The sequence below is a fragment of the Kitasatospora putterlickiae genome, from assembly GCF_039527695.1.
Taxonomy (GTDB): Bacteria; Actinomycetota; Actinomycetes; order Streptomycetales; family Streptomycetaceae; genus Kitasatospora; species Kitasatospora putterlickiae.
In genome coordinates, this window is record NZ_BAAAKJ010000240.1 from 1 (window position 1) to 56928 (window position 56928).

The window sequence follows — 56928 nt, forward strand, 5'->3', positions numbered from 1 at the left end:
CGAGGCGCCCGCCCCGGCCGCGCCCGCCCGGGCCGCGCGCTGCGGCCGGTCGCCTCAGCCGCGGGCAGGCCGCCCTACCGCGTTCCCCGCACCACAGCCCGCACGCCCGCCCGGGCACCACCCGCCCGGCACCGCCCGCCCCCTCACCTGTTGGAGGACTGCCTGTGACCCTCTTCCCGCCGCGCCCCGGGCACGGCACCCAGTACGCGGACGCGGACCTGACCATCTACGACGTCATCGAGGCGGACGCCGACATGGCCGAGGAGATCATGGAGGGCGCCGACGACGCCCGCCGCGCGGCCGAGGGCTGCGAGCGACTGCTCGGCCACCTGGAGGCCCTGCACGCCAAGGTCGTCGAGCTGAAGGTGCCCGGCGTCCTGGAGGGCATGGTCGCCGCGCTCATCGACCACGCCGGGACGGTCAAGGCCCGTGCCGAGGCCGTCGCCGAGACCATCCCCGCCGCCTCCGAGGCCATCGCCACCGCCGGTACGAACGCCGCGGCCCGGCACAAGCCGCTGGCGGACGCCGTGCGCGACGCCGGCCACACCGCCCCCGCCGAACGCGACTACCACAACGAGTAGGAGCACCACCCATGTCCGACTCCGAACTGACGCCGGTCACCAGCAGCCGGCCCGTCACCACCAGCACGCCGCCCTCCGACCGCACCGACGGCCCTGGCGACGGCACCGGGGAAGCGCTCACCGGCGCCGGGGGCGCCCTCGCCGACGCCGTCCGGTTCGGCATCGTCGTCGCCCAACTCGCCATCGCCTCCGTCAAGCTGGCGTTCCTGTCCGAGCGGGTGCGCGCCACCTACCGGTACGTCGAGGACTGCGCGCGGTCGGTGGACCGGCTCGCCGACCAGGCCGCCGCGCTGAACGTCGACCGCGACACCGTCGGCGAGCACCGCGACGCCGCCACCGTGATGCGCGCGGTCCTGGAGGAGGCCGAGGCCATGGCCCAGGCCACCGAGGACCTGTCCACGCTCTTCCAGGCCACCGCCGACGCGCACGAGGCCGACTACGGCCCGGTCGCCGAGGCCGCCGACGCCATGCCCGTCGAGATGGCCGACCGCGAGTTCTACAGCAACCGCTGACCCCGCCCGGGGCGGCGCCACCGCCCCACACGCGGCAGCGCCGCCCCTTCGCCTCTGGCCTGCGAAGGAGCACACCTGATGATGTCCCTCGGACCCGTGCGCGGGCGCCTCGCCGTCGCCCGCGACCGCATCGGCCGCGCCGCCACCCTCACCGGCGCCCTCGCCCTGACCGGCACCGCCCTCAACCCCGCCTGGTACCCGGCCTCGATCGGCGCGGCCGGGGCCGCGCTCGGCTTCGGCCTGCTCTGGTCCGCGACCCTCCCCGCCGGGCAGGTCCGCGACACCGCCACCGCCCTGTACGTCGCGCCGTCCGCCGCCATGGCCGGACTGCTCGTCACCGAGCGCCTGGTCCATGGCCTGCACTGGTGGGAACTGGCCGCCGACACCGCCTGGACGGCCGCGGTGTGGTTCGTCCGCCCGGCCCGCCTGGCCCGCGTCATGGCCGGCCGCGAACCCTCCCTCACCCCCGCCGCCGTCGCCACCGCCCAGCAGAACCCCATCGGTGCGGCGCCCGCCGAGGCCGGCGAGCGGCACCCGATGGCCGTGTGGTGGTCCGAGCGCGCCGCCATCGAGGGCGGCCTCGCCCCCGGCACCGTGCTGGAGCACATCGAGCAGACCGGCCCGCAGTCCATGACCGCGGTCATCCGCTCCGCCCGCCCCGGCGCCCCGGTGCCCACGGTCTCCATCACCTCCCTGTCGGCCCTGCTGGACTGGGACGAGGAGGAGATCACCGTCGCCAAGATCCCCGGCCGGGGCGCCGGGGTGCGCCGCCTGACCGTCGGCCGGGCCCCGCAGCAGGCCGCCGACCTGCACGCCTACTGGGCCCAGCACATCGCCCCCAAGGGCATGCCCGGCACCACGATCACCGCGATCCGCACCGTCGACCTCGACAAGCAGCTCGACGCGTGAGCCGCACGGTCTACGAGTTCACCGTCCAGTCCCCGCCCGGCGACCCCATCACCTACGACATCGAACGCCTCGCCGACGCCATGCGCATCGACGACATCTCCCGCCTGTCTGTCGAAAGCCGCGGCAGCCAGGCCATCGTCACCGTCTACCCCGACGACCCGCTCGCCGACGTCCACCTGCCCGACCCCGACCTGCTCGCCATGGACGAGCGCGGACGCGTCTGGGCCGGGCTCTACCACAACGGGCGCCGCGTGTGGGTGCGCCTGTACGACCCCGTGTCCGGGTCCGCGCAGCGCCTGCTGCTGTTCGGCACCACCGGCGCCGGCAAGTCCACCGCCGGTCAGATCCTGCTCGCCGCGATGAAGCGCTCCGGCATCGCCGTCTGGTACGCCGACCTCAAGGGCGGCCAGTCCGCCCCCGAGGCCCGCGGCAACGTCGACTGGCCCGTCTTCACGCAGGAGGGCGCGATCGCCCAACTGCGCACCTACTGGGACGTCATGAAGGACCGCGAGGAACGCTACGCGCGCCTCGGGCGCTCCAAGTTCCTCAAGGACCGCCCCGACCCGCTGATGTACGAGGTCATCGACGAGGCCAACCGCCTGCTGGAGAAGGGCGCCCCCTACCGGGACGAGGCCACCTACTACATCAAGGACATCGGCCGCACCGGCCGCTCCCTCGGGATGGGCATCGCCCTGTTCGCCCAGGCCGGGCACCTCGAAGAACTCGGCGGCTCCGACACCCTGCGCTCCATGCTCAAAGAGGGCGAAGTCCTGCTCCTGCGCTGGACGTCCAACCTCATGAGGCAGCTCGTCGCCGACGGCCTGCTGCCCCCCGGCCAGAAACTCGCCCCCATCCCCAAGTACGCCGGAGCCACCCGCCTCATCTCCCAGTTCGAGGCCGAGGAGGACGAGAACCGGCCCGGCACCCAGGGCAGCGGCTACCTCCTGTCCGGCCCCTACCCTGGCGCCCGCATGCGCTTCTTCCGCGTCGGCTCCGCGCTGCCGACCGAAGGCCTCGACCCCGAGATGCTCGCCCTCTACGGCGACGGCCCCCACGCCGCCCTGGAGAAGAGCGCCTGGCCCGTCGCCGGAGACGCCTACACCCAGCGCCTCGACGGCGACGCCGCCTACACCGCCGCCTTCGCCCGCAACGTCACCGTCGGCCCCGGCACCAACCCGCCCCCGCCGCCCCCCGCCCCCGGCGCGAGTCAGGCCTCCGACCGGCTCACCATCACCGACCGCGTCCAAGCCGCGCTGGAGAACAACGGCGGCGCCGACATGGACGCCCACGCCCTACTCACCGCCGTCAACGCCGACGGAGGCCGCACCGTCGCCCTCGGCAGCATCCGCAACGCCCTCAGCCGCCTGCGCACGTGACCCACCCCGCCCCGCCGAACCGACCGGAGACACCCATGGACCACACCCAGCCCATGCCGCAGCCCGCCGCCCCGGTCCTCCACGGCCCGGACGGCACCCCCTACTACGCCGCGCCCACCCCGCTCACCGCCCCGCCCGCCGTCTACCACCCCGCCGTCCCCGCGCCGGTCGTCCACGGCCCGGCGCTCGCACCGACCGCCGTCTACCTGCCCGCCCCGCCTCCGGCCACCAACCCGGCCCCGGTGCGAGACCCGTGGCCCGCGCGCCTGCTCGCCGGAGGCGTCGCCCTCGGAGCCGGCGGACTCGGGATCGGCTACGCGGTGCAGGCCGTCGCGGCGGCGGCCGGAAGCGTCGGCGGCCTCGCCGCGCTCGGCGTCGGCGCCTACGCCCTCGCCAAGACCACCAGCGGCGGGAGCGGCCGGGGCGGCAGCGGGCAGGGCGCGGTGAACGTCAACGTCACCGTCTCCAACCGCAACCGCTGACCAGGAGAAACCCGCCATGGATATCCCGTCCCGCACCGCTGCCGAGAGTGCCCGGACCCGGCGGGCGGTGGACCTGTTCGCCGGGGTCGGCGGCCTCGACCTGCCCGCCCGCGAGATGGGCGTGCACGTGACCGGGATCGAGTGGAGCCCGGACGCGTGCGCGACCCGCCGTGCCTCCGGCCTCGACACCATCGAGGCGGACGTGCGCGACCACGACCCCGCCGACTTCCCCGACGCAGACCTGCTGCTCGGCGGACCGCCCTGCCAGCCGTTCTCCGCCGCCGGGAACGGGGCCGGACGCCGGGCCCTGGCGGACATCATCGCCCTCGCCCACCGGATTGCCGAACGCCGACCTGTCTCCCGCCACACCCACAACCCCAGGACGGACCTGATCCACCTGGTCCTGGAACCGCTCCGGTGGGCGGTGGCCCACCTCGACACGGGCCACCCGTTCGAGGCGATCGTGCTGGAGCAGGTCCCGGCCGTCCTGCCCGTCTGGCAGGCGTACGCGGGCATCCTGCGCGCCGAGGGCTACAGCGTCGCCGTGGGGACGGTGAAGGCCGAGCAGTACGGCGTCCCGCAGACCCGCCGCCGCGCGGCCCTGATCGCCCGCCTCACCGGCCCCGCCGCCCTGCCCGCACCCACCCACCGGCACCACGCCAAGAGCACCCCTCGCACGGCCGGTGACCCCGGCCTGCTGCCGTGGGTCGCCATGGGCGACGTGATCCCCGGGCGAGGCCCGTTCACGGTGGTCTCGAACTACGGCACCGGCGGTGACCCCAAGGCCCGAGGACGTCGCAGCAGCGGCGAACCCTCCGCGACCGTCACCGGGAAAATCTCCCGCGTCCGCGTGCTCGCCGACAACGGCACCGAGGACCGCTTCACCTGGTCCGAGGCCGGAGCACTCCAGTCCTTCCCCGTTGACCACCCGTGGTCCGGGCGCGACATCGGCCAACAGATCGGCAACGCCGTCCCACCCCACCTCGGCGCCGCCCTGCTCACCGCCGCCCTCCGCGCCTAGGCACCCGGTCGTGCCTGCTCACCTGGACTGGCGCGACGCCTCTCACTACGACCGCACCCGCACCCTGCCCTGCCGCTGGTGCGGACGTCCCACCCCGCTGCGCGACGACCAGCGCAGACCCTCGCACAAGGTCTGCGCCGAGAACGCAGCAGACGACAACGGCGGCGGCCCCCTTCCGGCAAGAACCGGGGCCGCCGCCAATCCAGACCCGTCTAGAGAACTGGAGATCCCAGCATGACCCAATCCACCGCGATTCGGGGAGAGCACCTGACCACCGCGCTGTTCCTGGCGGCGTTCGGCGTGCCCGTGCTGCCGCTGCGGGCCAGGAAGGTGCCGTTCGGCAACTGCCGGCGCTGCACCGGCAACGCGTGCGGCGGCCGGCCGAACATGAAGACCCCCGGCCCCTGCCTCTGCCCGTTGCCGTGCCACGGTTGGGCCGCCGCCACCACCGACCCCGACGTCATCAACTCGCCCGCGTGGGCGTGGGCGTGGCGGGAGGCCGCCGCTGTGGCCTACCACCCCGGCGGTGCGGACGTGACCGTCGTCGACCTCGACAACGCCGAGGCCATCGCGTGGGCGCGCGTCGCGTTGCCCGCCACCCGGACCGTGCTCACCACCCGGGGCGAGCACTGGCTCTACCGGGGCGCCATGGCCTCCGCCAACCGCGTCAGGCCGGGCGTGGACGTCAAGTCGTCCATGGCCTACGCCCGGTGGCTCGGGCCCGGCGCCGGCACCATCGCGACCCTGCCGGACACGGTCCGCGACCTGCTGGTGAAGGACCCCGCCCCGGTCCGGCCCGTGGTCGTCGCGGCGCCCGCGCCGGCCGGTGGCGGCAGGTGCCCGCACCGCACGCCCACGTTCCTGGAGCGGGGCATCGCCATGGCCGAGCAGCGCATCGCCGAGGCTGCTGCCGCCGTACACGCCACCGTCTACCAGACGTTCCTGGCGGTGCTCTCGACGCACGGCCGGTGCGGGTGCCTGACCGAGGCCCACACCGCGCGGCTGTTCACCGCCGCGCAGGCCAAGGGCGAGTCCCCGCGGCACTGCGCCGACGCCTGGGCCAACGCCCTCGTCCGGCTGGGGCTGTAGCACGTGGCCGAGGACGAGAAGAACCCCGCCCGCGAGATCATCGCCACCTACGCGCAGACGCACTTCCGGTACTTCCGCACCGCCGACGGCACCGTCTACGCCCAGCGCACCGGCCACCCCGTGGCCCGGCCGATCCGCTCCCAGGGCACGACCGGCAGCCACCGCCAGGAACTCATGGTCGGCCTGTACAAGGACGGCATCGGCGTCTTCAACGGCACCGCCCTCAAGGAGGCGTTGGACTTGATCGAAGCACTCGCCCTGTCCGAGGCGGTGCAGCCCGTCAACATCCGCGTCGCCCCCGGGTTCGACGGCGCGACGTGGCTGGACCTGGGCCGCTCCGACGGCCTGTCCGTGCGCATCCACCCCACCGGGTGGGACACCGTGGTCCCGGACCCGAGTGAGGTGTGCTGGCGGCGCACCCAACTCACCGGCGAACTGCCGGTGCCGGTCAAGGACACGGACGGCAAGGGCATCGACCTGCTGCTGCGGCTGTGCAACTTCGCGAACGCGACGACGGAGTGCCTGGCCATCGCCTGGCTGATCGGCTGCCTCGGGCCGTCCGTGCCGGTGCCGGCGCCGTTCCTCACCGGCCCGCAGGGCGCGGGCAAGTCCACCGGCGGGCGGATGCTCGTGCGAATCATCGAGGGCATGAGCGGCGACCTGCGCCGGGCCCCGAAGGACGAGGAGAACCTGATCGCCGCCGTCGCGGCCGGATGGGTCACCGCCCTGGACAACCTCTCCCACATGACCCCCGACCTCTCCGACGCCATGTGCTGCATCGTCACCGGCGCCGAGTCCGTCAAGCGCGCCCTGTTCACCGACGGCGACGTCCACCGCTCCGCCTACCGCCGGCCCCTGCTCCTGACCGGCATCGACGTCGGCGTCATCCGCCCCGACCTCGCCGAACGCCTCCTGCCCCTGCGCCTGGAGCGCCCGCGCGTCCGGCGCACCGAAGCGGAGCTGTGGGCCGAGTACGCCGAGGTGCTGCCCGTCGCCCTCGGATCCCTGCTCGACCTCGCGGTCAAGGTCCGCGCGGCCGAGGCCGAGACGCCGACCGACCTGCGCATGGCGGACTTCGCGCACCTGTGCGCGCAGCTCGACGCCGCGACCGGATTCGGGGCGCTGGCCGCCTACCGGGCCAGCCTGGACGACCTGAACGACGACGTGATCGAGGGCGACCTGCTCGCGCAGACCGTCCTCAAGCACGCCGAGACCATCGCCCCTGGCACCGCGCAGCGCATGACCTCCACCGAGTGGCTGCACTGCCTCGGGCGCCTCTACAGCGGCGACGACCTCCGCGCCCTACCCAAGGGCTGGCCGACCACCGGCAAGGTCCTCTCCGACCGACTCAAGCGCCTTCAGCCCACCCTCGCCGCCCGGGGCGTCCTCATCGACACCGGCCGCACGAAGGAGGGCCGCTACCTCGAAATGGCCCGCCCCGTCGCGGCCGTCCCGCACGAGCAGCAGCATCTGCAGGTCTGACCGGCGCAGGCTCCCCGGACAAGCAAGAAGAGCACCCGGCTGCCCGAGCGGGTGCTCCTCTTGCTGTTCGGCGAAGCCGCCCCGATGGTCGCGCCGCGAAGCGGCTCCTAAATCGCTCTTCGAGGCGCTGCCAACCACGACAGACACCCCCCTCCTTTTTCCTAAGTAGGGGAACGCTGCGTCACCCGCGTCACCCGGCCCAAAAAACGGCCCCTGACCTGCGCAGGAACGGGTGACGCAGACGACGGACGCTGCGTCACCCCTGCGTCACCCGCGTCACCCGATGACGCAGCCCAAGACGCAGAGGTGACGCAGACCCCGCAACCTGCGTCACCAAAAACCGCAGGTCAGGAGCCCGAGTGACGCAGATGACGCGGTGACGCAGAAATTCCGACCTAGGACAGCGCGCCCGAATCCCACCGCTCAGAACTGAACGAGGAGAGCCCACCCGTGGCCGAGCCCCGAAGCCTCAAGCTGTCCGACGTGCTCAGCGAGCTGAACATGTCCCGAGCGGCTTTCTACCGCATGCGTGCCCGGGGCCACGGCCCCCGGCTCATCAAGCTGCCGAACGGGCACCTCCGGTGCCGCCGCGCCGACCTGGACGAGTGGCTGGCCAGCCTGGAGCAGACCGCCGCCTGAGACCCGACTTTACGGGCCCGGCTGCCGCCGGGCCCGTTCGCTGTTCCGAGGAGTACGCCTTGCCCAAGCCCACGTTCAAGGTCCGGATCTGGGCCATCCGGGAGCACGTCCGTTCCGGTCCCAACACGTTCGAGCTGAGGTGGAAGGTCGGCAACGAGCCCTTCTCCGCCACCTTCAAGACCAAGACGCTCGCGGACGGCGAGCGTTCCAAGCTCGTGACGGCGGTCAACGCCGGTGAGCCGTTCGACGAGATCTCGGGCTTGCCGATGTCGGTGGTGCGCGCCCGGGATGACGTGAGCTGGTACGCCCACGCCCGGGACTACATCGAGATGAAGTGGCCGGACTCCCCCGCGAAGACCCGCACGACGCACGCGGACATGCTGGCCACCGCCACGCCGCACCTGGTGAGGTCCCGCGTGGGGATGCCCCCGGCGCGAGACCTGCGGACGGCGCTCTACAGCTGGGCCTTCAACATGAACCGCTGGACCCAGGAGCCGCCCGACCAGGTCAGGAAGTCGCTGGCGTGGATCGAGCGGCACTCCCTGCCGATGAGCCAGCTCGACGACCCCATGGTGATCCGCAGGGTGCTCGTGGCGTTCACCAAGAACCTCGACGGCTCGAAGGCCGCGGCGTCGAGTGTGATCCGAAAGAAGAACATCTTCCACAACGTCCTCGGGTACGCCGTCGAAGCGCGACGCCTGCCCCACAACCCGCTCAAGCTGGTGCAGTGGACGGCGCCGGCCGCCGTCGAGGAGGTCGACCCGGCGGTCGTGGCCAACCCCCGTCAGGTGCGGGACCTTCTGGCTGCCGTCCGCACGCAGGATGCCCGCGGCAGGCACCTAGAAGCGTTCTTCGGAGGGATGTACCACGCGGCCATGCGGCCGGCCGAAGCCGTGTTTCTCCGCGACGCGAACTGCTACCTCCCGCCCGACGGCGCCTGGGGCATGGTGACCCTCGGGAAGACCCGCCCGCGCGTGGGCAGCTCCTGGACCGACAGCGGCAAGCCGCACGACGAGCGGGGCCTGAAGTGGAGGCCGGAGAAGGAGACCAGGCCGGTCCCCATCCCGCCGGTCTACGTGCGGATGCTCCGCGACCACATCGCCGCACACGGCGTCGCGCCGGACGGCCGGCTGTTCCGCACGGCCCGGGGCGGCATGGTCCAGGAGAGCGGGTACGGCGTCGTGTGGCAGCGGGCGCGGGAGAAGGTCCTCGTCCCGGAGCAGTCTGCCTCGCCGCTGGCCAAGCGGCCCTATGACCTGCGCCACGCGGGGGTCTCGTTCTGGCTGCGGTCCGGCGTGGACCCGGCGGAGTGCGCCCGCCGCGCCGGCCACAGCATCGCCGTGCTGCTGCGCGTCTACGCGAAGTGCCTCGACGGTGCGATGGAGGCTGCGAACCACCGGATCGCCGAGGGCCTGACCGAGTGGGACTGACCACGGCCCGTCCCTGGGCCATCCCACGGATGTCCCACACGCGCTGGTCAGGAAGCGAGACAGGCCGAGACAACCCAGTCTTTTCGGGTCTTTTCGATCACCCCTGAGGGCGCACATTAGAAAGGGCCCGTGTTCTGCGTTTCCGCAGGTCACGGGCCCTTCTCTATCCTGTGGCTGGTGCAGGGTTCGAACCTGCGTAGCTTGCGCGACAGATTTACAGTCTGCTCCCTTTGGCCGCTCGGGCAACCAGCCAGGATTTTTGCCGTCCGGGGGCTCGCCCCGTTCGACTGGGTAAACCTTACCCGATGCCGGGGGGTGGTCCGCCACCTGGTTCCGTGGGGCGGGATCGGCGGGTGTGGCGTGGCTGTCCTGGGCGGGGGCGGGGGTGGGCTGGATAGGCTGGGGCGGCGGGCGTCCGGTGGGGCGGGCCGTGTCAGTGCAGCCAGAGCATCAAGGAGACCAACACCCATGGCCGACTCCAGTTTCGACATCGTCTCGAAGGTCGAGTGGCAGGAGGTCGACAACGCGATCAACCAGACCTCCCGCGAGATCTCCACGCGCTTCGACTTCAAGAACGTCGGTGCCGAGATCAAGCGCTCCGGCGAGACGATCGAGATGAAGGCCAACGGCGAGGAGCGCGTCAAGGCGATCCTGGACGTGCTGCAGAGCAAGTTCATCAAGCGCGGTCTGTCGCTGAAGGCGCTGGACGCCAAGGAGCCGCAGCTGTCCGGCAAGGAGTACAAGATCTTCGCCGACGTGAAGGAAGGCATCTCCCAGGACGATGCCAAGAAGGTCGCGAAGATCATCCGGGACGAGGGCCCCAAGGGCGTCAAGGCCCAGGTCCAGGGCGACGAGCTCCGGGTCACCTCGAAGAGCCGTGACGACCTGCAGGCCGTCCAGGCGCTGCTCAAGGGCAAGGACCTGGACTTCGCGCTCCAGTTCGTGAACTACCGCTAGTCGACCCCGCTGACCTGCGGAAACGCTAGCTTTTCGGCCCGGGAGGGCACATCGAGGGCACAATGCGGAAGACAGCCTTGATCGCAGCCCTCGTTGTGTCCTCCTCGTCCGGCCACAGGTGCGTGTAGGTGTTGAGCGTGATCGACGGCTTGGCGTGGCCGAGACGCTTCTGCGCCGTCCTAACGCTCTCGCGGTGCTTGATCAGCACCGAGGCGTAGAAGTGCCGGAGGTCGTGCATCGTCACGTCGTCCGGCACGTGCCACAGAACGCGTTCCCCGCCTTCCGGCCGCCCCGTCCTCTTCACCTCTTGAGGAGGCATCCTCGCACCGCTTCGCGGGGCCTTCAGGGGCGACAAGAGCCTCCTCGTTCAGCAGCGAGGCCAGGAAGGTAACCGGCAGGTCGGCCAGGCGGTCGTCGGCTCAACTGGAGCTCTAGCCCGCAATGACGGCGATCGCCGTGCCGACCAGCATCTCCGCTCAGCGCTGCAAGTTGGCACGGCGGCTGTACGGCGACCAGGCAAAACGCGAACTCGGAGAGCACATCAGTCTCCAGTGCCGGACGGATGACGATCACCGGCCCAGTTTCGTTGACACCCACCTCGGGCACCGCCAAGCATCTGCGCTATTGGAGAACTGGTCCGGCTGGGCCGTATTCGCCCGTCCAGGTGGCTAGGCTGACGGGGCATCCACGGGAGGGCGGGGCAGTGACCGAGGTCGTATTCATACACGGCATCAGTAAGCAGTACCTCAGCGAGGACTCGTTGGCCCGGGATGTGGTGCCGGAGTTGCTGGGAGGCGTGCGGCTGGCCGGCGGCCCGGTGCCTGCCAGTGATGACGTAGGCGTCGCCTTCTACGGCGACGTGTTCCGCCTTAGCGGTACCCGCAGCGGCCACTACCCCCGTTACGATGCCGCCGACGTCGAGAGCGAGGAGGAGTTCGCGCTCCTCATGACATGGTGGGCGGAAGCAGCCCGCACCGACCCCGGAGTACCCGGCCCCGACGAGGCAGGTGGGCGCGGTGCTGCCGGGTGGGCGGCCACACGGGCGTTGCGGCTGCGAGCGGTGCGGGCGGCACTTGACGCCCTCACGGGAGCGCGGTACCTGCGGGGCGTCCTCGATCAGGCACTCATCGCCAATCTGAAGCAGCTGACCGGCTACTTCACCGATCCGTCTGTGCGGAGCACGGCGCGGGAGCGGCTGGCCGCTCGGATCACACCGCAGACCCGCGTGGTCGTCGCGCACTCGCTCGGCTCGGTCGTCGCCTACGAGACCCTCTGCGACGAGCGGTTCAACGCTGGATGGGACATCCACGCCCTGGTCACACTCGGCTCACCGCTCGGCATGGGCGCGCTCGTCCTCGATCGGCTGCAGCCCGCGCCAAAGGATCGTCAGGCACGGTGGCCCGTACCGCTCCGCTCCTGGACCAACATCGCGGACGCCACTGACATCGTTGCCGCCGTCCGCGACCTCCGCCCGTACTTCGGCCCCCGCGTCACCGATTTGACCGTCCACAACGGCGTCCACATGCACGACGCCACGCGGTACCTCACGGCCGTGGAGACCGGTCGGGCCATCGCTGCAGGACTCGTCCGGGCAGACAGGGACGGCCCATGCGCTACCTAATCGCCGCTGGCACCCGCCACTACCCTCGGCACCCGGGCCTCGCGGAGCTGCCCCAGGCGCACGAGGACGTCGACCGGATTGTGCGGTTCCTCACCACGGCAGAGATGGGGTATAGCCGGGTGCTGGAGGCACACTCCGAGGACCCCACCGCAGCGGACTTCGAGGACGCGCTCTCCTCGTGGTGCCTTGAGGCAGAGCTCACCGCCGATGACGTGATCACCGTCTACTACGCCGGGCACGGCGACGAACCGACGCCGGGTGGTCGGTACCGCCTGGCCTGCACCGACAGCCGGGAGGGACACGCCCGCTCGTGGCTATCGTTGGACAACCTCACCGAGGCCCTCGCGGCATCGCCGGTGCGCCACGTCCTCTTCATCATCGACGCGTGCCATGCCGAGGTGGGCGCCGCCGAGATCGGGACCGTGGCCAACGGCATCGTCGCGGCTCGGCCGCGCTCCGACGCCTACGGCTCCGGCACGTGGGTGCTGGCCTCCGCCCGGCACCGCGACGTCGCGATGGACGGCGCGTTCGTCACCCGTCTGGTGGCCGCCTGCGAGCGGGGCGACGGTCCGTCCCAGCGCTTCCTCTCCCCTGCAACGGTGACCGACCGCGTCAACCGCGTCTTCGTGGCGGATGGGTACCGGCAGCGCGCCGCTTGCTCCTCGACGGACCAGGCAGAACAACCGCCCTTCTTCGCCAACCCCGGGTTCGACCCGAGCGCGGAAATAGTGCCGGACGGACCACCGTCCCGCGAGGCGTCGGACCTCAGCTCGCACTTCGAGCCCCGGGGACGCGGCGTGGAGCAGGTCTACGACTCCGGCTCCTACTTCACGGGGCGGGGCCGCGCCCTCACCACCCTACGCGACCACCTCGCCGGCACTGGCGATCACGGCGTCCTGGCCGTCACAGCGGCACCAGGCTCCGGGAAGTCGGCGGTGCTGGGACGGGTGGTCCTGGATAGGCATTCGGACGTTTCGATCAACGCCCGCCACCAGGTGCTGGGCGACCTGGTGAGCCGCTTGGCTGCGGCCTCCGACCTGCGTGTCTCCGACCCAACGGCACTGCTTAAGGCGCTGGCCGGCCGCAGCAGGCCACTCCGGATCGTGATCGACTCCCTCGATGAAGCTGGCCCGGCCGACGACAAGATGGAAGCCCGACACATCGCGTGGGAGCTGCTACGCCCCCTCGCCGCGGTTCCCTGCGTGCGGCTGGTCGTCGGCACCCGGCGGGAACTCGTCCCGTACATCGGCGACCAGGTGCCGGTGGTTGACCTGGACAGCCCAGAGTACGCAGCCGACACCAGCACGGTGGAGTACGTGGAGCGCATCCTGACCGACCAGGGATCCCCTTACCAGGGAAATTCGGGCAGTGCCCGGGCGATCGCCGAGGAGGTCGCCCGCCGGGCTGGCCACTGCTTCCTGGTCGCCCGCATGGTGGCGAGCGCGCTGCTCCGCGCCGAGCCGATGAACACCAGCACGCCGGGCTGGGCGGAATCCCTCCCCTCGGACGTAGGCGGTGCGTTCGAGGAGTACCTGCGGCGATTGCCGAACGATCGGCGCGAGGGATCCACCTGGCTGCTGACCGCCCTGGCGTTCGGCGAAGGGCACGGGCTGCCTCGCAAGGTCTGGCTCCCGGTGGCCCGGCGACTGTCCGGACTGCCGTTGCGAGAGGCGGACATCGACACGCTGCTGGAGGAGAACGGCTCTTACCTCTCGATCGTCGAGATCGCCGGCGCCAAGCATTTCCGTCTCTACCACCAGGAGTTGACGGACCACCTGCGACAGCGCGTGCTGCGACACTGGGACCTGCGGGACGTCGCCGAGCGCTTCGTCGACGCTTTGCTCGATCTGACGCCAAATCGCGCTTGGTCCCGCGCCCACCCTTACGTTCGCAGCCAACTGGCCACGCACGCGGCAGCAGCAGGCGTGATCGAACGCTTCGTCGCGGACCCGTCGTTCATCCTGGCAGCCGAGCCAGCGGGGTTGCTGCGGGCAGTGCGCCATGTGAAGAGCAATCCGGAGCTGGCCATGGTCGTGGAGCGCTTCGTGGATGTCAAGGATGACGTAGCGCTCCAACAGACCGACCAAGCCGCACGATTGGCGTTCGTCGCCGAGTCGCACGGAACTCCCGAGCTTGCTCGGCGAGCGGAGGAACTGTCAAGCTCCGTACGACGCGTGCGGATCGAGTCCCGCCCGGTGACACCGCACCGCATCGTCGGCCGGCACGAGGATGTGTCGTACTCCACCACGTCGTTCGACGGTAGTTGGCTGGTCCAGGATGCCAAGCTGCCGAGCGGTGACAGGGTGGCACTGGCTTTCCGTCGGACCGAACCCATGGGTAAGTCGGCCCGTTCCTCGGTCGTCCATCTGTGGGCCCTCGACGACCCGGCTAACTCAACCGTCCTTCCCCATTCAGCCGCTGTGGTCGATGTGGCCGTTCTGCGGGCCAACCAGGGGAAGCCCCTAGCTGCGACACTTGACGATGCGGGGGATCTTCGCGTCTGGGACTTGGCGGGCCGCACACTCATCCGGCATCTGCCACGTACGAGGTACCAGGCGATTCTCGACACGGGAAAGCTGACGGATGGCACCCCCGTGGTGGTGTGCAGGGACGAACGGCGGGTCGTTGTCCACGATCTCCTGGCGGTACCGGTGTTCGAGGTTGACTATGTCACGCCGACGAATCTTGCCGTCAAGCGTGGGGTAACCGCCCGGCTGGTCCACCTCGGTTTCGACGAACCGGCTTTGATTGTGTGCGACGGAGTCCGAGGAACGGTCACCCGCTGGACGCTGGATGGCACGTGCTCCATGCTCCTAGAGGGGCTGGATAAGCCGATGCTGCTCGGCGAAATACTCCAGAGGGAAGGCGCCGCGACTGTCGTGGTCTGGGAGGGCGACTACTCGCGCGAGCAACCTCGGCGGCTGTTCCTGCTCGACTGCGGCTCTGGAAAGGCCACCGTCTCACAACATGATCCCCACGGCTGGCCCCAAGGCGGGTTCGTATCACTGGGTGGATCGGACAGCCTCTACGTCACGGCCTCCCGTTGGGGGGACATCCAGGTCCAGTCGACAATCACGGGACGTTTGGACACCGTCAAGTCGATGGGTGGTACAGAGTTCTTCGCTCCATTCTCGACTTCGTTGCGCGGACGTGTCTTCGCTGTCGTCGGAGAGATCGTCGGGGGGATCCAGATTCTGGACTGCGGCACTGGCGCGCCCGTCAGCGCCCCGATGGTCGGGCATGAGGGGGCAGTAGGTGCTATCCGCCTTCTGGGCTCCGCCAAGCCGGAGAGCGCAGATGTCCTCACCGTGGGCAATGACGGGACGGCTCGGCTATGGCACTGGACATACACCGAGGACACCTGGCGTTCGGATCAGGAATCGTCGGAGAGCGAGGCGGACTCCACATTCGCCAGGGCTCATACGCAGGCGATCTATGGGTGGAGAGAACGTCCACACGTCGTCGTCGCCAGTTCCTGGGGTGGCTTCCGCCTCCTGGATACCACCACGCTGGACCACACTGGACCCGAACACGGGAAGATGACCGCGCGTGAACTGCTGAGTATCCATAATGCGCTGGAGAGTTGGGCGGAGGATCCCGATGGCACGGTGAACCTTCTGATCAAATCCGAGGAGATCGTCGACACCGCCACGGAGTCACTGACAAGAGCGAATTTCGTTTGGCATCGGATCACGACCTCCGAGACAGTGGACTGTACGGAGCTGAGCGGCCTCACCATGGTCCCTTGGGGAGTGGATTGCCACCTGCTGCCGGCTTCGGCCCTCCATCCGCATGCTCGCGTTGTCGGTTACTGCCCGCTGAGCGGCAGGCTTCATGCGGTCGCGTCGTACAACGCCCAGACCGCGACCACGCAGAGCTGGTGGCAAGTCGACCCAAATGAGGACATGGCCTACTCCACTGCATTCACGGCGAACACCGGGCATGCCGTCCTGATGGTTGGGGTGCGCCAGGCAGCTGTCCGTGGGGACTTCACGATCTCCCATCACTTCGTTACTCATGACCTGCCGGGCAAAGACGGCCCTAGCCAGGGCTTCCTTTGGGACGCCACCACGGGGCAGCCCCTGCGACGCACCCCCCTTGAGCTCCCCGCGCAGCTCACGGCTCTGGCACCTCATCACGCCACAGAAGGAACCCGTTATGTCGCCATGGCGTGCCGCGACGGGAAGGCCTCGGTGCTCGACTTGGATACAGAACGGACGCGCGTGATCCACCTGCCCTCCTCGGATCGCAGCGAGCGAAGACTGAACCCGTTTCGGGCCCTCGCCAACGGCCACAGCCACTTCCTACGATGGGCCGACACCCGCAGAGGCGGCCCTGTCCTTCTCTACATGGACGCTGCCGAGACTGATGACTCCACCGTCATCCCGGTGACCGTCTGGGACTCCGCAACCCCCGACGCCCGGCACCGTACCCTTGCGGTCCGGGCTCGCCGCCTACTCTGGACCGGGCCATCACCCAACGGGGAAGCCCTCGTTGCCGTCAGCGACGAGCATGGAGTCACTCTCTGCCACCTTCCCAGTGGGGAGCAGGTGTGGGCCACACCTGCTCCGGCATTCGTGACCTCTCTGACCGCACTGCCCGGTAGCCCAACCCTGGATCTCGCCGTAGGAACCCAGCAGGGTGTGGTCCTACTGCGGCCTCGACTGTCCGCCCTCTGGGAGCGGCGACTGGGGGTGCGCCCAGTCGGCACAGCTGGGTGATCTGCGCCGTCCAGCATCTCCTCGGCCGGAACTGGCGCGTGGTCGGTCCCAGTTACTCGGGCGTCGGACACGCGGGAATACACCGTCCGCTGCTGGTGGATCCGGGCCAGCAGTGAGACAACAGCAGAGATCATCCTCTGGTTAGGGCATGCGGAAGACACCTTGGTTGCGGCCTGGAGACTGTCCGCCAAAGACGGTATCGAACACGCCTGCTCAACTATTCGACCTCCAGAGAGCCTCGCCTCAGCTGGCTTGCCCCGATGTCTTCGCAGCCTGCGAACACATCGAAGGTGCAACGCCGAGGACGGCTTCGATCGCAGCCCTCGTTGTGTCCTCCTCGTCCGGCCACAGGTGGGTGTAGGTGTTGAGCGTGATCGACGGCTTGGCGTGGCCGAGACGCTTCTGCACCGTCTTGACGCTCTCGCGGTGCTTGATCAGCACCGAGGCGTAGAAGTGCCGGAGGTCGTGCATCGTGGCGTCGTTCGGTACCTGACGGAGCGTCGGCTCCGCGTCGGTCGGCCGGCCACGGCGTTCCCAGCTCTTGAGCGCGCTCTCGTACTGCTTCCGCAGGGCCTTGTCGGCAACCCGCACGAGGGTCTCCCACACCGATGCCCAGGCCGCACGGCGGATCGCCTCACCGCGCTCGTTGGTGAAGACAAGCAACGCCTTCCGCCGCTTCCATTTGGAGGGGCGCGGGTCGGTGCGGTCCTCGATATCGACCCGTCGCGCCGGGTACTTCTCCAGGTGCGCCGCCAGCGCGTCCATCGCGGGCTTGGCCACCGGGACCGTTCGGTAGCTCTCGTGGGTCTTGGGCGGCGCAAGGTACGGCTCGCCCCGATCCGGGCCGACCACCTGCTGCTTCACCTGGACCGTGCCGCGCTTGAAATCGATGTTCGCCAGCTCAAGCCCGAACAGCTCGCCCTGCCGCAGCCCCGAGGCCGCCGCCAGGAGCAGTAGCACCCGGTACCAACCAGGAGCGGCGTCGACCAGGGCCGCCACGACCTCGACGGCGAGCGGGACGATCTCCTTGCGCGGCGGAGGCGGCAGCTTCACCCCCTTCGTCGGGTTGAACGGGATCTGGCGGTCCAGCTCCGCGACGCGAAAGATCGCGGTCACGTAGCTGTAGTGCACCCGCAGAGTCGACGGCGCCAGCACCTTCGAGCGGTCCTTGACCCACGCCTGGATGTCCGAGGTCTTGACGCCCGCGATGGCCCCGTCGCCGAGGATCGGGTAGATGTGCAGACGAAGAGCCCGGTCGACGCGCTCGACGGTGCTCGACCCGTGGACGGCGCTCGCGCGCCACCGCTCGCCGACCTCTCGGAACGTCTCCTTGCCGAGGGCGGGGTCGATGTAGGCACCGCGGTTGAGGTCGTTGTCGAGGCGGGAAGCCTCCGCGTCGGCATCGGCCCGCCGGGCGAAGTTGAGCTTGCGCTGCTCGCCGCTGGGGTCGCGGTGGCGGACCTGCCAGCGCTTGCCCTTGCCGTGGTCGGCGGTGGGGTACTTGCCCTTGTGCTCACGGCAGGACTTGTCGGTGGGGCGGGGGTGGGTCTTGTGCCAGGTGTCGTAAACGGTCGCCATTCGGCTCCTTGGGTCGGGGCAGGGGGAATTACGGCCTTTGGCCGGCAGTCGGATGGCGGTGGCGGCGGGAAGGTCTGGCCGCCGAATGGACCGCGCAGGCAGAAGCGCTCTCAGCACCTGCTCTTGGCGGGGTGTTGGATATTGATCGAGTGGCAGCCGATTGTCAAGTGCGAGTTTCCCGTACGGCGACTTCCGTGCCCGATAGTGTCCGATCGTGCCGGATCGTCCCAGGTTTTCAGCAGCGCATTCGCGTGGCGGGCGCGATCGTGACGCCGATCCGCAGCAAGACGCGGCCGAGCTTGCACATGGCGTGCCGTAGAGCCGTGGGGGCTGGGCGGACCTCTGCCCTCGGAGGCGGTCGGTAAGCCGATCCGGGGCCGTTTTAGGTTGCGAGCCGGGTCGCATGGAGAATGCTTCGCACGTCGCCTCACCGAGCAGACCACGACTCCGCCCGGGGCCGCAGGAAGGCGGGCTTGGGTCCTTTTTAGGTTTCCGGCCGGGCCGCGCGCAGACTTCTCTCCGCGCGGAAACGCACCTGCCCCTCGCGGGCTTCGCCGACCTGCCCGAATTCCCCTTATCCCCTACCTCCGGAGACCTCTTGTCCAAGATTTCCCGTGCCACCGCCGATCGCCGTCCGCTGGCCAGTGCCGAGGAGCTCGCCGCGTACCTCGGTGTCCCGCTGGGGACCGTCTACGCCTGGCGCCACCGCGGCCAGGGCCCGACAGCGATCAAGGTCGGCCGGCATCTGCGCTACCGCTGGACGGAGGTGGAAGCCTGGCTCGACAGCCAGAGCGCCGACCAGGCCGCCTGATCGCACCCGCCTCAACGCACCCGAGCGAAGCAACGCTCCTGTCTGCCGTCGGCTGACTTGCCGCCGTGCGGTGGATCTTGGCTTCGCGCAGTCGTACCCTCCTCGCCGCAGCCCCAGTTCACATCTCGAATGGCGAGGCGGCACTCCTTCCCTGTCCCCTGCGCGGTGCGGCGGTTCGCCGCCGCACCGCAGTCTGGAGTCCCCCATCACCCCCACGTCCAACCTGCCCAACCTGCCTGTTCTGGCGGCCTCGTGGCCGCCGGTTGCCCAGCCGGGCCACCCCGGCGTTCACGTGTCCGACCAGCCGCTGCCGGAGTCCATCGCTGGCGAAGAGCCGGCCGCCGCCGACAGCGAGGCCGGCAACCTGCCAAGCTCCAACGCGGTTCCGGACATGCCCGAGTCGCCGGGTGCCGAGCTGCTGACTGAGTTGCACACCCACATCCGCCGGTACGCGGTCCTGCCGTCAGCGGAGGCCCTGGACGCCGTCACGCTGTGGGCCGCCGCGACGCACCTGCAGGCGGTGTGGCACCACGCGCCGCGCCTGGCGATCGTGGCTCCCGCCCGCCGGTGCGGCAAGTCCCGCCTGCTCGACGTCCTGGTCGAGACCGTCCACGACCCGCTGATCACGGTCAACACCAGCGCGGCGGCCATCTACCGCACGATCAGCGACCGGCCCCGCACCTTGCTGGTCGACGAGGTCGACACCATCTTCGGTAACCCCAGGACCGCCGAGAAGTACGAGGACATCCGCGGCCTGCTGAACGCCGGGCACCAGCGCAACCGCCCGGTCACCCGGGCGATTGGCAACGACCACCAGGCCCGGGAGTTCGAGACCTTCGCCATGGCCGCCCTGGCCGGGATCGGTGATCTGCCGGACACGATCATGGATCGGTCGATCGTGATCCGCATGCGCCGCCGTGCCGACGGCGAGGTCGTCGCGCCGCTGCGCGACCGCCGAGACGGTGTCCTCCTTCGGGAGACCCGCGCGAAGCTCTCCCTCTGGGCAAGCCAGGTGGCCGAGCAGGCTCAGGTGCTGGAGCCGGACATGCCGGTCGAGGACCGGGCCGCCGACACCTGGGAGCCCCTGATCGCGGTCGCCGACCTTGCCGGCGGCTCTCTTGGCCGCGCCGGGCCCGCCAGGCGTGCGTGCGCATGGTCGCTGCGGAGGAGGTGATCGAGGAGGACAGCTGCGGCGGAGCGAGGATCCTCGCCGACATCCGCCGGATCTTCTTCGCCCACGGCGACCCGGAGACCCTGCCCACCACCGCCCTCCTCGCGTCGCTGAACGACGACCCGGAGGCTCCATGGGCCGAGCACGGACGCGGCGGCCTCACCGCCCGAGCGCTCTCCGGACTGCTGAAGGACTACCAGACCTCCTCCGCCAACATCCGCCTGCCCGACGGCACCCAGCGCAAGGGCTACACCTTCAACAAGTTCGCCGACTCATGGCGCCGCTACTGCCCCAAGGTCCACCCGCTCCCGCCCCGCGCGCCCGCGGCCGATGCCTGACCCCACCCGCCAGAAGCGGTAGGCCCCGTCCCCGCCGTTGCATCCCATGCCCCAAAGGCCACAGCTGGGACGGCATTCCCCTCCCGCCGTCACGCCGTCCGTATCGCCCCCGCTTGCCGCCGGGCTCGGCGTACACCGCTAGGACGGCGGGCGGGACGTCACTGCCGGCTCGACCGGCCAAGCGGGACAAGGGCCGTGGACGCCCAATACGGATGCAACGGCCCACCGCCACCAACACCTCGACCGCCCCCAAGGAGGACCATCACCCACATGCCCACCACGGACCGCGCCGCCCGCACCAGCCGTGTGACCGTCTGGGATTTCGCCGCGATCGGCCTGCTCGCCGCCACCGGCTTCGCCCTCTTCTATGACGCCCTGCGCCAGATGGCCCTCGCCATCCAGATCCGCGACCAGCTCGCCTACCTGTTCCCGCTCATCATCGACGGGTTCGTCGCCTACAGCGTCCGCGCCCTTCTGCTCCTGCGAACCGCCCCGCTCACCGCCCGCGCGTACGTGTGGCTGCTGTTCGGCACCTCCACCGCCGCCAGCATCTGGGCCAACACCCTCCACGCCGTCCGACTCAACCAGCTGACCCCGGCCACCGCTGGGCACCTGCACCTGAGCGACACGGCGGTCGGCGTCCTGTCCGCCATCTCCCCGCTCGCCCTCGCTGGAGCCGTCCACCTCGGCATCCACACCACCCGCCACATCCGGCCCGTCGACCAGTCGAACGGCGAACCGGTGGTCCGCAACTCGGTCCCCGTCCCCTCTTCTGGGACCGGACGGTCTCCGGACGACGGACGGTCCACCGGACCGGACCAGACCGTGGAGGTCCGCCAGACCGGACCGAACCGGACCGCGAACCGGACCGCCGGACCGCTGCGGCCTGCGGACGGACCGGACAGGGACCGCTGTCCGGGACCGGACCCGGAACCGGACGGGCAATTCCGCTCAGACCGTCCGTCCGCAGGCGAGGACCTCCCATGGACAGACCCAGACCGCGCGGAGCACGCCCGGACCGACGACACCGTGGTCCAAGAAGCCGCAGGCCAGGGGCCGAGCGGAATTGCCGGGCCGTCCCCGGAGCCTCGGCCCGTCGGCCGGCCAGCGGGCGCGCCGTTGGAGGATCTGGCCGGCATCGCCGTCCGGGCCTGGACGGACACCGGGAGGCTGAGCCGGTCCGTCGTCCGCGACGCGGTACGCGCCCAGGGCCTCACGTTGTCCGACGAACGCCTCACCGCGGTCATGAAGATGGTCCGTCCGGACGAACCGGACGACGACGGTCCCGCCGCCGGCATCTGATCCCGGCCATTCCGCTCACCCCGGGTGCCTCGCTCGGCACCGTCCCGCGAGGCACCCGGATCCCCTCTCCGTGATCCAGACCAGGCCCGGCCCGGCCCCGCCCACCGTCCCCACGCACCCCCAGGAGTCCCCTCTGACGATCCACCAGCCCGACCCCGGGCACACCAACAGCCCCGACCGCGACCTGGAAGCGCTCCTCAACTCGCCTACTCCCAAAGGTGATCCGCGACTGGCGTCCGAACTGACCACCCCTGGCGCAGCAAGCTATCGCGTGGGACCGCCCCAGAGGCGGCCCCACGCAGGTCCCTCGCCGGTCGGCGAGGGACAGCCCGTCACCGGCAGCTCGGCACCAGGGGGTGCCGAGCGAGGTAGGGGAAGGGAGCGACAGCCTTGAGAACATCGCTCCGATCCACCCCGCTCGCCAGCCGCGTCGCCGCCACCGTGACCCTCAGCAGCGCCCGAACCGAGTGACCGTCCGATACAACGCCACCGAATACGAAGAGATCCGCCGAGCCGCCGCTGCCCGCAGCCAGGCTGTCGCCCGCTTCTGCGCCACCAGTACCCTCAACGACGCCCGCGGCCTGAGCGCCGGTGATCCGCAAGACCGCCTCGACCGCGCCGTCGACGAGTTGGCCGCCTGCCGCGCTCAACTGGCCCGCGTCGGCAACAACCTGAACCAGGTCACCTTCGTGCTCAACGCCAGCGGCTTCCACCGCCCCACCGAACTCGACGCGACACTGGGCCTCGTCCGGCGAGCGGTCTCCCAGGTCGACACCATCGCCGCCGAACTCGTGGGGCGATAGGAGCCGGGCGGCAAACGTCGACAGCACCGCCACCGCGGAACACAACCACCTTGACCGCTACAGCAGTTGATGTCGATTTGGTGTCGCTATCGGTGATCGGGAACATTCCCGCGCAGGGGTGTCTTGTGTCGGTTCCCACCGACCAGCACCTCTGGAGGCGCCCGTGTCCGACCCCGCCAACACCGCCCGTCCCGTGATCCGCGCCGTCCCCCACCCCGACCCGCTCAACCCGCTCGGCGCCACCATCACGTGCCCACTGTACGACGCCGCCCGCGACTGGCTCCTCCTGAACATCCGCGCCCACGTGTTCGTCCGTTGCCGCTGCGCCCACGAATGGCACGAGCCCGACCTCACCTGCGACTACTTCGATCAGCACTTCACCGACCCTGAAAATGAGTGGGACGACTTCAACACCGCCATGCGGGCGTGTGGCCGGCGAAAGCCACCGCGCCCGGTGCCGACGGCTGGCTGCAGCAGCCGTGGTCGCAGGGCGGTACCTGGGAGGGGCTCGGATCGTTTACGGCGGGCCCCCTCCGCTCCGGCTTCGGCGTATCGCAGCCCTTGTCCGGCCAGGGACTCATCAGGTGTGCGAGCCAGCCCTGTACCCGTCGCCCGGGGCGGCCAGCCTGCTCTTCCCCGTCGCCGACGACGCCCTCGACCGGGCCTACCCGGCCGCCCTCGCGGCCGAGAAGCGGGAACTGCCGCTGATCTACATCGGCAACCAGTACGACCGCGACACGGCCTTCGAGGAGTTCTTCGCCCCGGCCGCCGCCCAGCTGCCGCACCGGGTGGCCGGGAAATGGAACAGCACGGCCCGCTGGCCGCATGTGAACTTCACCGGCCGCATCCCCTTCGACGCAGTCACCCCCATCTACCGCTCCGCAGTGGCCACCGTGCTCCTCGCCCCGGACCGGTACGCGAGGACCGGCCAGTTCACCCAGCGACTCTTCGAGGCCGTCCTCACCGGCTGCCTGCCGCTGGCCCCACGCACCCTGCGGGCCGCCGAGACGGTGGCCCCGCGCGAGCTGGTCGTCACGAGCGCGGCCGACGTCGTGGCCACCGTCACCGCGCTCGCCCGAATCGCGGGCAGCCAGGCCCACGCCGACCTGATCGCCCGCTGCATCGACCGGCTCGACCCGTTCCGCCTCACCCGCCAGCTCCGCACCCTCACCGCCGCGCTGGCCGGCACAACCATCCCGCCCCTGCTGCTCGAAGGAGACCGCGCATGACCACGCTGGAGATCTCGCCCGAGTGGCCCGACCAAGTCGGGGTCCGGCCCGTCGCCCGGCTCGGTAGCCTGTAGCGGCATGGACAGGATCGCCATCATGGGCTGCGGCGGCAGCGGCAAGACCGTCGTCGGACGCCAGCTCGCCGAACTGATCAATGCCCCTCTGACTCACCTCGACGGCGTCTACTACGACGCCGGCTGGAACCCGCTGCCGCAGGAGAAGTTCGCTGCTCTCCAGGAAGAACTCGTCGCCCGGCCCCGCTGGGTGATCGACGGGAACTACGCCTCCACCCTCCCGATCCGCCTCAAGCGGGCCGACACCGTCATCTTCCTCGACGTCCCCCCGGTCATCTGCCTGCTCGGCATCCTGCAGCGGCGCTGGCGCTACCGCGGCGGCCAGCACACCTCCCAGGGCGTCTTCGACCGCATCACCTGGAGCTTCATCCGCTACATCCTCGGCTACCGACGCCAGATGCGGCCCAAGGTCCGCGCGCTGATCGCCGAGCACGCCGGCCACGCCCGCGTCGTCACCCTCACCAGCCGCCGGGCCGCCCGCCGCTTCGTCGCCGCCGTCCCTCCACAGACATGACCTGACCCACATCGCACCGGGAAGGCTCCACCTGTCCATGACCGCCAACCCGTTCCTCGACGCTGCCCGCGTCCGCCACGACCTCTACGCCGACGTGGGCCGCATCTCCCAGCGCACCGGCGCCCTGTCCCGCGCCAAGATCGCCGGTCCCCACCCCGCCACCGTCATCGCCGACCTTGCCGCCGCCGGCCTGCGCGGCACGGTCCTCGACATCGGCTGCGGACGCGGCACAACCACCCTCGCCCTGGCCAAGCGGCTCGACCCGCCGAGGCTCATCGCCTTCGACCAGTCCACCGCCCTCCTCACCGAGGCCCAGAGCCGACTCACCGGCCGCCTGGGCGTGGAGATCCTGCGCGGCGACTTCCACGCCATCGACCTGCCCAACGCCTCCGTGGCCGTCGCGGTGGCCGCGTTCTGTCTCTACCACTCGCCCCGGCCGGCGACGGTGATCGCCGAGATCGCCCGGTGCCTGGCGCCCGGCGGGCTGTCGATCACCGTCACCAAGTCGCCCGACAGCTACCGCGCGCTGGACGAGGTGATCGCCACCAGCGGCCTCAACCCCGAGGCCACCAATCGGCCGAGCCTGTACGAGACCTTCCACAGCCACAACCAGGCCGAGATCGTCGCCACCTGCCTCGACGTGCAGCAGATCGTCCACCACGAGCACCGCTTCCGCTTCACCGACGCCGACCACATCGCGGAGTACGCAGCCACCAACCCGAAGTACCAGCTCGGTGGCGACGCCGAGGAGATCGCCCACCGGCTTCGGGACACCGTCGGCAACGGCCCGCTGGAGACCACCTCCACCGTCACCTACGTCGTGGCCGCCCGCCGATGAAGACCTTCACCAAGACGTACCTGAGCGCCCGGGCCCAGCAGCAAGCCCTGGCCCACCACCGGTGGATCGCTCGTGCCACCCCCGACGTGCGCATCCCCCGGATCGTCCAAGTCCGCTCCACCGAGATCGACTTCGAGCACCTCGAAGGACGACACGGCGGTCCCGACGACCTGGTGGCTTTGGCCAACCTCCTCGGGCACCAGCACACCACCGCCCACACCCGCGAGCTGCACGCAGCCCGCCTCGACACGCCGCACACCCACGACACCATCACCATCACCGGGTTCGCCGACGGCCGCCGCGAACGCCTCCACCGACTCCTGGCCTCCGGCACCGTGTCGGAGCCGGCCCTGACGCCCGAGGTCGCCGACGACTGGCTGAAGCAGGCCGCGACCATGCCGGCCGCCTTCTACAAGGACGCCAACCCGCGCAACTTCCTCATCGCCGACGCCGATGTGGCCGTCATCGACTTCGACTCCCTCACCCTCGCACCATTCGGGTACGACCTCGCCAAGCTCGTCGTCAGCACCGCCATGACCACCGGCCCGCTGCCCGAGGACACCATCCGCCGAGCCGTGGACACCTACAACCACCACCCCCGCCGGCGCGGCCTGCCCGGATGCTCCTGGCGCGAGTTCGCCGCATGGTGCGAGTTCCACCATGTCCTCACCACGCCCTACCTCGGTACCAACGGCTACCGGTTCAGCTGGCACACCACCAGGCCGTCTTGGACCACCGACGTCCTCCGGCACCTCGACAAGGAGTCCGCACCGTGACGCACAACAGCGTGATGAACAGCCGGAACTCGGTCTGCGTGATCGTCCACGACAAGAGCACCGACACGATCGCCGCCGTGCACTACGCCGCCCGCAACTGGTCCCCACACCCCGCCTGGACGGTCCCCGGTGGCAAGGCAGAGCCGGGCGAAGCCCTCGACGAGGCCGCCGCCCGCGAACTCAAGGAAGAGACCGGCCTGCTCGTCGACCCGGCGGACCTCAAACTCGTACACGTCATCCACGTCGAACAGGGCTGGGACCAGGCCGGTCAGTTCGTCCTCTTCGTCTTCGCCGCCGACAAGTGGACCGGCGAACTCACCAACACCGAACCCGACAAGCACCTCACCGCCCGCTGGGTTCCCGCCGGCCACCTCCCCGAGCCAGCCTTCCCCACAGCCACCCAGGCGCTCACCGCCTACCTCACCGGCGGTCCCGCCTTCTCGCGCTACGGCTGGGAGCCGGCAGCGGAATGACAACGTGGCCATAGCCTCAAGCACCCGATCATCCCGCCCCGAACTAGGGACTATCAGGATTTCGGTGTACGGCACCCGTTTGGGCTAGGTGTTGATCTTGGTGTGGGGTGTGGGCCGGTTGGCTCACGCCCGTCCGGCTGACAGGCGGCCGTCGAAGGCGATGTCGAAGGCGTTCAGGGCGCCGAGCCAGCGCTTGCGGCCGCGTCCGGTGGGGTCGAGAGCGAGGGTTGCGAGGTAGAGCCGTTTCAGGGCGGCCTGCTCGTTCGGGAAATGGCCGCAGGCACTGGCGGCCCTGCGGTAGCGGGAGTTGAGGCTCTCGATGGCGTTGGTGGTACAGATGATCTTGCGGATCTCGGTGTCGAAGCCGAGGAACGGGACCATTTCGGGCCAGGCTCTCTCCCAGAGTCGCACCACCGCCGGGTAGTTCGCCTCCCAAGCGGCGGCGAACTCGGCGAAGCGGTCCCGGGCCGCCTGCTCGTTCGGCGCGGTGTAGACCGGCTTGAGGTCTCGGGCCACCGCTGCCCAGTCCCGCTTGGACGTATAGCGGAAGGAGTTCCGCAGCAGGTGGACGATGCACGTCTGGACGACGGTGGCCGGCCAGACCTGGGCGACGGCGTCGGGCAGCCCGCTCAGGCCGTCGCAGACCAGGATCAGGCAGTCCTTGACGCCTCTGTTCTTAATCTCGGTCAGGACCGACTGCCAGTACTTGGCGCCCTCGCCGCCGGTGGAGGTCCACAGGCCCAGGATGTCGCGGTAGCCGTCGGCGGTGACGCCCAGGACCACGTACACGGGCCGGTTGGCGACCTGCCCGTCGCGGACCTTGATGTTCACGGCGTCCACGAACAGGACCGGGTAGACCGCGTCGAGCGGGCGGCTTCGCCAGTCGGCCATGCCCTCCAGGACCCGGTCGGTGATCGTGGACACGGTCTCCTTGCTGGTCGCCATGCCGTAGACCTCGGCCAGGTGCGCGACGATCTCGCCCGATGTCAGGCCCTTCGCGGTCAGCGAGACGACCAAGTTGTCCAGACCCTCGGTGCGACGCGAATGCCTGGGCAGCACCTTCGGCTCGAAGGTCCCGGCCCGATCCCGCGGGACTTCGACCGTGACCGGTCCGGCCTCGGTCAGCACCGTCTTCGAACGGTATCCGTTGCGGGCGTTGCCGCCTTTGCGGGAGCTGCGGCCCGGCTCGGCCGTGCCGGCCAGGTGCTCGTCCATCTCGGTTTCCAGGGCTTCCTGGAGCAGGTGCCGGGTCAGCTGCTGCAGGAGGCCGCCCTCGCCGAGCAGTTGCATCCCGCCGAGCCTGGCCTGCTCCGCCGCCAGCTCCGCGACCGACGCCACCACGTCCGACCCGCCAGTGTTCTTCCTCGGACCCATGTCCAAGGCATCGGCCGATCCCGGCCCCGACGAAACCGTTCCCTCAGGAATCGACCCGATCCCGTGAACCGTCTGCGAGCTCATCAGTGTCTCCCTTGATCAGGGTGTCCACCGAATTCATGACACTCCCCCGAACTACGCGGATGGGGGTGAGCTTTCGGCAAGTCGGACGCGGTGGCCTTCGGCGGTGTCGCCGAAGTCGCGTTCGTCGTCGTCGCGGAAGCGTTTGTAGAACCACTCGGGTACTCGGGTGGTGTCCAGGCGGGTTCGTAGTACACCGTCCTGCACGTCCCGTGCGACGTTCCGCAGGCGGTGCCATTCATTCTCCGGAACGGGGCCGGGGCGTCCATTGCGTAGCTCCGTGCCGACGACCTTGGTGAGTCGGTCGCGTTCGTCGGCCACCTTGCGTTGGCCGGACCAGATCTCGTAGGCGATCTGGTAGGCCGCCAGGGACGGGACGAAGAAGCTGAGAAGGGTGTCGAGCAGCGTGGCGTCCGTGACCGCGAGACCGACGACGAGGCCGATGGCGGTCCACAGCATCGCAGTGGCGGCGATGACCTGGCTGTAGCGGCGGCGGAGGCGAGCGTCCCAGGCCAGGTTCTGTTCCTGGGCGATGAACACGTCATAGGGGTGGTGGACATCGTTGGTGGGGTCGTACCAGCCGTCGGTGATGCGCTTGTCCTTCGCGCCGCCTCGCGGCAGCGTGCGCGCTAGACGGCGGACGTCGGGTTCGGAGATCGGGTCACCGGCAACGGTGGCGCGCCACGGCAAGTGAAACAGGGAGATGTCGAACATCTCCTGAAGTAGGGCGCCCTGGCGGGCGGTGTTTCCGGCGAGGCCCTTGAGAAGGAACGCAGAGACGACGAACCAGAAGAACCCGACGATCGAGACGACGGTCCGGCCGTGGCCGATCAGCGTGATCAGGACACCGGCGGCGGCGAGCGCGACGGCGGCAGTGACGCGTACGGCTTCAAGGACCTGGCCGCGTTGGTGGCTTGCCGACGCGGCACGCTGGAGGAGCAGCATGTCGTCGTCGAGTTGCCGCTCGTGGATGGCCCGAGGCGGTACCCCATGGACGCCGCCGGGGTCGGTGGAGAGGTTCACGGCTTGGTCATCCTGTTCCCGAACAGCTTCTTCCACTCGTCGTAGGCCGCGCGTTCCTGGCCCTCGTCCTCCAGGTCGACCGCCTGTTCTGCGATGGCGCGGGCCTGGTTGAGCGCGTTGGCCGCGACAAGCTTCTGGGTCGCATTCATGACGGCGTTGACGTCACCTCCCAGACCGGCGGGATCGGGCCACTCGTCGCCGATGCGTTCGGCGGCGGTGGCCAGGAACAGCACGATCTCGTCCTGATACCGCCCAATCGGCGGCTTCACCAGCGACTGGGCCATGACCTCCAGCAGGAAGGAGGGCGACACGGGCTCGCCGAGTTCGCGATTGATGCCCTTGATCATCTTCACGAAGGGGACATATTTGCCGTCGCAGTCGGCGTTCTTGGCGATGCTCAAGTCGTGGTGGCGCTTTGGGTTTGTCGCGATCCAGTCACCCGCCGAAGGATTGGGGATGTAGTAGCCGCCGCCGTCTCGCTTGAAGGCAGGGACTACATCGATCGACATGACCTCGTCGTCGGGGCCGTAGGGGATGACAACGGCCATGCCGTCGCGGGCGGCGGCGCTCCATTTCTGACGGAGCAGGGTCTCCAGAGCGTTGATCACTTGGATTGGCGCCTGATCGCGGAAGCCTGCCTGGGAACCGTCGGCGTCGAGGACCACGAAGATGTCGATGTCCTTGAGCTTCTTCGTCTTGGTGTCGCGCCGGTAGCTGCCGGTGAGGAAGTCGTCGTCGAGGTCCCAGTGCGACCGGACGAAGGCACGGATGGCCTCGTGCCGTGCCTGCGCCAGGTTCTGCTCGGTCTGGGTGATCTCCAGGTTGTGCTTGAGCTTGGCGAAGGCGTCGTCGATGTATCCCATAGCGGTGTGTTCCTGCTCGTTGTCTCAGGTGTGGTAGTACCGCATGCCGGTCGAGGCGTGCGGGGCGGAGCCGAGGGTGCCGAAAGTGATACCGCGCAGGCCGTCGATACTCGCCCGGTGGCCTGGGCCCCAACCTGCTTGCGGAGTGCGGGGCCCGTTGAAGGTGCAGAACAGCCGGTAGCTAGTGCCCGTGGGAACCCGGTCGAACTTGGCTCGGAACCGGGCGGCACGGGCACGGGAGGCGGTGAACTCGGCGTTGCCGTCGCCGGAAGTGGTGTAAGACACCGGGAACTCGATCACCGGTGCCACGGCGCCCGAGGGCTGGTGGCACTCGAGGACGACCGTGTCGAGGGAGCCCTCCTCGATCCATGCCTTGATCGCGTTCTCGTTCTGCACCCAGTCGCGGTACAGCCGGTCCATGTTGATCCCCAGGTCGGCGAGGATGTCGGTGATGGTGCCGAGGATGACGTCGGTCAGGTGCGTGGCGGTGTGGGTCCGGGTGTAGCTGTAGGTGTACGTAGAGGTCATCGCTGAGTCACCGCCCGCCGCAGAGCCTCACGATCGATCAGCGGACCGGAGCTGGCGGCCTTCGTCTCCGGAGCGGGCGGGACAGCGTCGGACAAACGGGCGTGACCGTGCACGGCTGCCTTCACCAGCTCCTGGAGCGGGGCCGGGGACGGCAGGTGGATCGTGAAATCCTCAGCGCCCGCCGAGCCGGGAACGGGGTTGAGGTTCTCCTCCAACGTCAGCGCCGCCGTACCGGACACCGTCGTGAACTCGCAGTGCACCTTGCCGGCCACCAAGGTGATCGGGTGCTGCTGCAGGTGTCCTGCCGCGATCAGCATCCGCCCAACCGCCTCGGCGGCCGACATCGCCTGCACCGCCTCGTCGCGGGACAGCACGGAGGACTGCGCCACGGTCTCGGCCACGAGGCCCGCGATCACCCCCCAGGTTCCGCTGGCGCTGCGCACAGGAGAGGCCGCCACCTGCCTAGTACGCCGCATAGGACACCTCCGGCTGACCCGTCTCCGCGACGGCGTTGTGCACCGCGGCGGCCAGGTCGCCTTCGGTGAGGCGGCCGGGGTCGAGCACCGTGTCCAGCCGCTGTGCCAGGGCTTCGAAGACCACCTTGCGCGTACGGCGGCCGTCCAGCCCATAGGCTGCCTCGGCAATACGATCCATCGCCGAGGACCGTGCCAGCTCACCCAAGGCCGGGTACTTGCCGGCCAGCGTCAGCAGCGTGGAGGCCAGGATTGCCCGCAGCGCCTCCGGCTCGGGACGCGGGACGAGGATGGCGGCGTCGGAGCGGGAAAGGAACGCCTCGTCCAGGGCAGTCGTGAAGTTGCTGGTCGCGACGAAGAACAGGTGCGGGTGCTTAGCGGCGTTGAGATCCAAGGCAGTGAGCACCGCGTCGGTGGCTCGGTGGACATCGGCCGGGTTGGCGGCCAGCGACGCCGCCGAGCGGGCAACCGCCATCGACTCGACCTCATCGAGGATCACTACGGTCGGCACGCCATCCGACGCGAGCCCCGGCACGTACTCGCCGAGCAGTTCGCTGACCCGCTGCTGTGACTGCCCGTGCTCGGCGCTCATCAGTCCGTGTGGGTTGATCTCGATCCGCCGGACCACGCCTCCAGCGACGTAACGGGCGACCTGCGCCGGCAGACCCCGTGCCAGCGTGGTTTTGCCGGTGCCGGGAGGGCCATAGAGCGTGCACAAGCCGTGCAGTGCCGTCGCCGCAAACGGCAGGTCAGGCCGCACGAGCAGCGACAACACAGTCTGGTTGCGCAACCGCTCCTTGATCTCCTCCGGCACCACGATGGCGTCCCACAACGCGGTCTCCGTCGAGTCGGCGGCAATCACCTCGTCCGACAGCACGCACTCCTGGACCCTCATCTCCTCAACTCCATCTCCTGCCGCGCGGCAGGTAGCCTCAGATTTGAACATCATCTTCCGGGTATCGAGTAGAGTACACGACATCACTGGCGTGCAACCCGACACACTTCACCCGGGCGCGCCCTGCGGATCACGGGTGATTTGACCAGCCAGTAACCAAGGTGTGCCTAAGATGCCAGCGGAGCAACCAAGATCGAGAGTCGTCCGCTGATCGGTGGACATCGACTGGTGTGGAGACGAGCGAGATGAACGACCCACAGCTGGACCCCGGCGACATCGCGGCCCTGTTCGATCGCGCCAGGCTGCGGATGGCGCGCGAACTCCGGGGGCTCACCCAGGTACAGCTGGCGCGGGAAGTCGGCTCCGTCACTGCGGCCTCGATCAGCCAGTTCGAGAACGGACACACCAAGCCCGCCGCGTCAACGCTTCGCCGGCTCGCGGTCGCGCTGCGGGTGCCAGCGTCGTTCTTCGCCGCTCCAGCCCGCCCCCCAGCTCAAGGTCAGGTCAACGGCTTCTTCCGCAGTCTTCGATCCACCTCCCCCCGAGACCGCCAACAAGCGCTCGCCTACGTACATCTCGCGCGGGAACTGACGCTTGAGCTTGAAAAATACGTCGCACTGCCCGACCTCGATTTGCCGCGCATGCCAATCGAAGAAGGACAACCTCTCCGGTCGGCTGATATCGAACAAGCGGCAGCCCGGGTCCGTGAGCACTGGAACGTCCCGCGCGGTCCAGTGCAAGACGTTGTCCGACTTCTGGAAATGAACGGAATTATTGTTGTTCGCTTCCGCGTTAACCTCGAAAAGGTTGATGCATTCTGCGTCGACTTCTCCGACAGGCCCGTGATTGCCCTTGGGGCCGACAAGGGCCTGCGTGACCGCTCCCGTTTTGATGCAGCTCATGAACTAGGACACCTGGTCTTGCATGGCATCACCGGAAAAATCGGCGACAAGGCCACCGAGAGTCAAGCTCACGAGTTCGCCGCCGCATTTCTCATGCCAGCCAACGACATTAAGCCCGAGCTCCCAGAGCGGCTCGACTGGCCCGCACTCCTCCGCCTGAAGGCAAAGTGGCACGTCTCGCTGGCCGCACTCCTGGTCAGAGCGAAAACACTCGACGTCATGAACGAGAACACCTACGCGCAAGCATGGAAGGCATTGTCCGTCCGAGGATGGAGAAAAGCAGAGCCAGGCTCCCTGGGAAATCCAGAAGCTCCGGTGCTATTGCGTCGCGCACTAGAGCTCACGGAAACAACTGGCGTCTCCTTCGATGACTTCATCAACCGTTGCGGACTACCAGAAGTCGACATTCGTACCCTGATTGACAGGGATATCATTGAACGACCCCGCGTGGAGTTCTGACCTACTCGCCCGGCGCCGGCATACATGGCTGTGGCCATATCTATGAGCCCGATTTCCTCATCACGTATCGAGGCCGCGCGGGAGTCATAGAGATCGACGAGCCCCAGCGTCGAGGAAAATAGTCTCACGACGCCAGCCACGAACGTCTCCTGCGCTGCGAGGGCTTCAGGGCACATCCAGGGCACATGCGGGCGAAAAATGGCGCTGACCAGTGAAAACTCTCGACAAGAGTTTCCCCAGGTCAGCGCCATGATCACCGCAAACTCGCAGGTCAGCGCGGCGCTCGTGCAGTACGTGAACTACCGCTGAGGCGGAGGACGGCCCCGGCCGGGAGCCCTGGAGAGGGCTTCCGGCCGGGGCCGTCGTTGTTCCCGGGGGTGCCAGGCGGTGGACGGTCAGGCGGTGGACGGTCAGGCGGTGGACGGTCAGGGGGTGGACGCCCAGGCGGTGGTGGTGCGGTGGGTGCCGAGGCCGGCGGCGTCGAACTCGTCGTGGGCGACGGCGGCGGCGGGGTCGGTGTCGGGGGCGGCCAGGTGGACGCCGAGGCGGCGCAGGACGCGGGAGATCGGGCTGCCCTCGGGCGGGAAGGGTTCGAGTTCGGCGCTGGTGAGCGGGCCGAGGGCGAGCCGGCCGTCGGCCCAGAGGGCGGCGCGCTGGGTGCCGGTGCCGCCGAAGTAGTCGGCCTCCACGCAGGCGATCGGTCCGGCCTTGGACCAGGCGGCAAGCCGTCGTTCGAGGCCGTCGGAGAACCAGCCGAAGCCGGCGGCGCCCGGGGTGGCCGGCGCCTCGTCGCCGAACCGGAGGGCCGCCAGGAACTCGGGGGTGGCCGGGATCAGTGCCAGGCCTTGGGCGAGCTGTCGCGGGCGGGCCGCCGAAACCTCGGCGGCCGCCACCGCGACCAGCTCCGCCGGGCCGATCAGCGCCTGAAGTTCGTATGACATTCAGTCATCGTGAACCATGAGACCGACAGTCCGCCCGGCGTTTACGATTCCGTGCCCGGTCGGCTATCAGTCCGAGAGTCGGCCGCCGGCCCCGGTCGGACGCCGTACAGCAGGGTGAACAGGGTCGCCTCGACCGCGCCCTCGGCGTCGCTTTCGCTCTCGGCTTTCAACTCGTTGAAGATGTCGTCGAGTTGGCGGCGGAGCCGGAGCATGCGTTCGGGCGTGAGCCGGAACGTGGAGTGCGAGAACATGCCGGGCAGGCCGGTCGTCACGTCGTCCCGCGACGTGGCGAAGTCGATGCGGTCGGCCATCGCGTGGGCGCGGAACTCCCCGCGCACGCGGTCCATCGCGGCGAGCATGGCGTCATAGGCGTCGCCCCGGGTGGGCGAGCCGGGCGCGAAGATCTCGGGGGCGAGCCGGAGCGACTCCTGGGCCGGGGCGTAGCGGCTCTCGACGATGCCGGAGACCAGCCGGGTTTCGGCGACGCGGACCAGGCCGGCCTTCTCCAGCTGCTTGATGTGGCGGTAGAGCTTGGTCTGCGGCTCGTCGAGGGCGGCGGCGATCTCCTTGGCGGTGAGCGGTCCGGCGCCGGCGGCGGCCATCAGGACGTCGAGGATCGCCAGGCGGAGCGGGTCGGCGAGGGCCTTGAGGGTGGCGGCGTCCGCCACCCGGCGTTCTTTCAGGACGGCGGGGGCAGGGCCCGGGGCGGGGGCGCTCTCGGTGTTCTCGACCACGGGACCACCCTCGCAGATGGCCGCCGAGCCAGGCAATCGAGCATTCACCCTTGCGCGAGCGATGACGATTGCGCCACCATTCACCAAATCATGAATGTTGACGCTGCAGTGAGAGCCAACAGCGGAGGGGACCCCTGACATGAGGACGGACACAGCGATCAGGAGCGGGACGACGGAGCCGCCCGTCCCGCTGCGGCGCAACTGGCGCTTCCAGGGGCTCTGGGCCGGTCAGGCCGGCTCCACCCTCGGCCTGCAGATCGCCGACACCGCCTATCCGCTGCTGCTGCTCGCGCTCACCGGCTCGTCCTCCCTCGCCGGCGCGTTCGGGGCGCTGCAGATCGGCGCCTCCCTGCTCTTCGGCGTCCACGGCGGCGCGGCCGCCGACCGCTACGGCCGCCGGCGGGTGCTGATCGTCGGCGACTCCGTCCGGCTGATCGCCAGCGCCAGCGTCCCGCTCGCCATGGCGCTGGACCGGCTGACCGTCGTCCACACCCTGCTGGTGGCCGTGGTGATCGGCGCGACCATCGCCTACACCGGTCCGACCCGGCTGATCGCGGTGCGCTCGGTGGTCCCGCCGGAGCAGTTGCGGCAGGCGCTGGCGCAGGACGAGGCGCGGGTGAGCGGGGCCGGCCTGGTCGGGCCGCCGCTGGCGGGCGCGCTGTTCGGGCTCGGCCGGGCGGCGCCGTTCATCGGCACGGCCGTCACCTCGCTGCTCGCGGTCACCGCCGCGGTGCTGGTCCGGTTCCCCAGCCGGCCGGAGCCGGGGCCCGATCGGACCGGCGGCGCGGACGGCGGCGCCCTGGCCGGGTACCGCTACCTGGCCCGCAACGCGCTGCTCCGCCCGACGGTCGCCGTCGTCCTGCTGATCAACGTCGCGGGCGCCGCGATGCTGCTGCCGGTGATGGTCCTCCTGCGCGGCCAGGGCACGTCCAGCGCCGGCATCGGTCTGGCGCTGGCCGGCGAGGCCGTGGGCGCGCTGACCGGCTCGCTGCTGGTGAGCCGGCTGCACCGGCTGACCGGGCCCGGCGTGCTGCTGCTCGCGGTGTCCTGGCTGACCGTCCCGGTGCTGTTCGCGCCGCTGCTGCCCTACGGGGCGGTCGCCGTCTTCGCGGCGCTGTTCGTCCTGGGCCTGGGGATACCGACGCTGCGGGTGATGATCGACCTGCTGGTGTTCAGCCGGGTCTCGGACGCGCTGCGCGGGCGGGTGATCGCCGCGACGATGACGGTGTTCACCGCCGGGATGCCGGCCGGGATGGTCGGCAGCGGACTGCTGCTCGACCACCTCTCCCCCGCGGCGGTGCTCGGCGTGGTGGCCGCGCTGCTCGCGGCGGGTCTGGTCCCGGCGACGGCCGGCCGGACGCTGCGCCGCGCCGGCTGGCCCGAGCGGGCGCCGGCGCCCGCCCCGTCCTCCTGACGTCCGCTCACCCGTGCGGGTGCACGCCGCATGCGGCCCCATCGCCAACCGGGTGAACTGACCGGGTACGGCCCGCGCCGCGGCCGACCCCGGACCAGCGCCGGCGGGCCACCCCAGGAGGACTCATGAGTTCGATGGACATACCGTCGTCCGGCCGGGGCGGGCCCGGCACGTCGGACGGAGCGGACGGGACCGGGGCCGGAGCGGGCCACGAGCGCACCGGCCCGGCGGCCACCAGGCTCGCCGACGCCCCCCGGATGTCCTGGCTGACGCTCGCCCTCATGACCACCGCCTCGGTGGCCAGCCTCCGCTCCGCACCGACGATGGCCGTCTACGGCCTCGCCTGCGTCTTCCTCTATCTCCTCCCGGCCGTCGTCTTCCTGCTGCCGACCGCGCTGGTCTCCGCCGAGCTGGCGTCCGGCTGGGAGGGCGGCGTCTACCGCTGGGTGTCGGAGGGCCTGTCGAAGCCGCTGGGCTTCCTGGCCGTCTGGTGCCAGTTCGCGATGACGATCTTCTACTACCCGTCGCTGCTGGCCTACGTGGCGTCCACCATCGCCTACGTGGTCGACCCCTCCCTCGCGAGCAACGGCCTGTACACCGCGATCGTGATCATGGTGCTCTACTGGACCGGCGTCTGGGTCTCCTCCCGGGGCACCAAGGCGGTGGCCGGCCTCTCCTCGATGGGCCTGGTGATCGGCACGCTGATCCCCGGCACGCTGCTCGTCGTGCTCGGCTTCGTCTTCCTCGGCCAGGGCAACGCCTCCGCCGCCCCGATCGACGCGGCGCACCTGTTCCCGGAGTGGACCGGCCTGGCCAGCCTGGTGCTGATCGTCAACAACTTCCTCAGCTACTCCGGCATGGAGATGAACGCGGTGCACGTCTCCTCGCTGCGCGACCCGGCCAAGGAGTTCCCGCGCACGATGTTCACCGCCTCCGGCATGGTGCTGGCGATCTTCATCCTGCCCGCGCTCGCGATCAGCTGGGTGGTGCCGTCCAGCGAGCTGAGCCTGACGGCCGGCGTGATGCAGGCCTTCGACGCCTTCTTCCAGTACTTCCACATCGGCTGGCTCACCCCGGTGATCGCGGTGGCGCTGGTCGCCGCCTCGCTCGGCGGCATGCTCACCTGGCTCGCCGGGCCGTCCAAGGGCCTGCTGATGATCTCCCGCCAGGAGGGCTACCTCCCGCCGTTCCTGCAGCGGCTCAACAAGGAGGGCATCCAGCAGAACCTGCTGGTCACCCAGGGTGTGGTCACCACGGTCATCGCCCTCGCGTACGCGCTGATCCCGAACGTCTCCAGCGCCTACTGGATCTTCTCGGTGATCACCACCCAGGTGTACCTGATCGTCTACCTGCTGATGTTCGCCGCCGCGATCCGGCTGCGCCGCACCCGGCCCGAGCACCCGCGCGGCTACCGGGCACCGGCGCTGGTGCCGATCGCCGTCACCGGTCTGGTGGCCTCGGCGGCGGCGATGGCGATCGGGTTCGTGCCCTCCTCGCAGTTCGGCAGCGGCTCGGTCTGGTCGTACGTGGTGATCGTCGGCGGCGGCCTGGTGCTGCTGGGACTGCTGATCCCGTACCTGTTCCTGAGACTGCGCAAGCCCGGGTGGCGCTCGCCCGACGCCCAGGCCGAGCTCGCCGCCCAGGAGGCCGCGGAACGCGGCGAAGCGGACGGCCCGGAGCAGGGCGGTGCGGCATGACCCGCAACCCGATGGCCTCCCGCCACCGCTGGATCTACCTCGGCGCGATCGTGCTGCTGGTCGGCATGCTGGTCACCGCCCTGCTCACCTACTCCGAGCTGCACGAGACCAACGAGGCCAACCGTAAGGCCGAGCAGCTCTCCGAGGCGCTGACCGCCGCCGGCTACCCGGTGCCGTCGCAGAGCCAGATCGTGCACACCCTGGGCGAGGACGGCGGCGCCGTCTGCGAGGACCCGGCCGACGCGCTGAAGCAGGCGCAGTGGAAGTACGGCATGTCCAACGGCGCGAGCGGACCCGGCCAGCGCCCGGTGCTCTCCGACCGCGAGGTGGTCTTCGCCGAGTCGATCGTGCTCTCGGTGTACTGCCCGGACAAGCTCGCCGCCATCAAGGAGAAGATCGACGACCTCAAGCTCGACGACACCGTCCGCAACTGACGCCCCGGCCCCGGCCCCGGAAGCAAGGAGCCCCCATGACCGACGAACTCGCCCGCCGGATCGCCGCCCTGATGCCGCGCGCCAGGACCGACCTCGCCGAGCTGGTCGCCATCCCCTCCGTCGCCGACCCGCGCCAGTACCCGCCGGAGAACTGCCGCCAGGCCGCCCAGTGGGTCGCCGACGCCTTCGCCGACGCCGGACTGCGCGACGTCCACCTGGAGGAGACCCCGGACGGCAGCCACGCCGTGGTCGGCCACCGCCCGCCCCCGCCCGGCGCGCCGACCGTCCTGCTCTACGCCCACTACGACGTCCAGCCCCCGCTCGACGACGCCGCCTGGACCTCCCCGCCCTTCCGGCTCACCGAGCGCGACGGCCGCTGGTACGGGCGCGGCGCCGCCGACTGCAAGGGCAACATCGTCATGCACCTCACCGCGCTGCGGGCGCTCGGCGACGACCTGCCGGTCGGCCTCAAGCTGGTCGTCGAGGGCTCGGAGGAACAGGGCACCGGCGGCCTGGAGGCCTACGTGCCGCCGCACGCCGGCGAGCTGCACGCCGACGCGCTGCTGATCTGCGACACCGGCAACGCGGCGGTCGGCCTCCCCACCGCCACCACCTCGCTGCGCGGCCTCACCAACGTCGTGGTCACCGTCTCCGCGCTCAAGGGCGACATGCACTCCGGCATGTTCGGCGGCCCGGCCCCCGACGCGCTGGCCGCGCTGATCCGGGTCCTCGACTCGCTGCGCGACGCCAACGGCGGCACCCGGATCGACGGCCTGGACAACGACGGCACCTGGCCCGGCGTCGGCTACGACGAGCAGCTCTTCCGCGCCGACGCGGGCGTGCTGGACGGCGTCCGGCTGACCGGCTCCGGCACCGTCGCCGACCGGCTCTGGGCCCGCCCCGCCGTCACCGTGCTCGGCATCGACTGCCCGCCGGTGGTCGGCTCCGCCGCCGCCATCCCGGCCACCGCCCGGGCCCGGGTCAGCCTGCGCGTGCCGCCCGGCACCGACGCGCGCGCCGCGCAGGCCGCGCTCACCGCCCACCTGGAGGCCGCCGCGCCGTGGGGCGTGCGCATCACGGTGGCGCCGGAGAGCGTCGGCTCGCCGTTCCGCGCCGCCACCGGCGGACCCGCGTACGCGGCGCTCGACAAGGCCATGCGGGAGGTCTACGGCCGGCCGATGTCCTTCCTCGGCCAGGGCGGCTCGATCCCGCTCTGCACCGTGTTCGCCACGACCTTCCCGGAGGCGGAGATCATCCTGATGGGCGTCGAGGAGCCGCGCTGCCTCATCCACGCGCCCAACGAGAGCGTCGACCCCGGCGAGATCGAGCACATGGCGCACGTCGAGGCGCTGTTCCTGCGGCACTACGCCGACGCGCACGGGTCGTGATGAAGTTGACGCGCACGCACCACCCGGCCGCCGCCGGCTCCGTCGCCGTCGCCGAACTCCCCACCAGGAGGCCCGCATGCCCCGAGAGTTCACCACCAAGGACTACCGCGCCCGTCTGGAGCGCGCCACCGCCGCCGCCACGGGCGCCGGGCTGTCCGGCCTGGTCGTCGCCCCCGGGCCCGACCTCGTCTACCTGACCGGCTACCAGCCGACCGCGATCACCGAACGGCTCACCGCGCTCGTCCTCACCGCCGGGCACGAGCCCGCGCTGATCGTCCCCGCCCTGGAGCGGCCCGACGCCGAGAAGGCCGTCGGCGCGCCCGCCGTCCGGCTGGTCGACTGGACCGACGGCGAGGACCCGTACGCCGCCGCCGTCCCGCTGATCGAGCGGTCCGGCCGCTACGGGATCTCCGACAACGCCTGGGCGATGCACCTGCTCGGCCTCCAGGCCGCCCTGCCCGGCACCGGCTGGACCTCGCTCACCGAGACCCTGCCGATGCTGCGCGCGGTCAAGGACGCGGACGAACTGGAGCGCCTCGCCGCGGCCGGCGGCGCCGCCGACGCCGCCTACCGGGGCATCCTGGAGGTCGCCTTCGCCGGCCGCCGGGAGACCGACGTCGCCGCCGACCTCGCCGCGCTGCTCATCAAGTACGGGCACAGCCAGGTCGACTTCACCGTGGTCGGCTCCGGCCCCAACGGCGCCAACCCGCACCACGAGGCCGGCGACCGGGTCATCGGGCCCGGCGACACCGTCGTCCTGGACTTCGGCGGCCTCAAGGACGGCTACGGCTCCGACACCACCCGCACCGTGCACGTCGGCGCCGACGTCCCGGACGAGGTGCGCGAGGTCCACGAGGTCGTCCGGCAGGCGCAGCAGACCGCGTTCGAGGCCGTCCGGCCCGGGGTGAGCTGCCAGGAGATCGACCGGATCGCCCGCCGGGTCATCACCGAGGCCGGCTACGGCGAGTACTTCATCCACCGCACCGGCCACGGCATCGGCATCACCACGCACGAGCCGCCGTACCTGGTCGAGGGCGAGGAACGGCCACTGGTGCCGGGCATGTGCTTCTCGATCGAGCCGGGCGTCTACCTGCCGGGCCGCTTCGGGGTGCGGATCGAGGACATCGTGACCGTCACCGAGCAGGGCGGACGGCGGTTCAACAACACCCCGCACGAACTGGGCGTCGTCTCCTGAGCGCGCGCTGAGCGTGTCCTGAGTGTCCCAGGTCACCCCGGGGCCGCGTCCACTGCGCCGGCCGGGGCAATTCTGAGCCCTTCCTGAACGGACCACCGTTCGCACCGAGAGTTCTCCAAGATTGCCTTGCTAGCTTCGACCGGCATGACCAGAATGCTCCGCCCGGCGCCGCCCACCCCTCCCCCGAGCGCCGGGCGGCTGCGTCCGGCGACCGGCCCCCGGACCGGCGCGCGCTCCGGCGCCCTGGCCCGGCTCCGGCTGCTGGCGTGGCCGCTCTACCTCGCCGCCCTGCTCTGGTACCTGCGCGCGTACGGCCTGCCGTACACCAATGACCTGGTCTTCCTCTGGCTGATGGGCGCCCTGGTGGCCGCCGGTGTGCACAGCGGGCACGGCGCGCGCGGCTTCCTGCTGGTGCTGCGCGACTGGGTGCCCGTGATGGCCGTCGTCTGGACGTACTCGCTGCTGCGCGGCTACGGCGCGCACACCCCCTGGGGCCCGTACCTGTGGCCGCAGCAGCGCTTCGACGAGGTGCTCGGCCTCGGCGAGACGCTGACCGTCCGGCTCCAGCACGGGCTCTACACGCCCGGCTCGCCGCAGTGGTGGGACTACGCGGCGGTCACCGTCTACATGTCGCACTTCTTCGCGGTCTTCGTGCTCCTCGCGGTGCTGTGGCGCCGCCGCCACGACCGGTTCCGGCACCTGCTCACCTGCTACCTGGTGCTGACCTTCGCCGGCTTCGCGACGTACATCCTCTACCCGGCGGTGCCGCCGTGGCTGTCCTCCCAGGAGGGCCACCTGCCGGAGCTGACCCGGGTGGTCTCGGACGTGCTCACCGAGAGCGGGCTGCCGAGGGCCGCGTCGGTGTTCGAGAACGGCAGCCAGTTCGCCAACGACGTCGCCGCGATGCCCTCGCTGCACTCCGCGTACCCGGCGATGCTGCTGTTCTTCTTCTGGCCGACGGCCGCGCGGTGGGTGCGGGTGCTGCTGGTCGCGTACCCGCTCGCGATGACCTTCGCCCTGGTGTACGGGGCGGAGCACTACCTGCTGGACGTCTTCGTCGGCTGGGCGTACGCGGCCGCGGCGGTGTACGGCGTGCGATGGCTGCGGGAGCGGCGGCGGACCAGGTCGCTGGCGGCGAGCCGGACGGCGGGGGCCATTCCCGCGGAGGCAATGGCCGTTCCTGCGGAGGCCGGGGCCGTTCCCACGGAGGCCGGGGCCGGCGCCGGGGCGACCGCTTCCACCGGCACACTGGAACGGTGACCGAGAAGCCGACCACCCCGTCGAGGCCGACCGCCGAGCAGCTGCTCGCCGCCCGCGACACGACGATCGAGGACGTCACCGCCCCCGGTCTGCGCGTCCTGTTCTGCGGCATCAACCCCGGGCTCTGGTCCGGGGCCACCGGCCACCACTTCGCCCGCCCGGGCAACCGGTTCTGGCCCGCCCTGCACCGCTCCGGCTTCACGCCCCGCCAGTTCCGCCCGGACGAGCAGCGGCGGCTGCTCGGCCTCGGCCTCGGCATCACCAACGTCGCCCCGCGCACCACCGCCAAGGCCGACGAGCTGACCGCCGACGAGCTGCGGGCGGGCGGCGCCGCGCTCACCGAGCGCGTGCTGCGGCTGCGCCCCCGGGTGCTGGCGGTGCTCGGCATCGGCGCCTACCGCACCGCCTTCGGGCGGCGGACGGCGTCGATCGGGCGGCAGGAGCAGACCATCGGGGACACCGAGGTCTGGGTGCTGCCCAACCCCAGCGGCCTCAACGCCCACTACACCCTGGACGCGCTGGCGGCGGAGTTCGCCAAGCTCCGCGAGGCCCTGTCCTGAGGCGGGTCCGACAATCACGTCGGATCGGACCCGCCCTAAGCCCGGAGGAACTCCAGCACCGCCAGCACCCGGCGGTGCGTCTCCTCCGCCGGGGGCAGGTCCAGCTTCATCAGGATGTTGCCGATGTGCTTGCCCACCGCCGCCTCGGACACCACCAGCGCCCGGCAGATCGACGCGTTCGACCGGCCCTCGGCCATCAGCGCCAGCACCTCGCGCTCACGCGGGGTCAGCCGCTCCAGCGGGTCCCGGCGACGGCGCAGCAGCTGGCGGACCACCTCCGGGTCGACCACCGTCCCGCCGCCCGCCACCTCGGCGACCGCCGCCGTGAACTCCTCGATCTGGCCGATCCGGTCCTTCAGCAGGTAGCCCACCCCGGAGCCGTCGCCGGAGTCCAGCAGCTCCGCCGCGTACGAGCGCTGCACGTACTGGCTGAGCACGAGGACCGGCAGGCCGGGGCGCCGCTCCCGGAGCGCGACGGCCGCGCGCAGCCCCTCGTCGGTCTGGCCGGGCGGCATCCGGACGTCCGTGACGACGAGGTCCGGCTCGTGCTCCTCGGCCGCCGTGCGCAGCGCCCCGGCGTCGCCGACGGCGGCCACCACCCGGTGCCCGAACCGGGCCAGCAGGCCGACCAGTCCCTCGCGGAGCAGCACGCCGTCCTCGGCGAGCACGATCCTCAGGCTCATCGTCCCGCTCCTCCGCCGGCCGGGGCGCAGGGGATCTCCACCCGCACCAGGGTCGGTCCGCCGGGCGGACTGCTGACCGTCAGGGTGCCGTCCACGACCGCGACCCGGTCGGCCAGCCCGGTCAGGCCGGTGCCGCGCCCCGGGTCGGCCCCGCCGCGGCCGTCGTCGGCCACCTCGATGGTCAACCGCCCGTCCGCGTAGCGGCCTTCGACGCTCGCCGCGCTCGCGTCGCTGTGCTTGGCGATGTTGGCGAGGGCCTCCGTGACGGCGAAGTACCCGGCCGACTCGACCGGCGCCGGGAGCCGGTCGGGCAGCACGAAGCGGGTGGCGACCGGCACCGGCGAACGGTCGGCGGCGTCCGCGCAGGCCTCCGGCAGCCCCCGGTCGGTGAGCACCTGGGGGTGGATGCCGTTGATCAGCTCCCGCAGTTCGGCCAGCACCCCGCCCGCCTCGCGGTGCGCCTCGGCGAGCCGGGCGGCCAACGGGCCGTCCGGCGGCGCGTCCAGCCGGGCCAGGCCGAGCGTCATCCGCAGGGCCACCAGCCGCTGTTGGGCGCCGTCGTGCAGATCGCGTTCGATCCGGCGCCGCTCCGCCTCGAACGCGTCCACCAACCGGGCCCGGGAGCGGACGAGTTCGCCGATCCGCCGCTCCTGCCGGCCGGGCCCGAGCAGCAGCCGGACCAGGCCCGCCCGGGCTGCCGCCGCCAGCGCCAGCGGGTAGCCGGCCAGCGGCAGCAGGGCGAGGCCGGCCAGCCCGCACAGGCCCGCCGTCCACAGCGAGTGGACCTGCCAGAGCTTGAGGACGTTGACCTGCTCGCCGTCCAGCAGGAGCAGCGGGACGGCGGCCAGCAGATAGCCGGGGACGGCGAGGGCGCAGCCGGCCACGGCCAGGTCGAGCGGCCAGAGCACGAACGCGGCGAGCACGGTGAAGCCCAGCTCGCGCCAGGTCGCCCGCTCCCGGAAGCGCAGCCGCAGCCAGGCCGCGAGGCCGGGGCGGTCGGGGACGCGGTGCGGGTCCGGCACCCGTCCGCCGTCCAGGAACCGGGCGAGCCGGCGCTCCCAGGCCGCGACCGGCAGCCCGACCAGGGCGAGCGCGGCCAGCAGCGGCAGCCCGATCAGCAGCACCGCGAGCACCCCGGCGGCCGTCACGGAGAGCAGCAGGGCGGCGCAGAGCAGCAGCCCGGTCAGTCCGGTCGCCAGCAGGTACCCGCCCGCCCGCCACGACGACGCCCGCCACAGGGCCGCCGTCCGCCATGAGGCCGCCGGCCGCCCCGGCGCCGCCGGCCACGGGAACGCCGGCCGTCGCCCCGGCCCCCACCAGCCGTTGTCCATCGCCCACCTCCCTCCCTGGTACGGCCACCCTAGGGCTCCGCCGGCGGCCTGTCGGTAGTGCCCGCTCTACCTTTGAAAGTGACTCCTGGGCCACCGCGCCGGCCGTCCCCTCCACGGTTCGCTGGACGCCATGAGAATGCTGCGGATCGCGCTCAAGTCCCTGAAGGCCCGCCAGGCCTCCCTGCTCGGCGCCTTCCTCGCGCTCTCCCTCGGCGTCGCGATGACCGCCGTCATGCTGCTCGGCCTGGCCTCCGCCGTGGGCGCGCCCGGTGGGGAGGACCTGGTCTCGCTGGTCGCCGGGCTCGGCACCGCGGGCGGGGTGAGCGCGTTCGTCTCGGCGTTCGTCGTCGCCTCCACGTACTCCTACGCCGTCGCCCAGCGCCGCCGCGAGCTCGGTCTGCTCCGGCTGGCGGGCGCCACCCGGGCCCAGGTCCGCCGCACCGTGCTCACCGAGGCGCTGCTGCTCGGCGCCGCCGCCTCCGCCACCGGCTGCGCGCTCGGCCGGCTCGGCGCCCCCGCGCTGGTGCGCCGGCTGTCCGACCTCGGCATGGCCCCGCCCGGCTTCGCCCTCGTCCCCGCCGCCTGGCCGCTCCCCACCGCCTTCGCCACCGGCCTGCTGGTCGCCCTCGCCGGGGTCGCCGTGGCGGCTCGCCGGGCCGGGCGGGTCGGCCCGCTGGACGCCCTGCGCGCCGCCGACCTCGACACCGGCGTGCTGACCGCCGGCCGTCTGCTCACCGGCCTCGGCCTGCTGCTCACCGCCGCCGTCCTGGCCGGCACCGCGATCGCCACCGACCCCGCCGACCTGCTGCGCCGCAAGACGTACACCATCCAGCCGATGTGGCTGATCTCCGCGGCCGGTCTGCTCTCCCCGCTGCTCGCCCCGCCGCTCATCCGCCTGCTCGGCCGCGCCCTGCCCGGCCGGTTCACCGGGTACGCGGGCCGGCTGGTGCCCGCCAACGCCGCCGCCGCGCTGCGCCGGACGGGCGCGGTCGCCGCGCCGGTACTGGTCTCGGTCGCGCTGACCGGTTCGCTGGCGGGCGCGCTGGACACGGTGGGCGCCGCCCGCGCCGCCGAGGCGCGCGCCCGGACCGCCGCCGACCTGGTCGTCGTCCCGGCCCCCGGCGGCGGGGACGGCCCGTTGCTCGCCGCGCTGCGCGCCGTCCCGGGCGTGACCGCGCTCTCCCCCACCGCGCCGACCCCCCTCGGCCTCGTCGAACCGGACGGGGTGACGGTCCGCTCCGAGGCCCGGATGGCCGCCGATCCGGCGGGTCTGGCCGCCCTCGCCCGGCTGCCCCTGCTGGCCGGCTCGACGGCCGGGCTCGACGACCGCTCGCTCGTGCTGCCCGCCGAGTGGGACCGGGCGGTCGGCGAGCCGGTCCCGGTGGTGCGCGCCGACGGCAGCCGGACGACGCTGCGGGTGGCCGCCGTGCTGCGCGACGGGCTCGACGACAACGGCCTGTACGTGACGGCGGGCAACGCCCCGGGCGCCCGCGTCGACCGCGTCGAGGTACGGCTCTCGGCCACCGCCCGCGCGGACGACGTCCGCTCCGCCGCCCAGCCGTACGGCGCCACCGTCCTCACCCGCGAGCAGTGGCTCGCCCCCACCACACCCGCCCGGATCGTGTGGCTGCGGTTGGCCCTGGTGCTCGGTCTGGCCCTCGTCTACACCGGCATCGCGCTCGCCAACACCCTGCTCATGGCCACCGCCGACCGCCGCCGCGAACTCGCCCTGCTCCGGCTGGCCGGCGCCACCCGGGCCCAGGTGGTGCGCCTGGTCACCGCCGAATCGGTGCTGGTGACGGCGGTCGGCGCGGTGCTCGGCTGCGCGGTCGCCGCCGTCCAGCTCGGATCCCTGCACGCGGCCCTGGCGGTGCTCCGGGTGCCCGCGCCGCTCGTCCTCCCGTGGCGCCCGGTCGCCGCGGTGACGGCGGGCGCGCTCCTGCTCGCCGCGCTCTGCGCCGCCCCTGCCGCGGCCTGGGCGCTACGCTCCCGCCCGGTGGCCGCCGCCGCCCGCTGAACCCGGCGGCGCGATCGGGCCGAGGGTCACCAGGCCCCGCTCGGCCTCACCGCCGACCGCCCGCTACCGCCCGCCCCACGGCTCGTCCGTCGACACGATCTCCCGCCCCAGCGGCATCAGCGACACCGGGATCAGCTTGAGGTTCGCCCACCCGAACGGAATCCCGATGATCGAGATGAACAGCGGAATGCTGGTGATCAGATGCATCAGCGCCAGCCACCACCCGGCGAACACCAGCCAGATCACGTTCCCGACGCACGACGGCGCCCCGGCGTCCGGCCGCTCGACGGCCTTCCGCCCGAACGGCCAGAGCACGAACCCCGCCAGCCGGAACGAGGCGATGCCGAAGGGAATGGTGATGATCAGAACGCAGCAGATGATGCCGGCGATCACATAGCCGACCGCCATCCAGAATCCGCAGAAGACCAGCCAGAGCACATTCAGTAGGAATCCGATCACCTTCATGCCTGGCACCCTCTCACGCGCGACGACTGCCCCCTACGACCCGCATGCCCGCTGAGCTGCGTGTCTACCCGCTCGGAGGCCCCATCTCAGGGACCGCTCCGGGTGCGCCCCCTCCTCGCGGAGGAGGAGCCTCACAGGGGGGTGACGGCCTTGAGGATGAGGAGGAGGGCGACCGCCGCGTTGAGGGCGGAGAGGGCGGAGGCGGCGGTGCCCAGGGCGGCGACGAGGGCGGCGAGGCCGGCGGGGGTGTGGGCGGGGGGCCAGTTGCGGGTGGTGGGGACGGGGCCGAGGAGGGCGGCGACGCGGCGGGGGACGGGGCCGGGGGCGGCGAAGGCCGGGAAGACCGCGTAGGCGGCGGGCGGGCGGTGGGAGGCGAGCGCGGCGCGGGCGACGGCGCGGGCGGTGACCCGGCGGTCGCCGACGGCCTGGGCGGACTCCTCGTCGGCCCACCGCTCCGCGCTGTAGGCGACGGCGCCTTCGAGCGGGCGCAGGAACGGGTTGACGCAGCCGGCCAGCTGGGTGGCCAGCAGGTGGCGGTGGTGCCGGTGGGTCAGGTGGGCGCGCTCGTGGGCGAGCAGGGCGGCGCGCTCGTCCTCGGCGAGGCCGGCCAGCATGCCGGTGGAGACGACCACCCGGCCGGGCGAGCGCGGCGAACCGGGGAGCGCGTAGGCGTACGGGGCCGGGTCGGGCAGCAGCGCGACGTCGGAGGAGGCGGGCAGGGCCCGGCCGAGGGCGCGCCGCGCGCGGGCGCGGATCCGCAGGTGGCGGGCGAGCGTGCGGCCGACCGCGAACAGCACGGCGGCGAGCACCAGCAGCGCCGCCGAGCCGACGGTCTCGTGGTACGGCAGGGCGGCCCGGACCTCGGGGTCGGACCAGCTGTCGGGCAGCGGGTTGCCGGGGATCTGCGCGGTGCCGACGACGCCGATCAGCGCCAGGCAGAGCGCGCTGCACAGGGCCATCACGACGCTGATCGCGGTGAGCAGCCGGGCGGCGCCCCGCGGGTGGAGGTGCTGCTCGGTGAGGCGGGCGATGGGCAGCGCCGTCAGCGGCAGGACGAGGGGGAGGAAGACGAAGACGCCCACGGTGCGGAGGTCAGCCTTCGCGCTCGGGGGCCGGGCCGGTGGCGCTGTCGAGCAGGGTGCGCAGCAGTTCCTCGTCGTGCGGGAGCAGCGCGGTGACGAAGCTGGCGAGCACGGCGTCCCGGTCGGGTTCGCCGTCCAGGACGCGGCGCATCCGCAGCGCGGCGAGGCCGGCCGCGTCGGAGGAGGCCTGCCAGAGGTAGGAGCGGCCGGAGCGGGTGCGGGTGACGGCGTCCTTGGCGTGCAGCCGGGAGAGGATGGTCATCACGGTGGTGTAGGCGAGGTCGCCGTCGAGGCGTTCCTGCACCCAGCCCGCGGTGACGGGGCCGGGGGCGCGCTGGAGCACCGCCAGCACCTGCGCCTCCAGCTCGCCCTGGCCGCGCCGCCGGGCCCGCGGGTCGCCGGTCACCGGGCCGTGGGTCTCCTCTGCGGTGTCCTCTGCCATGCCGGTCATCCTAACGAGGAGGTAAAGGGCCCGGGATCAGGCTTGTGGCGTGCGGGCGTTCCACCGGCGGTCGATCTCGGCGATCTCGGGGTGGTGGAGGTCGAAGGCGGGCGACTCGGAGCGGACCCGGGGCAGGGTGACGAAGTTGTGCCGGGGCGGTGGGCAGGACGTGGCCCACTCCAGCGAACGTCCGTAGCCCCACGGGTCGTCGACGGTGACCCGCTCGCCGTACCGGGCGGTGTGCCAGACGTTGTACAGGAACGGCAGGGTGGAGATCCCGAGCAGGAACGAGCCGACGCTGGAGACGGTGTTGAGCGCGGTGAAGCCGTCGGAGGCCAGGTAGTCGGCGTACCGGCGGGGCATGCCCTCGGCGCCGAGCCAGTGCTGGACCAGGAAGGTCGCGTGGAAGCCGGCGAAGAGGGTCCAGAAGTGGATCCGGCCGAGCCGCTCGTCGAGCATCCGGCCGGTGAACTTGGGCCACCAGAAGTGGAAGCCGGCGAACATCGCGAAGACCACTGTCCCGAACACCACGTAGTGGAAGTGCGCGACGACGAAGTACGAGTCGGAGACGTGGAAGTCGATCGGCGGCGCGGCCAGCAGCACCCCGGTGAGGCCGCCGAACAGGAAGGTGACCAGGAATCCGACGGCCCACAGCATCGGTGTCTCGAAGCTGAGCGAGCCCCGCCACATGGTGCCGATCCAGTTGAAGAACTTCACCCCGGTCGGCACCGCGATCAGCATCGTCATGATCGAGAAGAACGGCAGCAGCACCTGCCCGGTGACGAACATGTGGTGCGCCCAGACGGTGATCGACAGGCCGGTGATGGCGATGGTCGCGCCGATCAGCCCGGTGTAGCCGAAGATCGGCTTGCGGCTGAACACCGGGATGATCTCGGTGACGATGCCGAAGAACGGCAACGCGATGATGTAGACCTCCGGGTGCCCGAAGAACCAGAACAGGTGCTGCCACAGCAGCGCCCCGCCGTTGGCCGCGTCGAACACGTGCGAGCCGAAGCGCCGGTCCGACTCCAGGCAGAGCAGCGCGGCCGCCAGCACCGGGAAGGCGAAGAGCACCAGGACGGCGGTCAGCAGGATGTTCCAGACGAAGATCGGCATCCGGAACAGCGTCATCCCGGGCGCGCGGAAGCAGACGATCGTGGTGATGAAGTTGACCGAGCCGAGGATGGTGCCGAAGCCGGAGAGGGCCAGGCCCATGATCCACAGATCGGCGCCGAGGCCCGGTGAGTGGTCCGCGCCGTTCAGTGGCGCGTAGGCGAACCAGCCGAAGTCGGCCGCGCCGTCCGGGGTGAGGAAGCCGTAGACGACGATCAGCGAGCCGAACAGGTACAGCCAGTAGGCGATCGCGTTCAGCCGGGGGAAGGCGACGTCGGGGGCGCCGAGCTGCAGCGGCATGATCCAGTTCGCGAAGCCGGCGAACAGCGGGGTCGCGAACATCAGCAGCATGATCGTGCCGTGCAGGGTGAAGAGCTGGTTGAACTCCTCGTTGGAGAGCAGCTGCAGCCCGGGGCGGGCCAGTTCGATCCGCATCAGCATCGCCATCAGCCCTCCGAGCAGGAAGAACAGGAAGGAGGTGGTGATGTAGAGGGTGCCGATCCGCTTGTGGTCGGTGGTGGTGAGCCAGCCGACCAGGGCCCGGCCGTGACGGCCGCGGGCGGCGCGGCGGCGCTCCGGCCGGGGTGTGCGCGGCGGGTGCGGGGGCTGCTGCTCCGCGGTGTCCTTCGGCAGGAGGGTCACGCGCTGCGCCTTCCGGGTCCGGGGCAGGGGTCGGACCACCAGTACCGGCAGGCCGGCCGCACCGGGCGGGGGCGCGCGGAGGGCGCCGGGGACGGGTCACCCGAACAGGCGCGGCCCGGTTGCCCGGCCCCGGCCCGGGTTGGACGGTCGAATCCGACGGACGAGTCCGCCGGCCGGAGGCGGGACCACCCGCCCGACCCCGGCGCCCGGCCCTGGAGGAACCCATGAGCAGCACGTCGTCGACCCCGCCGCCCGACGAACCCCCGCCCTGGCGCTCCGGCACCGGCCAGCCGCCACCGCCGCCCTCGCACCACCGGTTCCACGAGTGGGCACCCGGCTTCGTGGTGTTCGCGGGTGTCCTGATGCTGATCAACGGCATCATGGAGGTGCTGCGCGGCATCATGGCGGTCCACGACGACGAGGTCTTCCTGACCACCAGCCGCTACGTCTTCCGCTTCGACCTCACCGGCTGGGGCTGGATCCACATCGTGGTCGGCGCGCTGGTCGCGCTGGTCGGCGCGTTCCTCCTCAAGGGCGCCGGCTGGGCCCGGTACGCCGGTATCGTCCTGACCGCGGTGAGCGCCATCGACGCCTTCCTGTCGATGCCGTACTACCCGGGCTGGTCGATCGTGGTGATCGCGCTGGACGTGTTCATCATCTGGGCGCTGTGCGTCTACCGGCCCGCGGAGGCCGGCCACTGATTCCCGACGGTCGCGGCCCGGTCCCGTACCCGGTACGGGACCGGGCCGCCCGCCGTCAGGCCCGGTCCCGCTGGGTGAGCGCGATGCAGAGCAGCACCACCACCGCCGTCACCGGCGCGGCGGCCGGCAGCTCCTCGCCGAGCAGCAGCACCGACCAGACGAGCGTGATCAGCGGCTGGGCCAGCTGGAGCTGGCTCGCCCTCGGGACCCCGATCAGCGCCATCCCCCGGTACCAGACCACGAACCCGCCGAACTGCGAGACCGCCGCCGTGTACAGCAGCCCGGCCACCGCCTTCGACCCGAGGTGCACCGGCTCGGCCGACAGGGCCAGGGCCGTGGTCAGCGCGGTGACCGGCAGCGCGGCGACCACCGCCCAGCCGATCACCTGCCAGCCGGGCAGTTCCCGGGAGATCCGCCCGCCCTCCGCGTACCCGGCCGCGCAGACCAGCAGCGCCGCGAACAGGTAGAGGTCGGCGAGGCCGGGCCGGCCGTGGCCGCGCACCAGGGTGAACCCGAGCACCGCCGCCGCCCCGATCAGCGCCGCGCCCCAGAACAGCCGGGACTGACGACGGCCGTCCCCGCGCGGGCGCACGGCGGCGAAGGCGGCGGTGGCCAGCGGCAGCAGGCCGATGACGACCGCCGAGTGGGCGGTCGAGGACGTCCGCAGGGCGAGCGTGGTGAGCAGCGGGAAGCCGAGCACGCAGCCGGCCGCGACCACCAGCAGGCCGGGCCAGTGGCGGCGCTCCGGCAGTGGGACCCGGGCGGCCGCGAGGCAGAGCGCGGCGAGCACACCGGCCAGCAGGCCGCGCAGACCGGTGGCCGTCCAGGGGCCGAAGCCGGTCAGCGCCCAGGCGGTGGCGGGGAAGCTGAAGGAGAAGAAGAGGACGCCCAGGGCGGCCTGCGCCGTGCCCGGGGAACTCCCGGAGGCGGGGGCGGGCGCCGTAGCGGGTCGGGCCGCTACCGCCAGGAAATTGGTAGCGCTATCTTGTGCTCTCATGAACGAGCGTAGCAGTGTGGCCGGACTCGCCGACAGCCTGCGCCGCGAGGTGGAGCGCTATCCGGAGGGGCGGAAGCTGCCGTCGAGCCGGGTCCTGATGGAGCGCCACCAGGTCAGCCCGGGCACGGTCTCCCGCGCCATCGCCGTGCTGGTCGCCGAGGGCCTGGTGGTCTCCCGGCCGGGTGCCGGGGTGTTCCGGGCGGCGGCCTTCGCGGGCGCTCCGGGCGCCGGGGTACCGGCCGTCCCCGCCGCCGCCCGTCCGGGCGACCTCTCCTGGCAGGAGGTCGCGCTCAGCGCCGGCACCGGCCCGCGCGACCTGCTGGCCGACCCGGTCTTCGCCACCCTGCGCGTACCGCCGCCCGGCGTCGTCGACCTCAACAGCGGCTACCCGCACGCCTCGCTGCTGCCCGAGCGCCTGCTCGCCGCCGCCCTCGGCCGGGCCGGACGGCGGCCGGGCGCCTGGGAGCGCCCGCCCACCGACGGCCTCACCGAGCTGCGCGGCTGGTTCGCCCGCGACATCGGCGGCCACGGCGGGCCGATCGCCACCGGGGACGTGCTGATCACCTCCGGCGGGCAGGGCGGGCTCACCGTGGCGATGCGCTCGCTGGCCGCGCCGGGCGCGCCGGTCCTGGTGGAGTCGCCGACGTACTCGGGGATCCTGGCGGTGGTCCGGGCGGCCGGGCTGCGGCCGGTGCCGGTGCCGGTCGACGCCGACGGCGTGCGCACAGACCTGCTGGCGGACGCCTTCGCGGCGACCGGGGCGCGGGTCTTCGTCTGCCAGCCGCTGTTCCAGAACCCGACCGGCGCGGTGCTCTCCCCCGAGCGCCGGGCCGAGGTGCTGCGGATCGCCCGGACGGCGGGCGCGTTCGTCGTCGAGGACGACTTCTCCCGGCTCCTGGTGCACGCGGACGCCCCCGCGCTGCCGCGCCCGCTCGCCGCCGAGGACCGCGACGGGGTGGTGGTGCACCTGCGTTCGCTGACCAAGGCCGCCTCCCCGAACCTGCGGGTCGGCGCGCTCACCGCGCGCGGGCCCGCGCTCGCCCGGCTGCGGGCCACCCAGGTGGTGGACAGCTTCTTCGTGCCCCGGCCGTTGCAGGAGGCGACGCTGGAACTGGTGGCCGATCCCGGCTGGGCGCGCCATCTGCGCGCCCTGGGCACCGAACTGCGGGACCGCCGCACCGCCGCCGTCGCCGCCCTGCGCCGCGAGCTGCCGGGCGTGCTCGGCGCGTACCGGCCCGGCGGCTACCACCTGTGGCTGCGGCTCCCGGACGGCGTCGACGACGGCGCGCTGACCGCCGCCGCGCTGCGGGCCGGCGTCCAGGTGTCCCCCGGGCGCCCGTACCACGCGGCCGAACCGCCGGCCCCGCACCTGCGGCTCAGCTATGCGGCCGCCGAGAGCTCCGCCCAGGTGGTGGAGGGGGTGCACCGGCTGCGGCTGGCCTTCGAGGAGGTCACCGGCTGACGGCGGGTGGCGACGGGCCGGCTAGCCCCGGTAGCCGGCCATCCGCTCCAGCCGGGCGATCCGCTCGGCCATCGGCGGATGGGTGGAGAAGAGCTTCGCGCCGGCCTCACCGGGCCGGAACGGGCTGGCGATCATCATGTGGCTGGCGGTCTGGATCTGAGGCTCCGGCGGCAGCGGCAGCTGCCGGGTGCCGGCGTCCAGCTTGCGCAGCGCGCTCGCCAGGGCGAGCGGGTCGCCGGTGATCCGGGCGCCGTCGGCGTCGGCCTGGTACTCCCGGGAGCGGCTGACGGCCAGCTGGATCAGCGAGGCCGCGACCGGGCCGAGGATCATGATCGCGAGCATCCCGAACAGGCCCGGGCCGTCGTCGTCGTCGCCGCGGCCGAACGGGATCAGCCAGGCGAAGTTCACCAGGAACATCACCACCGAGGCGAGCGCCCCGGCGACCGAGGAGATCAGGATGTCCCGGTTGTAGACGTGGCTCAGCTCGTGGCCGAGGACGCCGCGCAGTTCGCGCTCGTCGAGCAGGTGCAGGATGCCGTCGGTACAGCAGACCGCCGCGTTGCGCGGGTTGCGGCCGGTGGCGAAGGCGTTCGGGGCCGGGGTCGGCGAGATGTAGAGGCGGGGCATCGGCTGGCGGGCCGCGGTGGAGAGCTCCCGGACGATCCGGTACAGCCGGGGGGCCTCGATCTCGCTCACCGGGCGGGCGCGCATGGCGCGCAGCGCGAGCTTGTCGCTGTTCCAGTACGCGTAGGCGTTGGTGCCGAGGGCGACCAGCAGGGCGATCACGAAGCCCGTGCGGCCGAAGAAACTGCCGATCACCAGGATCAGCGCCGAGAGGCCGCCGAGCAGGGCGGCGGTCCTCAGTCCGTTGTGCCGGCGGTGCACGGCTGGCCCTCCAATGGTGCGTGGGGAAGCCCTTTCTGCCTCGTCCCTCCTGCCCGGACAACGGGCGAAACCGGGGGCCTTGTTCCCTTGTGACCAGCGCGACACCCGGCAGGGTGACCCGGCCGCACCGTGCGCCACCTCGGCACACCTGCGGAACGGGGGTCAGAACAGCGAGCCGCCGACCACCTGGAGCACCAGTTGCGGGGCCACCGAGAGCACCACCGCCGCCGAGGCGGTGAGCCCCAGGGTGGCGGTCAGCGACACCGGCAGGCGCCGCTCGGGGGCCGGGGCGGCCTCCGTCTCCTCGGCCGGGGTGAACAGCCGGGCGGTCCAGAGCAGGTAGTAGTACAGGGCGACGACCACATTGACGGCCATCACCACGGCCAGCCAGCCGAGACCGGCGTCGACGGCGGCGCGGAACACCACCACCTTGCCGAACAGGCCGATCACGCCCGGCGGCAGTCCGGCCAGGCAGAGCAGGAAGAACGCCAGCGCCAGCGCCGTCCAGCGGTCGCGCGCGAACAGGCCGCGGAAGTCGTCCACACTGGTCCCGGCCCGGCGGCCGACCGCCGCCACCACGCCGAAGGCGCCGAGGTTGACCACGCCGTAGATCAGCGCGTACGCGGCGGTGGCGCCCAGCGGATCGGTCGCGGTGGGCGCGTAGCCGGCCGCGGCCAGCGGCACCAGCAGGTAACCGGCCTGGCCGACCGAGGACCAGGCGAGCAGCCGGACCGCGCTGAAACGGGTGTCGAAGCGCTGGCGCAGCGCGCCCACGTTGCCGACCGTCATGGTGACGGCGGCCAGCACCGCGAGCGCCAGGCCCCAGGTGTGCGCGTACGGGCGGAAGGCGATGGTGGTGGCCAGCGCCAGGCCGGCCAGGCCGGCCGCCTTGCCGACCACCGAGAGGTAGCCGGCCACCGGCAGCGGGGCGCCGGTGTAGGTGTCCGGCACCCAGAAGTGGAACGGGACGGCGGCGACCTTGAAGGCGAAGCCGACCAGGGTGAGCACGGCGCCCGCCTCGGCCAGCGGCTTGAGCTGCGCGGGCGCCTGCTCCAGGCCGGTGGCGACGGCGCCCAGGTGCAGGCTGCCGCTCGCCGCGTAGACGAAGCCGATGCCGAGCAGCATCACGGCGGTCGCGGTGACGGAGGAGAGGAAGAACTTCAGCGCGGCCTCGGCGCCCCGGCCGTCCCGGCGCAGCGCGACCAGGGCGAAGGCGGGCAGCGAGGCCACCTCCAGGGCGATCACCAGGGTGGCGAGGTCGCGGGAGGCGGGCAGCAGGGCGGCGCCGGTGGCGCTGGCGAGCAGCAGGAACCAGTACTCGCCGCCGGGCAGCTTCTCGTCGTCCACCGTGTGCGCGGACAGCAGGGCGGCGATCAGCGCGCCGCCGAGCGCGAGCAGCTGGAAGACCAGGGCGAAGTGGTCGGCGACGTAGGAGCAGCCCGCGTTGTCAGTGGCTCCTGTTACGTTCTGCGCACAGAAGGTGGCCCGGGGTGATCCACCGGTGAGCGGGAGGAGGGAGATGAGCGCGAGGGCGAGTCCGGCGGCGGTGAGCCGGCCCAGCCACTTCTTGTGCCGCGCGGGCAGGAAGAGGTCGGTGACCAGCACCGCGAGGGCGGCCAGTGCGGCGATCAGCGGGGGCGCGATCGCCACCCAGTCCACGGACTGGATCAGGCTGCCCGGGTTGGCGACGGCGAGGGAGGTCACAGTGGTCTGCCCCGTGGAGTGAGGTCCGAGTGCGGTGCCGAGCATGATCAGCCACCCCCGAGGAGGTGTTTGACGGCGGGGTCGGAGAGGCCGAGCAGCAGCGCGGGCCAGAGACCGGCGAGCAGGGTGAGGGCGGCCAGCGGCGTCCAGCTGACGGCCTCGTACGGGCGCAGGTCGGCGAGCTCGGCCACCGGGGCGGGCTGCCCGGGGTCGCCCATGCAGACGCGCTTGACCACGATCAGCAGGTACGCGGCGGTGAGGAGGGTGCCGAGGCCGGCCAGGACCATGTAGGTGACGAACGCGGGGCGCGAGAGGCCGTCGGCCGGGTCGAACGCGCCGAACATCGCGAGCAGCTCGCCCCAGAAGCCGGCCAGGCCGGGCAGGCCGAGGCTGGCGACGGCGGCGAAGGCGAGCAGCGCGCCGAGCCGTGGCGCCCGCCCGTAGAGGGCGGCGCCG

The 56928-nt window shown here is 71.5% G+C and carries 52 protein-coding genes, 1 tRNA gene and 1 pseudogene (1 of these 54 only partly in view); 33 read left to right on the forward strand and 21 right to left on the reverse strand.

The window, feature by feature from the left end; all coding sequences use genetic code 11:
* Positions 1 to 164: 164 nt before the first annotated feature.
* From ABD308_RS24025 to ABD308_RS24070, 10 genes are all read left to right on the forward strand, one after another.
* Positions 165 to 581, forward strand: coding sequence for a hypothetical protein (locus tag ABD308_RS24025; RefSeq protein ID WP_344338475.1), 417 nt, complete (start codon positions 165 to 167; stop codon positions 579 to 581).
* An 11-nt stretch (positions 582 to 592) separates the two neighbouring features.
* Positions 593 to 1093: a hypothetical protein gene (locus tag ABD308_RS24030; protein WP_344338477.1), complete on the forward strand. Its 501-nt coding sequence runs from the start codon at positions 593 to 595 to the stop codon at positions 1091 to 1093.
* Between the two features lie 78 nt (positions 1094 to 1171).
* The gene (locus ABD308_RS24035; protein ID WP_344338479.1) at positions 1172 to 2002 is read left to right on the forward strand and encodes a hypothetical protein; all 831 of its coding nucleotides are present in this window, start codon (positions 1172 to 1174) and stop codon (positions 2000 to 2002) included.
* On the forward strand, positions 1999 to 3378 hold the full coding sequence (locus ABD308_RS24040; RefSeq protein WP_344338481.1) for an ATP-binding protein: 1380 nt from the start codon (positions 1999 to 2001) through the stop codon (positions 3376 to 3378). Before ABD308_RS24035 ends, ABD308_RS24040 begins: the two co-directional genes overlap by 4 nt.
* A gap of 35 nt (positions 3379 to 3413) precedes the next feature.
* Positions 3414 to 3860 carry a hypothetical protein gene (locus tag ABD308_RS24045; protein WP_344338483.1) on the forward strand — a complete coding sequence of 149 codons (447 nt, stop codon included), beginning with the start codon at positions 3414 to 3416 and terminating at the stop codon, positions 3858 to 3860.
* A 16-nt stretch (positions 3861 to 3876) separates the two neighbouring features.
* Positions 3877 to 4881 (forward strand): DNA cytosine methyltransferase, encoded by a 1005-nt coding sequence (locus tag ABD308_RS24050; RefSeq protein WP_344338484.1) that lies wholly within the window; start codon positions 3877 to 3879, stop codon positions 4879 to 4881.
* Between the two features lie 234 nt (positions 4882 to 5115).
* Positions 5116 to 5970, forward strand: a complete 855-nt coding sequence (locus tag ABD308_RS24055) for a bifunctional DNA primase/polymerase (RefSeq protein ID WP_344338486.1) — start codon at positions 5116 to 5118, stop codon at positions 5968 to 5970.
* A 3-nt stretch (positions 5971 to 5973) separates the two neighbouring features.
* On the forward strand, positions 5974 to 7452 hold the full coding sequence (locus ABD308_RS24060; protein WP_344338487.1) for an ATP-binding protein: 1479 nt from the start codon (positions 5974 to 5976) through the stop codon (positions 7450 to 7452).
* 450 nt (positions 7453 to 7902) lie between these two features.
* Complete coding sequence (locus ABD308_RS24065; RefSeq protein WP_344338489.1) at positions 7903 to 8091, forward strand: helix-turn-helix transcriptional regulator; 189 nt, start codon at positions 7903 to 7905, stop codon at positions 8089 to 8091.
* A gap of 59 nt (positions 8092 to 8150) precedes the next feature.
* The gene (locus tag ABD308_RS24070; RefSeq protein ID WP_344338491.1) at positions 8151 to 9521 is read left to right on the forward strand and encodes a tyrosine-type recombinase/integrase; all 1371 of its coding nucleotides are present in this window, start codon (positions 8151 to 8153) and stop codon (positions 9519 to 9521) included.
* A gap of 171 nt (positions 9522 to 9692) precedes the next feature.
* On the opposite strand, the gene ABD308_RS24075 is transcribed toward ABD308_RS24070, so the two are convergent.
* A tRNA-Tyr gene (locus tag ABD308_RS24075) sits at positions 9693 to 9773 on the reverse strand.
* A 216-nt stretch (positions 9774 to 9989) separates the two neighbouring features.
* On the opposite strand from ABD308_RS24075, the gene ABD308_RS24080 reads away from it, so the two are divergent.
* Positions 9990 to 10478 (forward strand): YajQ family cyclic di-GMP-binding protein, encoded by a 489-nt coding sequence (locus tag ABD308_RS24080; protein ID WP_344338493.1) that lies wholly within the window; start codon positions 9990 to 9992, stop codon positions 10476 to 10478.
* Between the two features lie 25 nt (positions 10479 to 10503).
* On the opposite strand, the gene ABD308_RS24085 is transcribed toward ABD308_RS24080, so the two are convergent.
* Positions 10504 to 10797 carry a tyrosine-type recombinase/integrase gene (locus ABD308_RS24085; RefSeq protein WP_344338574.1) on the reverse strand — a complete coding sequence of 98 codons (294 nt, stop codon included), beginning with the start codon at positions 10795 to 10797 and terminating at the stop codon, positions 10504 to 10506.
* A 384-nt stretch (positions 10798 to 11181) separates the two neighbouring features.
* Here ABD308_RS24085 and ABD308_RS24090 point away from each other — a divergent pair, with 384 nt between their 5' ends.
* Positions 11182 to 12099: a hypothetical protein gene (locus tag ABD308_RS24090; protein WP_344338495.1), complete on the forward strand. Its 918-nt coding sequence runs from the start codon at positions 11182 to 11184 to the stop codon at positions 12097 to 12099.
* A complete protein-coding gene (locus tag ABD308_RS24095; RefSeq protein WP_344338497.1) occupies positions 12087 to 16820 on the forward strand; it encodes a caspase family protein in 4734 nt (1577 codons plus the stop codon). Before ABD308_RS24090 ends, ABD308_RS24095 begins: the two co-directional genes overlap by 13 nt.
* A 243-nt stretch (positions 16821 to 17063) precedes the next feature.
* Here the strand turns inward: ABD308_RS24095 and ABD308_RS24100 are convergent, their stop codons facing one another.
* A complete protein-coding gene (locus ABD308_RS24100) occupies positions 17064 to 18398 on the reverse strand; it encodes a tyrosine-type recombinase/integrase (RefSeq protein WP_344338500.1) in 1335 nt (444 codons plus the stop codon).
* A gap of 598 nt (positions 18399 to 18996) precedes the next feature.
* Here ABD308_RS24100 and ABD308_RS24105 point away from each other — a divergent pair.
* From ABD308_RS24105 to ABD308_RS24145, 9 genes and pseudogenes are all read left to right on the forward strand, one after another.
* Positions 18997 to 19209 carry a helix-turn-helix transcriptional regulator gene (locus tag ABD308_RS24105; protein WP_014136342.1) on the forward strand — a complete coding sequence of 71 codons (213 nt, stop codon included), beginning with the start codon at positions 18997 to 18999 and terminating at the stop codon, positions 19207 to 19209.
* A gap of 205 nt (positions 19210 to 19414) precedes the next feature.
* Positions 19415 to 20718 (forward strand): annotated as a pseudogene (locus tag ABD308_RS24110) (DUF3631 domain-containing protein).
* A 270-nt stretch (positions 20719 to 20988) separates the two neighbouring features.
* On the forward strand, positions 20989 to 22020 hold the full coding sequence (locus tag ABD308_RS24115) for a DUF2637 domain-containing protein (RefSeq protein ID WP_344338503.1): 1032 nt from the start codon (positions 20989 to 20991) through the stop codon (positions 22018 to 22020).
* A 356-nt stretch (positions 22021 to 22376) separates the two neighbouring features.
* Positions 22377 to 22823 (forward strand): plasmid mobilization protein, encoded by a 447-nt coding sequence (locus ABD308_RS24120; protein ID WP_425554837.1) that lies wholly within the window; start codon positions 22377 to 22379, stop codon positions 22821 to 22823.
* 584 nt (positions 22824 to 23407) lie between these two features.
* A complete protein-coding gene (locus ABD308_RS24125) occupies positions 23408 to 24052 on the forward strand; it encodes a glycosyltransferase family protein (RefSeq protein ID WP_344338507.1) in 645 nt (214 codons plus the stop codon).
* 78 nt (positions 24053 to 24130) lie between these two features.
* The gene (locus ABD308_RS24130) at positions 24131 to 24640 is read left to right on the forward strand and encodes a P-loop NTPase family protein (protein ID WP_344338509.1); all 510 of its coding nucleotides are present in this window, start codon (positions 24131 to 24133) and stop codon (positions 24638 to 24640) included.
* A gap of 37 nt (positions 24641 to 24677) precedes the next feature.
* The gene (locus tag ABD308_RS24135) at positions 24678 to 25478 is read left to right on the forward strand and encodes a class I SAM-dependent methyltransferase (RefSeq protein WP_344338511.1); all 801 of its coding nucleotides are present in this window, start codon (positions 24678 to 24680) and stop codon (positions 25476 to 25478) included.
* Complete coding sequence (locus ABD308_RS24140) at positions 25475 to 26254, forward strand: aminoglycoside phosphotransferase family protein (RefSeq protein ID WP_344338513.1); 780 nt, start codon at positions 25475 to 25477, stop codon at positions 26252 to 26254. Before ABD308_RS24135 ends, ABD308_RS24140 begins: the two co-directional genes overlap by 4 nt.
* Complete coding sequence (locus ABD308_RS24145) at positions 26251 to 26727, forward strand: NUDIX domain-containing protein (RefSeq protein WP_344338514.1); 477 nt, start codon at positions 26251 to 26253, stop codon at positions 26725 to 26727. The genes ABD308_RS24140 and ABD308_RS24145 overlap by 4 nt, the downstream gene beginning before the upstream one ends.
* Before the next feature lie 123 nt (positions 26728 to 26850).
* Here the strand turns inward: ABD308_RS24145 and ABD308_RS24150 are convergent, their stop codons facing one another.
* From ABD308_RS24150 to ABD308_RS24175, 6 genes are all read right to left on the reverse strand, one after another.
* Complete coding sequence (locus ABD308_RS24150) at positions 26851 to 28101, reverse strand: IS256 family transposase (RefSeq protein WP_425554838.1); 1251 nt, start codon at positions 28099 to 28101, stop codon at positions 26851 to 26853.
* Positions 28102 to 28236: 135 nt separating this feature from the next.
* On the reverse strand, positions 28237 to 29205 hold the full coding sequence (locus tag ABD308_RS24155; protein WP_344338516.1) for an S-4TM family putative pore-forming effector: 969 nt from the start codon (positions 29203 to 29205) through the stop codon (positions 28237 to 28239).
* Complete coding sequence (locus ABD308_RS24160) at positions 29202 to 30068, reverse strand: CBASS oligonucleotide cyclase (protein ID WP_344338518.1); 867 nt, start codon at positions 30066 to 30068, stop codon at positions 29202 to 29204. Before ABD308_RS24160 ends, ABD308_RS24155 begins: the two co-directional genes overlap by 4 nt.
* A gap of 24 nt (positions 30069 to 30092) precedes the next feature.
* Positions 30093 to 30596: a hypothetical protein gene (locus tag ABD308_RS24165; RefSeq protein WP_344338520.1), complete on the reverse strand. Its 504-nt coding sequence runs from the start codon at positions 30594 to 30596 to the stop codon at positions 30093 to 30095.
* Positions 30593 to 31039: a hypothetical protein gene (locus tag ABD308_RS24170; protein WP_344338522.1), complete on the reverse strand. Its 447-nt coding sequence runs from the start codon at positions 31037 to 31039 to the stop codon at positions 30593 to 30595. The genes ABD308_RS24165 and ABD308_RS24170 overlap by 4 nt, the downstream gene beginning before the upstream one ends.
* 19 nt (positions 31040 to 31058) lie before the next feature.
* The gene (locus tag ABD308_RS24175) at positions 31059 to 31964 is read right to left on the reverse strand and encodes an AAA family ATPase (protein ID WP_344338525.1); all 906 of its coding nucleotides are present in this window, start codon (positions 31962 to 31964) and stop codon (positions 31059 to 31061) included.
* A 245-nt stretch (positions 31965 to 32209) separates the two neighbouring features.
* On the opposite strand from ABD308_RS24175, the gene ABD308_RS24180 reads away from it, so the two are divergent.
* The gene (locus ABD308_RS24180) at positions 32210 to 33325 is read left to right on the forward strand and encodes a helix-turn-helix domain-containing protein (protein WP_344338527.1); all 1116 of its coding nucleotides are present in this window, start codon (positions 32210 to 32212) and stop codon (positions 33323 to 33325) included.
* A gap of 425 nt (positions 33326 to 33750) precedes the next feature.
* Here the strand turns inward: ABD308_RS24180 and ABD308_RS24185 are convergent, their stop codons facing one another.
* Positions 33751 to 34266: a hypothetical protein gene (locus ABD308_RS24185; protein ID WP_344338529.1), complete on the reverse strand. Its 516-nt coding sequence runs from the start codon at positions 34264 to 34266 to the stop codon at positions 33751 to 33753.
* 41 nt (positions 34267 to 34307) lie between these two features.
* Positions 34308 to 35000, reverse strand: coding sequence for an ArsR/SmtB family transcription factor (locus tag ABD308_RS24190; protein ID WP_344338531.1), 693 nt, complete (start codon positions 34998 to 35000; stop codon positions 34308 to 34310).
* Positions 35001 to 35139: 139 nt separating this feature from the next.
* Between ABD308_RS24190 and ABD308_RS24195 the strand changes: the two genes are divergently transcribed.
* The 7 genes from ABD308_RS24195 to mug all read left to right on the forward strand — a co-directional run bounded on the left by ABD308_RS24195 (position 35140) and on the right by mug (position 42948).
* The gene (locus ABD308_RS24195) at positions 35140 to 36414 is read left to right on the forward strand and encodes an MFS transporter (protein WP_344338532.1); all 1275 of its coding nucleotides are present in this window, start codon (positions 35140 to 35142) and stop codon (positions 36412 to 36414) included.
* A gap of 257 nt (positions 36415 to 36671) precedes the next feature.
* Positions 36672 to 38111, forward strand: coding sequence for a glutamate/gamma-aminobutyrate antiporter GadC (gene gadC / locus ABD308_RS24200; RefSeq protein ID WP_344338576.1), 1440 nt, complete (start codon positions 36672 to 36674; stop codon positions 38109 to 38111).
* The gene (locus ABD308_RS24205) at positions 38108 to 38545 is read left to right on the forward strand and encodes a hypothetical protein (RefSeq protein ID WP_344338534.1); all 438 of its coding nucleotides are present in this window, start codon (positions 38108 to 38110) and stop codon (positions 38543 to 38545) included. Before gadC ends, ABD308_RS24205 begins: the two co-directional genes overlap by 4 nt.
* A 35-nt stretch (positions 38546 to 38580) precedes the next feature.
* Positions 38581 to 39933, forward strand: a complete 1353-nt coding sequence (locus tag ABD308_RS24210; RefSeq protein ID WP_344338536.1) for a dipeptidase — start codon at positions 38581 to 38583, stop codon at positions 39931 to 39933.
* 76 nt (positions 39934 to 40009) lie between these two features.
* Positions 40010 to 41128, forward strand: coding sequence for an aminopeptidase P family protein (locus ABD308_RS24215; protein WP_344338538.1), 1119 nt, complete (start codon positions 40010 to 40012; stop codon positions 41126 to 41128).
* Positions 41129 to 41272: 144 nt separating this feature from the next.
* Entirely contained in the window at positions 41273 to 42388 is a 1116-nt protein-coding gene (locus ABD308_RS24220; RefSeq protein WP_344338540.1) for a phosphatase PAP2 family protein, read from the forward strand.
* Positions 42385 to 42948 carry a G/U mismatch-specific DNA glycosylase gene (gene mug / locus ABD308_RS24225; RefSeq protein ID WP_344338542.1) on the forward strand — a complete coding sequence of 188 codons (564 nt, stop codon included), beginning with the start codon at positions 42385 to 42387 and terminating at the stop codon, positions 42946 to 42948. The genes ABD308_RS24220 and mug overlap by 4 nt, the downstream gene beginning before the upstream one ends.
* 35 nt (positions 42949 to 42983) lie before the next feature.
* Here mug and ABD308_RS24230 read toward each other — a convergent pair whose 3' ends face one another.
* Positions 42984 to 43631, reverse strand: coding sequence for a response regulator (locus ABD308_RS24230; RefSeq protein ID WP_344338544.1), 648 nt, complete (start codon positions 43629 to 43631; stop codon positions 42984 to 42986).
* Positions 43628 to 44962 carry a sensor histidine kinase gene (locus tag ABD308_RS24235; protein ID WP_344338546.1) on the reverse strand — a complete coding sequence of 445 codons (1335 nt, stop codon included), beginning with the start codon at positions 44960 to 44962 and terminating at the stop codon, positions 43628 to 43630. Before ABD308_RS24235 ends, ABD308_RS24230 begins: the two co-directional genes overlap by 4 nt.
* 130 nt (positions 44963 to 45092) lie before the next feature.
* On the opposite strand from ABD308_RS24235, the gene ABD308_RS24240 reads away from it, so the two are divergent.
* The gene (locus ABD308_RS24240) at positions 45093 to 46979 is read left to right on the forward strand and encodes an FtsX-like permease family protein (protein WP_344338547.1); all 1887 of its coding nucleotides are present in this window, start codon (positions 45093 to 45095) and stop codon (positions 46977 to 46979) included.
* 63 nt (positions 46980 to 47042) lie between these two features.
* Here the strand turns inward: ABD308_RS24240 and ABD308_RS24245 are convergent, their stop codons facing one another.
* The 4 genes from ABD308_RS24245 to ctaD all read right to left on the reverse strand — a co-directional run bounded on the left by ABD308_RS24245 (position 47043) and on the right by ctaD (position 50723).
* Positions 47043 to 47444, reverse strand: coding sequence for a YccF domain-containing protein (locus ABD308_RS24245; protein ID WP_344338549.1), 402 nt, complete (start codon positions 47442 to 47444; stop codon positions 47043 to 47045).
* A 131-nt stretch (positions 47445 to 47575) separates the two neighbouring features.
* Positions 47576 to 48526, reverse strand: coding sequence for a M48 family metalloprotease (locus ABD308_RS24250; RefSeq protein WP_344338550.1), 951 nt, complete (start codon positions 48524 to 48526; stop codon positions 47576 to 47578).
* A 10-nt stretch (positions 48527 to 48536) separates the two neighbouring features.
* On the reverse strand, positions 48537 to 48968 hold the full coding sequence (locus tag ABD308_RS24255; protein WP_344338552.1) for a BlaI/MecI/CopY family transcriptional regulator: 432 nt from the start codon (positions 48966 to 48968) through the stop codon (positions 48537 to 48539).
* 36 nt (positions 48969 to 49004) lie between these two features.
* Positions 49005 to 50723 (reverse strand): aa3-type cytochrome oxidase subunit I, encoded by a 1719-nt coding sequence (gene ctaD / locus ABD308_RS24260; RefSeq protein ID WP_344338554.1) that lies wholly within the window; start codon positions 50721 to 50723, stop codon positions 49005 to 49007.
* 224 nt (positions 50724 to 50947) lie between these two features.
* Between ctaD and ABD308_RS24265 the strand changes: the two genes are divergently transcribed.
* Entirely contained in the window at positions 50948 to 51424 is a 477-nt protein-coding gene (locus ABD308_RS24265) for a DUF7144 family membrane protein (RefSeq protein ID WP_344338556.1), read from the forward strand.
* 55 nt (positions 51425 to 51479) lie between these two features.
* Here ABD308_RS24265 and ABD308_RS24270 read toward each other — a convergent pair whose 3' ends face one another.
* A complete protein-coding gene (locus ABD308_RS24270; RefSeq protein ID WP_344338558.1) occupies positions 51480 to 52421 on the reverse strand; it encodes a DMT family transporter in 942 nt (313 codons plus the stop codon).
* On the opposite strand from ABD308_RS24270, the gene ABD308_RS24275 reads away from it, so the two are divergent.
* Entirely contained in the window at positions 52420 to 53883 is a 1464-nt protein-coding gene (locus tag ABD308_RS24275) for an aminotransferase-like domain-containing protein (protein ID WP_344338560.1), read from the forward strand. The two genes, ABD308_RS24270 and ABD308_RS24275, sit on opposite strands and share 2 nt — an antisense overlap.
* Before the next feature lie 21 nt (positions 53884 to 53904).
* On the opposite strand, the gene htpX is transcribed toward ABD308_RS24275, so the two are convergent.
* The 3 genes from htpX to ABD308_RS24290 form a co-directional block, all read right to left on the reverse strand.
* Positions 53905 to 54768, reverse strand: a complete 864-nt coding sequence (htpX, locus tag ABD308_RS24280; RefSeq protein WP_344338561.1) for a zinc metalloprotease HtpX — start codon at positions 54766 to 54768, stop codon at positions 53905 to 53907.
* Between the two features lie 162 nt (positions 54769 to 54930).
* Positions 54931 to 56472, reverse strand: a complete 1542-nt coding sequence (locus ABD308_RS24285; RefSeq protein ID WP_425554839.1) for an NADH-quinone oxidoreductase subunit N — start codon at positions 56470 to 56472, stop codon at positions 54931 to 54933.
* Positions 56473 to 56519: 47 nt separating this feature from the next.
* Positions 56520 to 56928, reverse strand: partial view of a complex I subunit 4 family protein gene (locus ABD308_RS24290; RefSeq protein WP_344338565.1) — the end only. It continues 1148 nt past the right edge of the window; only the last 409 of its 1557 coding nucleotides appear in the window; its start codon lies beyond the right edge, outside the window; its stop codon occupies positions 56520 to 56522.

Bases quoted from the DNA above. Each gene is read 5' to 3' on its own strand.
- ABD308_RS24230 (WP_344338544.1), bottom strand. From the start codon at position 43,631: ATGAGCCTGAGGATCGTGCTCGCCGAGGACGGCGTGCTGCTCCGCGAG.
- ABD308_RS24050 (WP_344338484.1), top strand. From the start codon at position 3,877: ATGGATATCCCGTCCCGCACCGCTGCCGAGAGTGCCCGGACCCGGCGG.
- ABD308_RS24270 (WP_344338558.1), bottom strand. From the start codon at position 52,421: ATGAGAGCACAAGATAGCGCTACCAATTTCCTGGCGGTAGCGGCCCGA.
- ABD308_RS24130 (WP_344338509.1), top strand. From the start codon at position 24,131: ATGGACAGGATCGCCATCATGGGCTGCGGCGGCAGCGGCAAGACCGTC.
- ABD308_RS24135 (WP_344338511.1), top strand. From the start codon at position 24,678: ATGACCGCCAACCCGTTCCTCGACGCTGCCCGCGTCCGCCACGACCTC.
- ABD308_RS24180 (WP_344338527.1), top strand. From the start codon at position 32,210: ATGAACGACCCACAGCTGGACCCCGGCGACATCGCGGCCCTGTTCGAT.
- ABD308_RS24115 (WP_344338503.1), top strand. From the start codon at position 20,989: ATGCCCACCACGGACCGCGCCGCCCGCACCAGCCGTGTGACCGTCTGG.
- ABD308_RS24150 (WP_425554838.1), bottom strand. From the start codon at position 28,101: ATGGGTCCGAGGAAGAACACTGGCGGGTCGGACGTGGTGGCGTCGGTC.
- ABD308_RS24220 (WP_344338540.1), top strand. From the start codon at position 41,273: ATGACCAGAATGCTCCGCCCGGCGCCGCCCACCCCTCCCCCGAGCGCC.
- ABD308_RS24100 (WP_344338500.1), bottom strand. From the start codon at position 18,398: ATGGCGACCGTTTACGACACCTGGCACAAGACCCACCCCCGCCCCACC.
- gadC (WP_344338576.1), top strand. From the start codon at position 36,672: ATGTCCTGGCTGACGCTCGCCCTCATGACCACCGCCTCGGTGGCCAGC.
- ABD308_RS24080 (WP_344338493.1), top strand. From the start codon at position 9,990: ATGGCCGACTCCAGTTTCGACATCGTCTCGAAGGTCGAGTGGCAGGAG.
- ABD308_RS24095 (WP_344338497.1), top strand. From the start codon at position 12,087: ATGCGCTACCTAATCGCCGCTGGCACCCGCCACTACCCTCGGCACCCG.
- ABD308_RS24055 (WP_344338486.1), top strand. From the start codon at position 5,116: ATGACCCAATCCACCGCGATTCGGGGAGAGCACCTGACCACCGCGCTG.
- ABD308_RS24235 (WP_344338546.1), bottom strand. From the start codon at position 44,962: ATGGACAACGGCTGGTGGGGGCCGGGGCGACGGCCGGCGTTCCCGTGG.
- ABD308_RS24185 (WP_344338529.1), bottom strand. From the start codon at position 34,266: ATGTCATACGAACTTCAGGCGCTGATCGGCCCGGCGGAGCTGGTCGCG.
- ABD308_RS24140 (WP_344338513.1), top strand. From the start codon at position 25,475: ATGAAGACCTTCACCAAGACGTACCTGAGCGCCCGGGCCCAGCAGCAA.
- ABD308_RS24255 (WP_344338552.1), bottom strand. From the start codon at position 48,968: ATGGCAGAGGACACCGCAGAGGAGACCCACGGCCCGGTGACCGGCGAC.
- ABD308_RS24165 (WP_344338520.1), bottom strand. From the start codon at position 30,596: ATGACCTCTACGTACACCTACAGCTACACCCGGACCCACACCGCCACG.
- ABD308_RS24210 (WP_344338536.1), top strand. From the start codon at position 38,581: ATGACCGACGAACTCGCCCGCCGGATCGCCGCCCTGATGCCGCGCGCC.
- ABD308_RS24035 (WP_344338479.1), top strand. From the start codon at position 1,172: ATGATGTCCCTCGGACCCGTGCGCGGGCGCCTCGCCGTCGCCCGCGAC.
- ABD308_RS24205 (WP_344338534.1), top strand. From the start codon at position 38,108: ATGACCCGCAACCCGATGGCCTCCCGCCACCGCTGGATCTACCTCGGC.
- ABD308_RS24045 (WP_344338483.1), top strand. From the start codon at position 3,414: ATGGACCACACCCAGCCCATGCCGCAGCCCGCCGCCCCGGTCCTCCAC.
- ABD308_RS24195 (WP_344338532.1), top strand. From the start codon at position 35,140: ATGAGGACGGACACAGCGATCAGGAGCGGGACGACGGAGCCGCCCGTC.
- ABD308_RS24160 (WP_344338518.1), bottom strand. From the start codon at position 30,068: ATGGGATACATCGACGACGCCTTCGCCAAGCTCAAGCACAACCTGGAG.
- ABD308_RS24030 (WP_344338477.1), top strand. From the start codon at position 593: ATGTCCGACTCCGAACTGACGCCGGTCACCAGCAGCCGGCCCGTCACC.
- ABD308_RS24265 (WP_344338556.1), top strand. From the start codon at position 50,948: ATGAGCAGCACGTCGTCGACCCCGCCGCCCGACGAACCCCCGCCCTGG.
- ABD308_RS24245 (WP_344338549.1), bottom strand. From the start codon at position 47,444: ATGAAGGTGATCGGATTCCTACTGAATGTGCTCTGGCTGGTCTTCTGC.
- ABD308_RS24175 (WP_344338525.1), bottom strand. From the start codon at position 31,964: ATGAGGGTCCAGGAGTGCGTGCTGTCGGACGAGGTGATTGCCGCCGAC.
- ABD308_RS24275 (WP_344338560.1), top strand. From the start codon at position 52,420: ATGAACGAGCGTAGCAGTGTGGCCGGACTCGCCGACAGCCTGCGCCGC.
- ABD308_RS24085 (WP_344338574.1), bottom strand. From the start codon at position 10,797: ATGCCTCCTCAAGAGGTGAAGAGGACGGGGCGGCCGGAAGGCGGGGAA.
- ABD308_RS24215 (WP_344338538.1), top strand. From the start codon at position 40,010: ATGCCCCGAGAGTTCACCACCAAGGACTACCGCGCCCGTCTGGAGCGC.
- ABD308_RS24240 (WP_344338547.1), top strand. From the start codon at position 45,093: ATGAGAATGCTGCGGATCGCGCTCAAGTCCCTGAAGGCCCGCCAGGCC.